Source organism: Streptomyces aurantiacus JA 4570 (genome assembly GCF_000414115.1).
GTDB classification, from domain to species: Bacteria; Actinomycetota; Actinomycetes; order Streptomycetales; family Streptomycetaceae; genus Streptomyces; species Streptomyces aurantiacus_A.
The window spans coordinates 1-41716 of the sequence record NZ_AOPZ01000065.1 but is presented as its reverse complement, the minus strand read 5'-3'; the positions used below and the strand labels follow the sequence as shown (position 1 = coordinate 41716).

At 72.5% G+C, this 41716-nt stretch carries 39 protein-coding genes and 1 pseudogene; 21 read left to right on the top strand and 19 right to left on the bottom strand.

Annotated features, from left to right (window positions below; all coding sequences use genetic code 11):
• The 4 genes from STRAU_RS08295 to STRAU_RS08280 form a co-directional block, all read left to right on the top strand.
• Positions 1-258, top strand: a 258-nt coding sequence (locus STRAU_RS08295) for a phosphatase PAP2 family protein (protein ID WP_037658163.1), incomplete at its 5' end; no start/stop codon positions are given.
• Positions 251-1276, top strand: a complete 1026-nt coding sequence (locus STRAU_RS08290; RefSeq protein ID WP_259299857.1) for a decaprenyl-phosphate phosphoribosyltransferase — start codon at positions 251-253, stop codon at positions 1274-1276. The genes STRAU_RS08295 and STRAU_RS08290, both read left to right, overlap by 8 nt.
• On the top strand, positions 1273-1776 hold the full coding sequence (locus tag STRAU_RS08285) for a GtrA family protein (protein WP_016639816.1): 504 nt from the start codon (positions 1273-1275) through the stop codon (positions 1774-1776). The genes STRAU_RS08290 and STRAU_RS08285 overlap by 4 nt, the downstream gene beginning before the upstream one ends.
• Positions 1764-2759: a YihY/virulence factor BrkB family protein gene (locus tag STRAU_RS08280; protein ID WP_037658161.1), complete on the top strand. Its 996-nt coding sequence runs from the start codon at positions 1764-1766 to the stop codon at positions 2757-2759. The genes STRAU_RS08285 and STRAU_RS08280 overlap by 13 nt, the downstream gene beginning before the upstream one ends.
• On the opposite strand, the gene STRAU_RS08275 is transcribed toward STRAU_RS08280, so the two are convergent.
• A complete protein-coding gene (locus STRAU_RS08275; RefSeq protein WP_037658184.1) occupies positions 2710-3972 on the bottom strand; it encodes a D-alanyl-D-alanine carboxypeptidase family protein in 1263 nt (420 codons plus the stop codon). The two genes, STRAU_RS08280 and STRAU_RS08275, sit on opposite strands and share 50 nt — an antisense overlap.
• Positions 3973-4096: 124 nt before the next feature.
• Between STRAU_RS08275 and STRAU_RS43490 the strand changes: the two genes are divergently transcribed.
• Positions 4097-4339: an SCO4848 family membrane protein gene (locus STRAU_RS43490; RefSeq protein ID WP_016639813.1), complete on the top strand. Its 243-nt coding sequence runs from the start codon at positions 4097-4099 to the stop codon at positions 4337-4339.
• Positions 4340-4341: 2 nt separating this feature from the next.
• Positions 4342-5550, top strand: a complete 1209-nt coding sequence (locus STRAU_RS08265; RefSeq protein ID WP_016639812.1) for a metallophosphoesterase — start codon at positions 4342-4344, stop codon at positions 5548-5550.
• On the opposite strand, the gene STRAU_RS08260 is transcribed toward STRAU_RS08265, so the two are convergent.
• Positions 5516-7045 (bottom strand): sensor histidine kinase, encoded by a 1530-nt coding sequence (locus tag STRAU_RS08260; protein ID WP_016639811.1) that lies wholly within the window; start codon positions 7043-7045, stop codon positions 5516-5518. The genes STRAU_RS08265 and STRAU_RS08260 overlap by 35 nt on opposite strands.
• On the bottom strand, positions 7042-7794 hold the full coding sequence (locus STRAU_RS08255; RefSeq protein ID WP_016639810.1) for a response regulator transcription factor: 753 nt from the start codon (positions 7792-7794) through the stop codon (positions 7042-7044). Before STRAU_RS08255 ends, STRAU_RS08260 begins: the two co-directional genes overlap by 4 nt.
• Before the next feature lie 202 nt (positions 7795-7996).
• Here STRAU_RS08255 and STRAU_RS08250 point away from each other — a divergent pair, with 202 nt between their 5' ends.
• Positions 7997-10384, top strand: coding sequence for an MMPL family transporter (locus tag STRAU_RS08250; RefSeq protein WP_016639809.1), 2388 nt, complete (start codon positions 7997-7999; stop codon positions 10382-10384).
• A 55-nt stretch (positions 10385-10439) separates the two neighbouring features.
• A complete protein-coding gene (locus STRAU_RS42890; protein ID WP_016639808.1) occupies positions 10440-10892 on the top strand; it encodes a carboxypeptidase-like regulatory domain-containing protein in 453 nt (150 codons plus the stop codon).
• Between the two features lie 48 nt (positions 10893-10940).
• Here the strand turns inward: STRAU_RS42890 and STRAU_RS08240 are convergent, their stop codons facing one another.
• A complete protein-coding gene (locus tag STRAU_RS08240) occupies positions 10941-11648 on the bottom strand; it encodes an RNA polymerase sigma factor (RefSeq protein ID WP_162473217.1) in 708 nt (235 codons plus the stop codon).
• 190 nt (positions 11649-11838) lie between these two features.
• The gene (locus STRAU_RS08235) at positions 11839-12303 is read right to left on the bottom strand and encodes a hypothetical protein (protein WP_052028996.1); all 465 of its coding nucleotides are present in this window, start codon (positions 12301-12303) and stop codon (positions 11839-11841) included.
• A 310-nt stretch (positions 12304-12613) separates the two neighbouring features.
• Between STRAU_RS08235 and STRAU_RS43485 the strand changes: the two genes are divergently transcribed.
• A complete protein-coding gene (locus STRAU_RS43485; RefSeq protein ID WP_037658159.1) occupies positions 12614-13135 on the top strand; it encodes a hypothetical protein in 522 nt (173 codons plus the stop codon).
• A gap of 15 nt (positions 13136-13150) precedes the next feature.
• Here STRAU_RS43485 and STRAU_RS08225 read toward each other — a convergent pair whose 3' ends face one another.
• Positions 13151-13573, bottom strand: a complete 423-nt coding sequence (locus STRAU_RS08225) for a VOC family protein (protein WP_037658157.1) — start codon at positions 13571-13573, stop codon at positions 13151-13153.
• Between the two features lie 114 nt (positions 13574-13687).
• Here STRAU_RS08225 and STRAU_RS08220 point away from each other — a divergent pair, with 114 nt between their 5' ends.
• Entirely contained in the window at positions 13688-14023 is a 336-nt protein-coding gene (locus STRAU_RS08220; protein WP_037658155.1) for a cupin domain-containing protein, read from the top strand.
• A gap of 173 nt (positions 14024-14196) precedes the next feature.
• On the opposite strand, the pseudogene STRAU_RS40015 reads toward STRAU_RS08220, so the two are convergent.
• A pseudogene (locus STRAU_RS40015) lies at positions 14197-14982 on the bottom strand (tellurite resistance/C4-dicarboxylate transporter family protein); the annotation flags it as partial.
• Positions 14983-15120: 138 nt separating this feature from the next.
• Here STRAU_RS40015 and STRAU_RS08210 point away from each other — a divergent pair.
• Genes STRAU_RS08210 through narI form a run of 4 tightly spaced genes read left to right on the top strand, consistent with a single transcriptional unit; the run spans position 15121 to position 21768 of the window.
• Complete coding sequence (locus STRAU_RS08210) at positions 15121-18849, top strand: nitrate reductase subunit alpha (protein ID WP_016639801.1); 3729 nt, start codon at positions 15121-15123, stop codon at positions 18847-18849.
• Between the two features lie 2 nt (positions 18850-18851).
• Positions 18852-20498, top strand: a complete 1647-nt coding sequence (gene narH, locus STRAU_RS08205) for a nitrate reductase subunit beta (protein ID WP_016639802.1) — start codon at positions 18852-18854, stop codon at positions 20496-20498.
• Positions 20495-21043: a nitrate reductase molybdenum cofactor assembly chaperone gene (gene narJ / locus STRAU_RS08200; RefSeq protein ID WP_016639800.1), complete on the top strand. Its 549-nt coding sequence runs from the start codon at positions 20495-20497 to the stop codon at positions 21041-21043. Before narH ends, narJ begins: the two co-directional genes overlap by 4 nt.
• Entirely contained in the window at positions 21043-21768 is a 726-nt protein-coding gene (gene narI / locus STRAU_RS08195; RefSeq protein ID WP_016639799.1) for a respiratory nitrate reductase subunit gamma, read from the top strand. The genes narJ and narI overlap by 1 nt, the downstream gene beginning before the upstream one ends.
• Before the next feature lie 78 nt (positions 21769-21846).
• Here the strand turns inward: narI and STRAU_RS08190 are convergent, their stop codons facing one another.
• The 5 genes from STRAU_RS08190 to STRAU_RS08170 all read right to left on the bottom strand — a co-directional run bounded on the left by STRAU_RS08190 (position 21847) and on the right by STRAU_RS08170 (position 25991).
• Positions 21847-22617: a succinate dehydrogenase iron-sulfur subunit gene (locus STRAU_RS08190; protein WP_016639798.1), complete on the bottom strand. Its 771-nt coding sequence runs from the start codon at positions 22615-22617 to the stop codon at positions 21847-21849.
• Positions 22617-24371, bottom strand: a complete 1755-nt coding sequence (gene sdhA / locus STRAU_RS08185) for a succinate dehydrogenase flavoprotein subunit (protein ID WP_016639797.1) — start codon at positions 24369-24371, stop codon at positions 22617-22619. The genes STRAU_RS08190 and sdhA overlap by 1 nt, the downstream gene beginning before the upstream one ends.
• Positions 24372-24396: 25 nt before the next feature.
• Positions 24397-24891 (bottom strand): succinate dehydrogenase hydrophobic membrane anchor subunit, encoded by a 495-nt coding sequence (locus STRAU_RS08180; RefSeq protein WP_016639796.1) that lies wholly within the window; start codon positions 24889-24891, stop codon positions 24397-24399.
• Between the two features lie 8 nt (positions 24892-24899).
• A complete protein-coding gene (gene sdhC, locus STRAU_RS08175) occupies positions 24900-25280 on the bottom strand; it encodes a succinate dehydrogenase, cytochrome b556 subunit (RefSeq protein WP_078621033.1) in 381 nt (126 codons plus the stop codon).
• A 168-nt stretch (positions 25281-25448) separates the two neighbouring features.
• A complete protein-coding gene (locus STRAU_RS08170) occupies positions 25449-25991 on the bottom strand; it encodes a 2-oxo-4-hydroxy-4-carboxy-5-ureidoimidazoline decarboxylase (RefSeq protein ID WP_078621031.1) in 543 nt (180 codons plus the stop codon).
• Between the two features lie 319 nt (positions 25992-26310).
• Between STRAU_RS08170 and STRAU_RS08165 the strand changes: the two genes are divergently transcribed.
• The 4 genes from STRAU_RS08165 (at position 26311) to STRAU_RS08150 (ending at position 30149) form a co-directional block, all read left to right on the top strand.
• Positions 26311-27930, top strand: a complete 1620-nt coding sequence (locus STRAU_RS08165; RefSeq protein ID WP_203227363.1) for a beta-N-acetylhexosaminidase — start codon at positions 26311-26313, stop codon at positions 27928-27930.
• A gap of 91 nt (positions 27931-28021) precedes the next feature.
• A complete protein-coding gene (locus STRAU_RS08160) occupies positions 28022-28783 on the top strand; it encodes a DUF4328 domain-containing protein (RefSeq protein ID WP_016639792.1) in 762 nt (253 codons plus the stop codon).
• 189 nt (positions 28784-28972) lie between these two features.
• Positions 28973-29476 (top strand): hypothetical protein, encoded by a 504-nt coding sequence (locus STRAU_RS08155; protein ID WP_016639791.1) that lies wholly within the window; start codon positions 28973-28975, stop codon positions 29474-29476.
• 112 nt (positions 29477-29588) lie between these two features.
• A complete protein-coding gene (locus STRAU_RS08150; RefSeq protein WP_037658151.1) occupies positions 29589-30149 on the top strand; it encodes a hypothetical protein in 561 nt (186 codons plus the stop codon).
• 117 nt (positions 30150-30266) lie between these two features.
• Here STRAU_RS08150 and STRAU_RS08145 read toward each other — a convergent pair whose 3' ends face one another.
• The gene (locus STRAU_RS08145; protein WP_052028995.1) at positions 30267-31706 is read right to left on the bottom strand and encodes an FG-GAP-like repeat-containing protein; all 1440 of its coding nucleotides are present in this window, start codon (positions 31704-31706) and stop codon (positions 30267-30269) included.
• A 354-nt stretch (positions 31707-32060) separates the two neighbouring features.
• On the opposite strand from STRAU_RS08145, the gene STRAU_RS08140 reads away from it, so the two are divergent.
• Complete coding sequence (locus tag STRAU_RS08140; protein WP_016639787.1) at positions 32061-32903, top strand: hypothetical protein; 843 nt, start codon at positions 32061-32063, stop codon at positions 32901-32903.
• Between the two features lie 18 nt (positions 32904-32921).
• Here the strand turns inward: STRAU_RS08140 and STRAU_RS08135 are convergent, their stop codons facing one another.
• The 6 genes from STRAU_RS08135 to STRAU_RS08110 all read right to left on the bottom strand — a co-directional run bounded on the left by STRAU_RS08135 (position 32922) and on the right by STRAU_RS08110 (position 39608).
• Entirely contained in the window at positions 32922-34043 is a 1122-nt protein-coding gene (locus STRAU_RS08135; protein ID WP_037658144.1) for a sensor histidine kinase, read from the bottom strand.
• Positions 34040-34735 carry a response regulator gene (locus STRAU_RS08130; RefSeq protein ID WP_016639785.1) on the bottom strand — a complete coding sequence of 232 codons (696 nt, stop codon included), beginning with the start codon at positions 34733-34735 and terminating at the stop codon, positions 34040-34042. The genes STRAU_RS08135 and STRAU_RS08130 overlap by 4 nt, the downstream gene beginning before the upstream one ends.
• Before the next feature lie 142 nt (positions 34736-34877).
• Positions 34878-36677 carry an ABC transporter ATP-binding protein gene (locus tag STRAU_RS08125; protein ID WP_016639784.1) on the bottom strand — a complete coding sequence of 600 codons (1800 nt, stop codon included), beginning with the start codon at positions 36675-36677 and terminating at the stop codon, positions 34878-34880.
• Positions 36678-36901: 224 nt separating this feature from the next.
• Positions 36902-37249: a DoxX family protein gene (locus STRAU_RS08120; protein ID WP_016639782.1), complete on the bottom strand. Its 348-nt coding sequence runs from the start codon at positions 37247-37249 to the stop codon at positions 36902-36904.
• A gap of 431 nt (positions 37250-37680) precedes the next feature.
• A complete protein-coding gene (locus STRAU_RS08115) occupies positions 37681-38622 on the bottom strand; it encodes a TauD/TfdA family dioxygenase (RefSeq protein WP_016639781.1) in 942 nt (313 codons plus the stop codon).
• 110 nt (positions 38623-38732) lie between these two features.
• Positions 38733-39608, bottom strand: coding sequence for an AfsR/SARP family transcriptional regulator (locus STRAU_RS08110; protein ID WP_259299852.1), 876 nt, complete (start codon positions 39606-39608; stop codon positions 38733-38735).
• Positions 39609-39993: 385 nt separating this feature from the next.
• Here STRAU_RS08110 and STRAU_RS08105 point away from each other — a divergent pair, with 385 nt between their 5' ends.
• Both STRAU_RS08105 and STRAU_RS08100 read left to right on the top strand, forming a co-directional pair.
• Positions 39994-40509 carry a flavin reductase family protein gene (locus tag STRAU_RS08105; RefSeq protein WP_016639779.1) on the top strand — a complete coding sequence of 172 codons (516 nt, stop codon included), beginning with the start codon at positions 39994-39996 and terminating at the stop codon, positions 40507-40509.
• Positions 40510-40769: 260 nt separating this feature from the next.
• Positions 40770-41716 (top strand): ArsR/SmtB family transcription factor (locus tag STRAU_RS08100; protein WP_052028994.1); only part of this gene is annotated, 947 nt, incomplete at its 3' end.

Sequence of the window (41716 nt, the reverse complement as noted above, 5' to 3'; positions counted from 1 at the left end):
GTCGAGCCGCTGGTGCGCACCGCGGGACGCCACTCGTTCCCCAGCTCGCACGCCTCGTCGGCGGTCGCCGCCGCGCTCGCGTACGGCGCGCTGCGCCCCGTCGGCGCCCGCCTCGTGCCGCCGCTCGCCGCCGCGATGTGCGTGTCCCGCATGGTCGTCGGCGTCCACTACCCGTCGGACATCGCGGCGGGCGCGGCCCTCGGCGCGTTCGCCGCGCGAGCGGGCAGAACCTGGATGGGAGGCCCCACCGATGGCTGAACGAGCCGCCATGGCCGAGCGAGCCGACACGGCCGCCGAACGCGCCGCCGTCCCGGAGCGGCGGGGGCCCCTGGGCCCCGGCTCCCCGAACCCCGGCCCCGGCTCCGTCCCGCTGGGCCTCCTGAAGACCGCCCGCCCCCGCCAATGGGTCAAGAACGTCCTGGTCATCGCCGCCCCCGCGGCCGCCGGCGAACTCTTCTCCCGGCACGCCCTCACCCAAGTCGCCCTCGTCTTCGCGCTGTTCACCGCCGCCGCGGCGGCCGTCTACCTCATCAACGACGCCCGCGACGCCGAGGCCGACCGCGCCCACCCCACCAAGTGCCGCCGCCCCGTCGCCGCCGGACAGGTCCCGGTGCCCGTCGCGTACGCCGCGGGCGGGCTGCTCGCCGCCCTCGCGCCCGCGGCCGCCGCGGCCCTGTGCACCCCGCTGACGGCGGTGCTGCTCGCCGCGTACGTCGTGATGCAGCTCGCGTACTGCGTCAGCCTCAAGCACGTCCTCGTCGTCGACCTCGCCGTCGTCACCACCGGATTCCTGATGCGGGCGATGATCGGCGGGATCGCGCTCGGCATCCCGCTCTCGCGCTGGTTCCTGATCACCACCGGGTTCGGGGCGCTGTTCATGGTGTCGGCCAAGCGGTACTCGGAGGCCGTGCAGATGACACAGGCCGCGGAGGACGCGGCGGCCGACGGGCGGCCCGAACGGCTCGGCGCCACCCGGGCGTTGCTCACCTCGTACACGACCGGCTATCTGCGTTTCGTGTGGCAGCTCGCGGCCGGGGTCGCCGTCCTCGCGTACTGCCTGTGGGCCATGGAGAGCGGCGGCATCGCGGGCACCGGTCTGCTGCCCTGGCGGCAGCTCTCCATGGTGGCCTTCATCCTCGCGATCCTGCGGTACGCCGTCTTCGCCGACCGCGGCACGGCGGGCGAGCCCGAGGACGTCGTGCTGCGCGACCGGGCGCTCGCGCTGATCGGCGTGGTGTGGCTCGCCATGTACGGGTTCGCGGTCGCGGACTGGTGAAGGGCGTGGGCGCGGGGCCGCGTTCCGTGACGCGGCGGCTGCGGGCCCTCGGGCCCGAGCTGACCGGCTTCGCCGTCGTCGGGCTGTGCGCGTACGCCGCCGACCTCGGGCTCTTCGTCTGGCTGCGCGGGCCCGTGGGCCTGGACCCGCTCACCGCCAAGGCGCTCTCCTTCGTGGCCGGCTGCACGGTGGCGTACACCGGGAACGCGCTCGGCACCTACCGCGGCGGTGCCTGCGAGGGCGTGTCGCGGCTGCGCCAGTACGGGATCTTCTTCGCCGTCAACGTCGCGGGCGCCCTCGTGCAACTGCTGTGCCTGGTGGTCTCGCACTACGGCCTCGGCCTCACCTCGCGGCGCGCGGACACGATTTCGGGAGCGGGAGTCGGCATGGCACTGGCCACTGTCCTGCGATTCTGGGGTACCCGGACCCTGGTATTCCGTTCTCGGAGTGCACTGGCCGGACAGGTGAGGCAGGCGAGACAGGTGACATGGACTGGTTGAAGAAGCTTCCCGGCATCGGGCCGCTCGTCGAGCGGCTGATGCGGACACACGCGTGGCACTCCTACGAACGCCTCGACCGCGTCCACTGGACCCGGCTCGCGGCCGCGATGACCTTCATCAGCTTCGTGGCGCTGTTCCCGCTGATCACCGTGGCCGCGGCGATCAGCGCGGCGACGCTCAGCGACAGTCAGGTGAAGCGCGTCGAGGACAAGCTCTCGGAGCAGGTGCCGGGGATCTCCGACCAGCTGGACCTGGAGTCGCTGATCGCCAACGCGGGCACGGTCGGCGTCGTCGCGGGCGCGCTGCTGCTGTTCACCGGGGTGGGCTGGGTCGGCTCGATGCGGGAGTGCCTGCGCGCGGTGTGGGAGCTGGAGGACACCGAGGAGAACCCGTTCCTGCGCAAACTCAAGGACGCCGGGGTGCTCGTCGGTCTCGGCGGCGCCGGGCTCGCCTCGCTGATCGCCTCCGCCGTGGCCTCGACGGCCGTCGGCTGGACCGCCGACCAGCTCGGCGTCGACCGGGACGGCGCGGGCGGCGTCCTGCTCCAGCTCGCCGCGTTCGCCATCGCCGTCCTCGCGGACTTCCTGCTCCTGCTGTACGTACTGACGCTGCTGCCGGGCGTACAGCCGCCCCGGCGGGCGCTCATGGTCGCCGCGCTGATCGGCGCGGCCGGGTTCGAGCTCCTGAAGGTGCTGCTCGGCAGCTATATGAAGGGCGTCGCCGCGAAGAGCATGTACGGCGCCTTCGGCGTGCCCGTGGCCCTGCTGCTGTGGATCAACTTCACCGCGAAGCTGCTGCTGTTCGCCGCGGCGTGGACGGCCACCCGCAGGGGCGGGGACACGGCGGAGACGGAACGTACCGACGACGAGACGGGCCCCGCCGCGGCGAAGGACGAGGCGGGCCCCGCCACCGCGAAGGAGCCCGCCAAGGCCGTCACGGGCGGCGGCGACGCACCAGGTCGGGCAGCGGCCAGCGGCGGTTGAGCAGGAACAGGCCGCCCGCGATCAGCGCGAGCACCCCGCCGGTGACGCCGAGCGCCACGCCCATGCCGCCGCCCGACCCGCCGTCGGACGCCTTCGCCGCGCCCTCGGTGCCGCCCGCCTGGCCCTTGCCCGGCGCGCCCTTGCCGGTGCCCGTGCTCGCGCCCTTCGGGGCGACCAGCTCACCGACCGGCTTCACCTTGTCGGCGGCCGCGAAGCCCCAGTCGAGCAGGCGGCCCGTTTCCTTGTAGACGGCCTGGTCCTCGCCGGAGTCCGGGTTCATGACCGTGACGAGCAGCACCTTGCCGTCGCGCTCGGCGACGCCGGTGAACGTCGTGCCCGCGTTGGTCGTCGAGCCGTTCTTGACGCCCGCGATGCCCTTGTACGGGTCCAGGCCCGGGGCGCCCGTGAGCAGCCGGTTGGTGTTCTGGATCTCGAAGGCCCCGCGCTTCGTCTTGCCCTTGTCCTTGCCCTTCTTGACCTTCTTCGTCTCCCCGGGGAACTTCGCGGTCGCCGTCGAGCAGTACTCGCGGAAGTCCTTCTTCTGCAGGCCGGAGCGGGCGAACAGGGTCAGGTCGTACGCGGACGACACCTGGCCCTTCTCGTCGTAGCCGTCGGGCGTGACCACGTGCGTGTCGAGGGCCTGGAGCTCCTCGGCGTGCGCCTGCATGTCCTTGACGGTCTGGCCGACGCCGCCGTTCATCGACGACAGGACGTGCACCGCGTCGTTGCCGGAGCGCAGGAAGACACCGAGCCACAGGTCGTGGACCGAGTACGTCTCGTTCTCCTTGACGCCGACCATGCTGCTGCCCGCGCCGACGCCCTCCAGGTCCTTCAGGTCCACCCGGTGCTTGGCCGTCTTCGGGAACTTCGGCAGCACCGTGTCGGCGAACAGCATCTTCAGGGTGGAGGCCGGGGCGAGCCGCCAGTGCGCGTTGTGCGCGGCGAGCACCTCGCCCGACTCGGCGTCCGACACCATCCACGACCGGGCCGACAGATCCTTCGGCAGCACCGGCGCGCCCGCCTTCAGGTCCACCTGGGTGCCCGGCTGGCCGAGTCGCGCGCCGCCGACCGTCGACATGGACGCGGGCGGCTTCGGCTTGTCCTTGTCCCCGGGGGCACCGGGCTTGTCGTCGGCGAGCGCGGGAGCGGCGGTGGACAGGGAGAGCAGTGTCGCCGTGGCGAGCAGCACGGCGGTCTTTTTCGAGACAGGCACGGACGCGAGCGTACGGGGCCGGGTCCGGCGCCCTTCCGCCGAGGTCACCTCCCGCGACCCGCCGCCCTGACCCCTCTCCCCACCCCGAAGGCCGTGTGCCAGTCCGGCTCGCGATACTGAGCTCATGAAGCTCAGCCGCCCCGTCTCCTGGTTCCTGCTCGCCTTCGGCGTGTGGAGCTGGTTCATCTGGATCACTTTCGTCAAGAACCTGTGGAAGGACGGCAGCGGGCTCGCCTTCAACGACGCGAACGAGCCGACCGGGTACTTCTGGGTGCACCTGACGCTCGCTGTTGTCTCCTTTGTCTTGGGGACGGTGGTTGGCACCATCGGGTTCCGTGGCGTGCGCGCACTGCGCCGAACGTCATAGCGGTGGGCATCCTCCTGGGCGTCCTCATCGGCGCCGCGGTGCTCGCCGCGTTCGGCGGGCTGCTCTGGTACGTGTGGCGACGTGTGATCCGCGACACGACGGAGCGCGGCTCACGTTGGCGGCGGGTGGGTACGGTCGCTTTCTTCGCGGGCCCGGTCTTGATGTTCGCCGCCCTGGCGGCCGAGCGAGCCGGAGCCCCCTTCTTCCTTCAGCAGCTCCTGGCGTGGCCGGGCTTCCTGTGGATGGCGTTCGCCCTGTACCTGTTGCTGGCGCTGCTGGTGGGGGAACTCGTACGCCTGGCATATAGAGCCCGTCCGGCGATTGAGGACGAGGCCCGAAGGGCCGATGAAGCGGGGGAAGGGGCGCAGCCCCAGGAGAGTGGCGACGTCACACGGCGCCTGTTCGTCGCGCGTACGGTAGCCGCGGGCGCAGCCACCGCCGCGGCGGCAACCGTGGGCTACGGAACGTACAACGTCCTACGCGGCCCCAAGATCAAGCGAGTAACCGTCCCCTTGGCCAAATTGCCGCGCGCCGCGCACGGCTTCCGCATCGCCGTGGTGAGCGACATCCACCTGGGCCCCGTCCTGGGCGAGAACTTCGCCCGCCGAGTGGTGGACACGATCAACTCCACGCAGCCCGACCTGATCGCGGTCGTGGGCGACCTGGTGGACGGCGACGTGGAGGACCTGGCCCCGGCGGCCCGCCCCCTCGCGGACCTGCGCGCAAAGCACGGCGCGTACTTCGTGACCGGCAACCACGAATACTTCTCCGGCGCCGAACAATGGGTCGAGCACGTGCGCGACCTGGGCCTCCACCCCCTGGAGAACGCCCGCACCGAGCTGCCGTACTTCGACCTGGCCGGAGTGAACGACGTACAGGGCGAGGGAGAAGGCGAGGGCCCGGACTTCGGCAAGGCGCTCGGCGACCGCGACCGGAGCCGCGCGTCGGTGCTGATGGCCCACCAGCCCGTGGTGATCCACGACGCGGTCAAGCACGGCGTGGACCTCCAGCTCTCCGGCCACACCCACGGCGGCCAGCTCTGGCCCAACAACTTCATCGCGGACCTCGCCAACCCGACCCTCGCGGGCCTGGAGCGCTACGGCGACACACAGTTGTACGTGACGCGCGGCGCCGGCGCGTGGGGGCCGCCGGTACGCGTCGGCGCCCCGTCCGACATCACGGTCGTGGAACTGGCGTCACGGCACGCGTGAGCGGCGGCTCCGTGGGGCGTGGCGGCGCGGCCGGGCGCGGCGGGGCGGGCGTCCGGGGCAGGGTGACCAGGACCGTCAGGCCCTTGCCGGGGGCCGTGCGGACCGCGACCTCACCGCCGTGGGACGCCACCACCCCCTGCACGATCGCCATCCCGAGCCCGCTGCCCGCGCCCCGGCCCGCCCGGAAGAACCGGTCGAACACCCGCGCGGCGTCCGCGGCCGCCATCCCCGGGCCCTGGTCCGCCACGGTCAGGTGCACCACCCCGTCGCACCGGTCGAGGCCGAGCCGGACCGGCGTGTCGACGGTCGTGTGCGTACGCACGTTGGCCAGCAGGTTCGCGAGCACCTTGCGCAGCCCCTGCTCGTCCGCCTGGACGAGGACCGAGCCGTCGGCGCGCACCGTCAGCGGCCGGTCCGGCTCCTGCGCGCGCAGGTCGTCCGCGGCGTCCCGCACCACCCGGCCCAGGTCGACCGAGCGGAACCGCAGTTCGGGCTGCTGGTCCAGGCGGGCCAGGGTGAGCAGCTCCGCCACCAGGTGGTTCATGCGGTCGGTCTCGGAGTTGACGCGGTCCCAGGCGCGCGTGCGGTCCTCCGGATCGGTGAGCATCCCCTTGTCGTACAGCTGGAGATAGCCGCGGATCGCCGACAGCGGGGTGCGCAGCTCGTGCGAGGCGTCCGCGACGAACTGGCGGAGCTGGGCCTCGCTGCGCTCACGGGTGGCGAAGGCCGTCTCGACCTGCTGGAGCATGGAGTTGAGGGCCAGCCGGAGCTGTTCCGTCTCCATCACCGCGCCGGGGTGGGCCGGTACGCGCCGCTTCAGGTCGCCGTCGGCGATCGCGGACGCCGTCTCCACCATGTCCTCCAGGGGCCGCAGCCGCTGGTGCGCGGCGATCATCGTGAGCACCGCGAGCAGCCCGAGCAGCACGGCGCCGAAGGCGAGGTCGAGCTTGAGGGCCCGCGCGATGCCCGACTGGACGTTCTCCGTCGACGCCGCCATGACCATCACCGAGCCGTCGTCGAGCTCCGCCCCGATGGCGCGGTACGCGTCGCCGCCCAGCGTCACCTCCCGCATCGAGCCGGAGCGCGCGAACTTCAGCGGGTCGCCCGTGGCCGTGGCGAGCGCGCGCTGACGCGCCGTCGGCGGCAGCGGACCGAGTTCGGCCAGTTTCCCGTCGCGGTCGAACACGACGAACGTCGACTCCGGGGGCGGCAGCCCCTTGGCTTTCGCGGAGCTGGGCACGAGGCCGTCGAGCGAGCTGAGCCCGGTGAGGTACTGCAGCTGGTCGAGCGTGATGCCGCTCTGCTGCATCGCGGTGCGCGACCCGGTCAGCCCGGAGTTGACGTTGTCGAGCAGATAGTGCCGCATGCCCATCAGGCTCACGGCGGTCGCGGCCACGATGCCGAGGGCGAGCAGCGCCACGTTCACCAGCGTGAGTTTGGCGCGCAGCGAGTTCGTGCCGAGCCGCCCGCGCCGCCCGGGTCCGCGGAGCCTCATGCCAGCCCGTACCCGACGCCGCGCCGCGTCGTGATCAGCGGCGGCCCCACCTGGTCGAGCTTGCGCCGCAGATAGCTGATGTAGGTCTCGACGACGGTCGACTCCGCCGTGTGCTCGATGTTCCACACATGGCGAAGGAGCTGTTCCTTGGGCACCACCCGGCCGCCGTTGCGGACCAGGAAGCGCAGCAGCGCGTACTCGGTCGGGGTGAGCTGCACCGAGCCGCCCGCGCGCCGCACCACGTACGTCGTCTCGTCCAGCTCCAGATCGCCGTACCGCAGCGGTGGTCGCTGCGGCAGCACGTCGAGGGGGCGCACCCGGCGGAGCACCGCGCCGATGCGGGCGACGACCTCGTCGATGTTGAACGGCTTGGTGATGTAGTCGTCGCCGAAGCCGAGCGCGCCCACGACCTCCGCGGGCGCGTCCCGGGCGGTGAGGAAGACCAGGCCCAACTCGGGCTGGCGCGCCCGCAGTTCACGCCCCAGCGCGCGGCCGTCGCCGTCCGGGAGCATCACGTCGAGCAGCGCGCAGTCCGGCCGGGTGTGCTCGACCGCCGCGAGTGCCTCGCGGACCGTGCCCGCCGTCATCACGTCGAAGCGGTGGAAACGCAGGGCGATGGTGAGGACGTCGGCGATGCTCGGCTCGTCCTCGACGACCAGGACGGTCGCGCCGCCCCGCGCCGCGTCGCCGGGACCGGCCGGACCGGCCTCCGCGTCGGGTGCTCCCCGGGTGCCTTCGGCGTGGCTCATGCCCCCAGTATCCGTACGCGCGTCGGGTGAACGGACGGCCCTCGCTTTGGAGTTCCTTGAGAATCGCTTCCTTAACGCGCCGTTGGCGTGCCGGATCCCTGATGCTGGGCGGGAACCGGCTTCGGCGGCATTCGGCGGCATTCGGCGGGAAGGGGCGTGCGGCGTGGCGGCATGGGCGCGGTGGTGTCATCGGCACCGTCTTGTGGTCCTCGTGCTCTGGCTGGGCGCCCTCCTCGGCCTGGCGGCTGCGGGCGGCAGCGCGGGTACCGCCTACTCCGCTGTTCTCTCCCTGCCCGGCACCGACTCCGCGCGCGCCCACGACCTGCTGGCCGAGGCGTTTCCGGAGCGCGCCGGTGACACCGACACCGTGGTGTGGCGGACCGGCCCGGGCTCCTCGGTCCGCGACGCCTCCGTACGCGACCGGATCGAGCCCGCGCTCCAGGAGATCGCCGCCCTGGACGGCGTCGGCGACGTGGCGAGCCCGTACGCGCCGGGCCGGGCCGCCGCCGCCCAGGTCGGCGCGGACGGGCGGACCGCCTACGCGCGGGTCACCTTCGTACGCCAGGCGGCCGAGATCCCCGAGGATCTGATCGAGAAGGTCGTCGGCACCGCCCGCGCCGCCGAACGGGACGGGCTCCAGGTCGAGTTGGGCGGTCAGGCGGTCGCGCGCACCGAGGAGCCGCCCGCGGGCGGCTCCGAGGCCGTCGGCATCGCGGCCGCCGCCGTCGTGCTGCTCCTCGCCCTCGGCTCGCTGTTCGCGATGCTCCTGCCGATCGTCACAGCGGTGTTCGCGGTCGGCACCGGCACGCTCGCCACGATGCTGCTCAGCCACGTCACGGACGTGCCCGAAGCGGCGCCGCTGCTCGGCGCGTCGATCGGCCTCTGCGTCGGCATCGACTACGCGCTGTTCATCGTCACCCGGCACCGGCGGGGCATTCTGCGCGGCCTGGATCCGGGGGAGTCGGCGGTGCAGGCCCTCGACACCGCCGGGCGCGCGGTGCTGCTCGCGGGCGGCGCGGTGTGCGTCGCGCTCGCCGGGATGTTCGTGATGGACCTGCGCTTCCTCGACGGCGTGGTGATCGCGGCGGCCCTGACGGTGGGGCTCGGCGTCCTCGCCGCGATCACGCTGCTGCCCGCCCTCCTCGGCTTCCTCGGCATGCGGGTGCTCAGCCGCCGCCTGCGCCGCCTGCTCGCCGCGTCCGGGCCCGAACCGGAGGAGCCGGGCGGTCTCGCGGCGCGCTGGGCGGGGTTCGTGGAGCGGCGCCCGCGCACCGTCGCGGTCCTCGCCGTCGCCGTCGTGGCCGCGCTCGCGATCCCGCTGCTCTCGCTGCGCCTCGGCGCCGCCGACCAGGGCGGCCACCAGGAGTCGACGACGACCCGGCAGGCCCACGACCTGCTCGCGGAGGGCTTCGGCCCCGGCTTCAACGGGCCCCTCCAGGTCGTCGTCGACCGGCCGGGCCCGGCGGACACCGCGGGGCTCGTGGAGCGGATCCGGGACACCGAGGGCGTCGCCCGCGCCGCGGCGGCCCCGCCGTCGGCCGCGACGGCCACCACTGGCACGACTGTCATCGAGGTCGTGCCCACCACCTCGCCGGGGTCCCGGGAGACGGACCGGCTCATCGACCGGCTGCGCGGCGACGTCCTGCCGCAGGCGGGCGCCGACGCCCATGTGGGCGGCGTGACGGCCGACTTCAAGGACTTCGCGGCGGCCACCTCGGACCGGCTTCCGTACTTCGCGGGCGCCGTCGTCGCCCTCGGCTTCCTGCTGCTCCTGGCCGCCTTCCGCTCGCTTTTGGTGCCCCTAGTGGCGGCCCTGGTGAACCTGGTCGCGGCGGCCGTGGCGTTCGGGGTGCTCGCCGCGGTGCTCCAGTGGGGCCGGGGCACGGAGGTCCTCGGGCTGGGCACGGAGATCCTCGGCCTCGGCACGGAGGGGGCCGTCGCGGCCTTCCTGCCCGTCGTCGTGCTGTCGATGCTCTTCGCCCTGTCGACGGACCACCAGGTGTTCCTGGTGAGCCGCGTGCACGAGGAGTGGGTGCACACCTGCGACAACGCCCGCGCCGTCCGCGTCGGCCTCGCCGAGACCGGCCGCGTCATCAACTGCGCGGCCCTCTTCATGATCTGCCTGTGCGCGGTGTTCGCGCTCGGCGGTGACCTGGAGGGCGCGGCGGCGGGCATCGGCCTGGCCGCGGCCGTCGCCCTCGACGCCTTCATCCTGCGCACGGCCCTCGTCCCGGCCGTGATGCGCCTCCTCGGCCGCGCCAACTGGTGGCTCCCGGCCCGTCTTGAGCGGCGGCTGCCGCACCTCGCCGCACCTCGCCGTCGAGCCGAAGGCAGCCGAGCCACCGGCCCCGGAGGACCTCGAAGTCCTGGTCGCGGCCGCCCTGGGAACCCCCCGCCCGCCGATCCCCCCCGGCTCGGCGGGCGGGTGCACCGCGCCGCCGGGGGTCTGCGCGGTCAATCCGTACGAGGCCGCGCACGCGTACGACACGGGGGACGCCACCCCCGACACCACCGGGGACCGGGCCAAGGCGCTGCCCGCGTACAACGCATACGACGCGTACGACGCCTACGACCTGTACGACGCCTATGACCTGTACGGCACGCACGACGCGTACCGCACGCCCGACGAGTACTACGCGCGCGACGTGTACGAGACCCACGACGTGTACGACACGCGCGACGTATATGGCACCCACGACGTGTACGACACGCGCGACGTATATGGCACGCACACCCCGGCGACCCCCTACGGACCCCGCGCCCCCGGACAGCACGCGGACCCCGGCGCCGAAGGGCCCGGGAGCTCCGGCCCGCTCGCCCCCGCGGTGCACGGCTTCATCGTCACGCCGGACGGCGCCCCCATCCACAGCGTGAGCCTCATGCTGTTGTCCCGGGGCGGCCGCCGACTGGACCGCGTCTCGTCCCTGGCCGACGGCTCCTACCTGCTCACGGCCCCCGCCCCGGGCGTGTACCTGCTCGCGGCGACCGCCCCCGGCTACGCCTCCAGGGCCCGTCACATCATGCTGGGCGACGGGCCGCTGACGTACGACCTGGAGCTGGTGGAGGCGGTGGGCGGCGGGGTGAGCGCCGTGCCCTGACCCGGAACCCGACCTGGCCGCGGGCGGAGCTGCACCCGCCCGCCGGCCTCACGGCCGGAACGCCCGCACGCCGACGATCACCCGAGCCCACGGGGCGGCGAGCGAGACGACCGGCACAGCGGTGGCCGCCCTTCCACAGGGGCGGCCACCGCTGTTCGCGCAGTGCCGCCTGCCCGGGTCGGGCCCACCACCGTCCTCCCGCCGCTCCCGCTGCGCCTCCCCGGTCAACTGCGCCCGCAGCCGCCGCAGTCCGCGGTGCAGGGCCATCCGGACGGCGCCGGGCCGCTTGCCGAGGACACCGGCGGCGGACCGGCTGTCCATGCCGACCAGCACGCCGAGGTAGACGGCCCGGCCCTGGTCCGGCGGCAGCGCGGCGACCAGCTCCACGGTGTCGTCGGTGGACAGCGCCTCCAGGACCTCCTCGGCGGTGTCGCGGGCGGCCGGCACGTCGAGCGCGTCGCCGTCGGCCAGGCTCAGCCGGGGGCGGCTCATGCGGCGCCGGACGTGGTCGCGGGCGCGGTTGCGGGCGATGGCGGCGGCCCAGCGGCGGAAGTCGCTCCCGTCACCGGTGAACCGCCCCAGATCGCGGGCGATCTGCAGCCATGCCTCGGAGGCCACGTCCTCCGACTCGTCCCCGACGATGGCGCGTACGCGGCCGAGCAGCCCCGGGTGCACCCACCGGTACACCAGCGCGAAGGCGGCCTCGTCCCCTTCCCTGGCGGCGGCGAGCGCGCGCGTCAGTTCCGCGTCGCCGATCCTGCTCCGTCCTCCTCGGTCCCCGGAGCCCCCGCGGCCACGTCTGTGATCCGCTCGTCCCCGGCCCCCACGCTGCTGGTCCCCACCACCCGCGCCCACGCGCTCCTCTTAACCCCCGCTGACACTGCGCACCGTGCCCGTGCCCCCATGTGTGTCTTGTCCGGCCCGTGCCCGAGCGTTCGCGCGGCCCCTACCGGCGGGCGGGTTCCGGCTCCGCGCCGGGCTCCGCGGCGGCGTGCCGCCCCGGCAGCGTCAGGTAGAAGGTCTGCAGTGACTCCGCGGCGCCGACCTCGTACCGGTTGACGACCTTCCCCAGCGGGCTCCACACCCGCCCGTCCGGCATCCGCACGCCGACGGCCTGCCCGAAGAACTCCCGCTGGCTGGCGTCGAAGTCGATCCACGTGGCCCCGGCGCGGCGGACGAGCACCTCCCCGACGTACACCCCGAACCCGAACAGCGCCTCCGCGACCTCGGCCCGCTCCCGCCCGCTCTTGCGCAGCCCGTCGATCACGAAGTCCACGACGCGCAGGCTCCGTACGGAGAAATCCAGCGGCAATCGGTTGCGCTCCGTCACACGCGCGACGAATCTTCGCGCGTACCCCCGCACCTCGTCCGCTCTCGGTGCTCTCGTCCCCTCACCGGCGACGCTCTCCATGTGCTCCCCACCCCTTCGGCTCCCGCCCCACCCTGTACGAGAGCACCGAACGCACTCTCCGCTTAACAAGCGCAACCAGGATCCCAGCCGTCACGGCTGCCGCCGGTGTCGCTTCTCACACGCTCAACTCGCCCTTCCCGTACAACCTTTCGTCCTGATCGTCCGTCCGTGAACCGCTGCCGATCGCTCGCCGGCCGGTCGCGATATGCCCGGTTTTCACCGGGCGTGGTGACGGGCCTCCGGCCTGTTGTATAACCGCCGCGCTCACAGGATTCATGCCGGTCGTGGACGTGCGAGGGGGAATCGAGGAGTGGGGAGTCCCGAGCTTTCGGAGCCGGTGGTCGAGCTGACCGAGGAGGAGAAGGCGCAACTGGTGGGGGAGGTGCCGGGTCGCCGGGTGGTGGCGACGGGGGCCGTGCTGCTCCTGATCTGCGCGGCCTTCGTCGGCCGCGGGATATTCGGGGACGGGAACGCCGGCAACGGCGGTGACGATGCCTCGCCGGAGGACATCGCGCGGGGGCGGGCGCCCGTCGCCGCCGTCACCTACGAGATCACCGGGCGGGGCAGCGCCGACATCTCGTATCTCGCGCGGAGCGAGCGCCCCGACGGCGGCGCGCGGCCCGCTGTCGAGGCGGACGTGCGACTGCCCTGGCGCAAGACGGTGTTCGTGCCGGCCGGGGAGCGGCCCGTGGTGAGCGTCCGGCTCGGCGAGCGGGGCGGGCAGGCCCGCTGCGCCCTCGCCGTGGGCGGGAAACACCGCCACCGGGACGCGGCGACGGGGGCGTTCGGACGGGCCACGTGCAGCGCGGGGGTGGCGGGGCGGGCGCGGTGAGGGCGGCCCGGGAGCTCAACCCCGGGCCAGCTCCGGCCTCTTGGAGTAGTCCGTGAAGCCGACGACGTTCCCCCACGGGTCGGTGATCTCCACGGTCCAGCCCGTCGCCCCGGAGAACGGCTCCGTGAGGGCGGGGATGCCGGCCGCCGCGAGGGCGCGGGCCTTGGCGCGGGCGTCCCGCACCTCCAGCCAGAAGCGCGGGGCGGGCCACGGCGGCGTCCGCCGGCCGATGCCGTCCTCGACGCGCAGCAGCACGCCAGGGGTCTCGGCGCCCGCCTTCAGGATGGCGAGACCGGCCTCGTCGAGGCGGTACGTGACCGGGAACCCGGCACGCTCGTAGAAGCCGACGGCCTCGTCCAGGTCGCCGACCGGGAACAGGGCGTTGTCGATGCCGAGCAGCTCGGTCTCGGCGGTGCGGAACGACTGATTGTCTGACATAACGTCAGAATACGGGTCGGGTCCGGCATAGCCGCCGCGTCAATGCCGTACGGCGCGTTTCCCGCCGTGAACCCTGGTACTCGACCGGCCCCACCGACGTACGGAGGACCCCCGATGCAGGACACCCAGGACCTCACCGCTCTCGCCGAGGAGCATCTGAACCGGGCGCGCACCGCCGCCCACGGCCGCAGCGCCCACCTGATCGTCCACGACGACGCCCTGCGCCAGAGCGTGATCGCGCTGACCGGAGGGTCCGCGCTGGACGAGCACACCACGCCGCGGGCGGCGAGCCTGCAGGTGCTGCGGGGGAAGGTCCGCCTCACCACCGAGTCCGGCGCCGACAGCGTGCTCGCCGCGGGCCAGCTGTGCGCGGTGCCGCAGGAGCGGCATGGGCTGCTGGGTCTGGAGGACTCGGTGGTGCTGCTGACGGCGGTGACGGAGACGGGGTGAGTGGGCGACCCCCGTATCGGCCTGAACGGCCTCGTCCTGGGCGGAGCCCCAGTTTCGGGAAGGGGCGGGGTTGGGGAGCCTCCGGCAGGACCACCAGCCCGCGCCCAGGCGAACCCCACCCACACCAGCCCCCACACCGCCACCGCCACCCACAGCAGGACGCGCCCCAGCGTCCGCAGCCACGGCACATCCGTCACCACGCCCGTCGACAGCGCGGCCACGGCCGTCATGCCGAGGGGGAACACGGTGGCCCACCGCCGCACGTCGTAGTGGAACCGCGGCCGGTACGCCTCCGCGGCGGCGAGCACCGCGTACCAGGCGAGCGCGAAGCCGAGCAGGACGTAGGTGAGGTTCCGCAGGAACTCGTGCCCGGTGCCGGTCCACAGCGGGGAAGCCGTCAGCTTGGAGGCGGCCAGCGCGGAGATGGCGAGGGCACCACCCGCGACCCACTGGTCCCCGGCCCCCGCCCACACCTGCCGGAAGTCGAAGCGCAGCAGCGCGTCGGCGTACAGCAGCAGTCCGAGCGCGAAGAGGGCGAGCCCCGCGTCGCCCAGCCACTCGCCCTCGCCCGCGAAGTACAGCGTGGCCGCCAGGATGGAGAGCCCCTGCGTCGCCACGCACACCAGGAACACACCGCCGGGCATGCCCCGCTGCCAGTGCCGTACGACGGCGAGCAGGAGGACCGGCCACACCAGGACCGCGATCACCAGGAGCGTGATCGCGAGCCACTGCCGGCCGAGGAGCGAGAAGCGGGTGCCGAGGACCGTCGTCGCGGCCACCGCCGTCAGCGCGGGCGGCGTGATCGCCGCGGCCGTCCAGCGCGCCCGGTCCCGGGCCAGCAGGTCGGCGAAGTCCGCCGCGAGCACCACCCACAGCAGCGCCGCGACCGCCAGCAGGATCTCCGACAGCACGTCGTGGCCGGTCAGGAACAGGCCGACGGAGAGGATGCCGGTGGCCATCACGCAGGCCCCCGCCGCCGGGGTCACCTCGTCGCGCCACGTACGCCACTGTGGGATCACAAGGCCATGACATCCCGGGGACGCCGCCGCCACCACTTGGTCTAGGCCGAGCTGCGGACCCGCCCGCCCCGGCTTGGGATGGAGCGTGTGACCGCCCCCACCGAACCGGACGCCCCCACCGAACCGGACGCCCCCGTGGAGCCGGACGCCCTCCTCCTGCGCAGCGCCCGCTTCCTGCGCCGCGGCGAGGCGGCCCCCGACCTGCACAGCGTCCACATCGAGGGCGGCCGCGAGGGCGACGCCTTCTACCGGGACCGGTGGAGCCACGACAAGGTCGTGCACTCCACGCACGGCGTGAACTGCACCGGCTCCTGCCGCTGGAAGGTGTACGTCAAGGACGGCATCATCACCTGGGAGACGCAGGCCACCGACTATCCGTCGACGGGCCCCGACCGCCCCGAGTACGAGCCCCGCGGCTGCCCCCGAGGCGCCGCCTTCTCCTGGTACACGTACTCCCCGACCCGCGTCCGCTACCCGTACGTCAGAGGCGTACTGCTCGATCTCTACCGGGAGGCCAAGCAGCGCCTCGGAGGCGATCCCGTGCTCGCCTGGGCCGACCTCCAGGGCGACCCCGGGCGGCGCCGCGCCTACCAGCAGGCGCGCGGCAAGGGCGGCCTGGTGCGGGCGAGTTGGGACGAGGCCGTCGAGATCATCGCGGCGGCCCACGTGCACACCATCAAGACGTACGGCCCCGACCGGGTCGCGGGCTTCTCGCCCATCCCCGCCATGTCGATGGTGTCGCACGCGGCCGGCGCCCGCTTCATGTCGCTGATCGGCGCGCCCATGCTGTCGTTCTACGACTGGTACGCGGACCTGCCGGTCGCCTCGCCCCAGGTGTTCGGCGACCAGACGGACGTGCCGGAGTCCGGGGACTGGTGGGACGCGGCGTATCTGATCATGTGGGGCTCGAACGTTCCGGTGACGCGGACGCCCGACGCGCACTGGATGGCCGAGGCGCGCTACCGGGGCCAGAAGGTCGTGGTCGTCGCCCCCGACTACGCCGACAACGCCAAGTTCGCCGACGAGTGGCTGCACCCGCACCCCGGAACCGATGGCGCGCTCGCCCTCGGCATGGGGCATGTGATCCTCAGGGAGTGCTTCGTCGAGCGGCGCGTCCCGTTCTTCGACGACTACGTACGCCGCTTCACCGATCTCCCCTTCCTGGTCACCCTGACCGAGCGCGACGGCGCGTACGTACCGGGCAAGTTCCTGCGCGCCTCCGACCTGGGCGACACCGGCGAGGGCGCCGAGTGGAAGACCGTCGTCCTGGACGAGGGCAGCGGGCAGCCCGTCGTCCCGGGCGGCTCGCTCGGCTTCCGGTGGACCGAGTCCGGCAAGGGGAAGTGGAACCTGGACCTGGGGGACACCGAGCCGCGGCTCTCGCTGTACGAGGAGGACGCGCGCGGCGTGGAGGTGCTGCTTCCGCGCTTCGACACCGAGGGCGGTGCGCACGGGCAGGGGCGCGGCGAGGTGCTGCGGCGCGGGGTGCCCGCGATCCGGCTGGCGGGGCCCGGAAGTCCGCTGGTCACCACCGTCTTCGATCTGCTGCTCGCGCAGTACGGCGTCGGCCGCGAGGGGCTCGTGGGGGACTGGCCGTCCTCGTACGACGACGCGTCCGCGCCCGGCACGCCCGCCTGGCAGGAGGCGCACACCTCCGTCCCGGCCGCCAAGTGCGCGCGGATTGCAAGGGAGTTCGCGGCGACCGCCGAGAAGTCGCAGGGCCGCTGCATGATCCTGATGGGGGCAGGCACCAATCACTGGTTCCACTCCGAGACCATCTACCGGGCCTTCCTCGCGCTGCTCCAGCTCACCGGCTGCCAGGGCCGCAACGGCGGCGGCTGGGCGCACTACGTCGGCCAGGAGAAGTGCCGCCCCGTCACCGGCTGGGCCACGCTCGCGGGCGCGGGCGACTGGTCGCGGCCGCCCCGGCAGATGATCGGCGCCGCGTACTGGTTCCTGAACACCGACCAGTGGCGGTACGACACCTTCGGCGCCGACGTGCTCGCCTCACCGCTGGGCGAGGGCCGGTTCGCGGGCATGGCGGCCGCGGACTGCCTGGCGCAGGCGACCCGGGCGGGCTGGATGCCGTCGTACCCGACGTTCGACCGCAATCCGCTGGAGCTGGGGGAGGGGGAGGACCCCGTCGGGTCGGCGGTGGACCAACTGCGCGCCGGGGAGCTGAAGTTCGCCTGCGAGGACCCCGACGCGCCGGAGAACTGGCCGCGCGTCCTGACCCTGTGGCGCGCCAATCTGCTCGGCTCGTCCGCGAAGGGCGCCGAGTACTTCACCAAGCACCTCCTCGGCACCCACTCCTCCCTGCGCGCCGACGAGGCACCGCCCGAGGCGCGCCCGCGCGACGTGACCTGGCACGAGCAGGCCCCGGAGGGAAAGCTGGACCTGCTGCTCTCGCTGGACTTCCGGATGACGTCCTCGACCCTGCTGTCCGACATCACGCTGCCCGCCGCCACCTGGTACGAGAAACACGACCTGTCGACCACCGACATGCACCCCTTCGTGCACGCCTTCACCCCGGCCGTCGACCCGCCCTGGCAGTCCCGCACCGACTTCGACGCGTTCCGCGCGATCGCCGACCGGCTCAGCGAACTGGCCGTCGGCCACCTGGGCACCCGCAAGGACCTGGTCGCCACCGCCCTCCAGCACGACACCCCCGGCGAGACCGCGCAGCCCGGCGGTCTCGCCCTGGACTGGCGGCGCGGCGAGTGCGAGCCCGTGCCGGGAAAGACCATGCCCGCCCTGACCGTCGTCGAGCGGGACTACACCGCGATCGGCGCCAAGTTCGCGGCCCTCGGCCCGCTGGTGGAGAAGCTCGGCCTGCCCGCGAAGGGCATCGCGCTGCGCCCCGACGACGAGGTCGAGACCCTGCGCGCGCTCAACGGCGTCGTACGCGAAGGCCCCGCCGCGGGCCGTCCCCGCCTGGACACCGCCGTGAAGGCCGCCAACACCATCCTCGCCCTGTCCGGCACCACCAACGGCCGCCTCGCCACCCAGGGCTTCCGCACCCTCGAAGCCCGCACCGGCCAGGAGATGGCGCACCTCGCCGCCGAACACGAGGGCAAGCGCGTCTCGTACGCGGACACGCAGGCCGCCCCCGTCCCCGTGATCACCTCGCCGGAGTGGTCGGGCAGCGAGTCAGGCGGCCGCCGCTACACCGCCTTCACCCTCAACACCGAGCACCTCAAGCCCTGGCACACCCTCACCGGCCGCCAGCACTTCTTCCTCGACCACGACTGGATCCACGAGGTGGGCGAGGCGCTGCCCGTGTACCGGCCGCCCCTCGACATGCACCGCCTGTTCGGCGAGCCGAGGCTCGGGGCGGACGGGGAGCGGGAGGTGACGGTCCGTTACCTCACCCCGCACAACAAGTGGTCCATCCATTCCGAGTACCAGGACAACCTCTTCATGCTGTCCCTGTCGCGCGGCGGCCAGGTCATCTGGATGTCCCCGGACGACGCGGCGGCCATCGGCGTACGGGACAACGACTGGATCGAGGCCGTCAACCGCAACGGCGTGGTGGCCGCGCGCGCCGTCGTCTCGCACCGCATGCCGTCCGGCACGGTCTACATGCACCACGCGCAGGAACGCACCGTCAACGTCCCCAAGACGGAGACGACCGGCCGCCGCGGCGGCATCCACAACTCCCTGACCCGCCTGCTGCTCAAGCCGTCCCACCTCATCGGCGGCTACGCCCAGCTCACCTGGGCCTTCAACTACCTGGGCCCCACGGGCAACCAGCGCGACGAGGTCACGGTGATCCGGCGCAGGACCGAGCAGGAGGTGACGTACTAGCCATGCGGGTACTCGCACAGATCGCGATGGTCATGAACCTCGACAAGTGCATCGGCTGCCACACCTGCTCGGTCACCTGCAAGCAGACCTGGACCAACCGCTCCGGCATGGAGTACGTCTGGTTCAACAACGTCGAGACCCGGCCGGGCCAGGGCTACCCGCGCCGCTACGAGGACCAGGAGAAGTGGCGCGGCGGCTGGGAGCTGAACCGGCGCGGCGCCCTGAAGCTGAAGTCCGGCGGCCGCTTCCGCAGCCTCGCGACGATCTTCTCCAACCCCGTCCTGCCCGGCATCAAGGACTACTACGAGCCCTGGACGTACGAGTACAAGAACCTCACCGACGCCCCCCTCGGCGACGACTACCCGGTCGCGGAGCCCCGCTCCCTGCTCACCGGCAAGCCGATGAAGATCGAGTGGAGCTCCAACTGGGACGACAACCTCGGCGGCGGCCCTGCGGGCGTCGAGGCCGACCCGATGGTGGCCAAGGCCCAGGCGCGGGAGACCGCCGACCGGGCCGCGGTGCAGGTCAAGGCCGCGTTCGAGCAGACCTTCATGTTCTATCTGCCGCGCATCTGCGAGCACTGCCTGAACCCGGCGTGCGTGGCGTCCTGCCCGTCCGGGGCGATGTACAAGCGGACGGAGGACGGCATCGTCCTGGTCGACCAGGACCGCTGCCGGGGCTGGCGCAAATGCGTGACCGGCTGCCCGTACAAGAAGGTCTACTTCAACCACCGCACCGGCAAGGCCGAGAAGTGCACGCTCTGCTACCCGCGTCTGGAGGTGGGCCTGCCGACGGTCTGCTCCGAGACCTGCGTCGGCCGGCTGCGGTATCTGGGTGTGGTCCTGTACGACGCCGACAAGGTCACGCGGGCCGCCGCCACCCCCGACGAGAAGGACCTGTACGAGGCCCAGTTGGGCGTCTTCCTCGACCCCGCCGACCCCGAGGTGCGGCGCGCCGCCGAGCGCGACGGCGTCCCGTACGACTGGATCGAGGCGGCCCGCGGCTCGCCCGTGTACGCGCTGATCAGCACCTACCGGGTGGCCCTGCCCCTGCACCCGGAGTACCGCACCCTGCCGATGGTCTGGTACGTCCCGCCGCTGTCCCCGGTCGTCGAGGCGCTCACCGGGACCGGGCACGACGGCGAGGACGCGGGCAACCTCTTCGGCGCCATCGACACCCTGCGGATCCCCCTGGAGTACCTGGCCGAGCTGTTCACGGCCGGGGACGTGGGGCCGGTGCGGGCCGCCCTGGAACGCCTCGCGGCGATGCGGTCGTACATGCGGGGCGTCAACCTCGGCGATCCGGCCGACCGGTCGGTCCCGGCGCGCGTCGGCATGACTCCGGACGGCATCGAGGACATGTACCGGCTCCTGGCCCTCGCCAAGTACGAGGAGCGCTATGTGATCCCGACGGCCGCGCTCGGGGACGCCCGGCGCCTGGAGGAGTCGGCGGTGCCCGACGGCTGCGGCCTGGACGCGCCGGGCGGGCCCGGCATGCTCCCGCCGGAACCGCCGCCCGGAGCGGGCCCGTTCGGGGACGACTCGGGCACGTACGAGGGGCTGCCCCTCGTCACCATCGAGAACTTCCACGCGTCGCGCCGCCGCCAGACGGCCGACGACATCGCCGCCCGACCGGAGGAGGACCTGTGACGGACCTCGCCGTGCTCTACCAAGGCGCCGCGCACTGCCTGTGCTACCCCGACTCCCAGGTCCGCGAACGGCTGCCCCTGGTGCGGGCGGCGGTGCCCGAACTGCACCCGTTCCTGGACGAGTTCGCGTGCTGGTCCCCGATCGCGGCGGCCGAGCACTACGTCCGCGTCTTCGACTTCAAGAACCGCCACAGCCTGTACCTGAGCTGGTGGCTGGACGGCGACACCCGCCGCCGGGGCGCGTCCCTCGTCGCGTTCAAGGAGACCTACCGCGCCTACGGCCTCTCCGTCACCGGCGAGGAACTCCCCGACTACCTCCCGGCCGTCCTGGAGTTCACCGCCCGCACCGGCAACCGGGACCTCCTGACCGCCCACCGCGCCGGCCTGGAACTCGTGCGCCTGGCTCTCACCGACGACGGCACGCCCTACGCCCTGATCCTGGACGCGGTCTGCGCGACCCTGCCGGGCCCCTCGCCCAAGGACAGGATGGAGGCGCGGGCCCTGGCCCGCTCGGGCCCGCCCACGGAAAGCGTAGGACTCGACTGATGGACACCTTCCTGTGGGGAGTACTGCCGTACGTCGCCCTGGTCCTGCTGATCGCGGGCACCCTCTGGCGCTATCGCTACGACAAGTTCGGCTGGACCACCCGCTCCTCCCAGATCTACGAGTCCCGCCTCCTCAACCTCGCGTCCCCCGCCTTCCACTACGGCATCCTCTTCGTCCTCGTCGGCCACCTGATGGGCCTGTTCGTCCCGGAGTCCTGGACGAACGCGGTCGGCCTCAAGGAGCGCGCCTACCACCTGCTGTCCCTGTACGGCGGCACGGCGGCGGGCGTCCTCGCGGTGGCGGGCATCGCCCTGCTCCTCTACCGCCGCCGCACGAACACCCCCGTCTTCCGCGCCACCACCCGCAACGACAAGCTCATGTACGCGGTGCTGCTCGCCGCCGTCGTCATGGGCATGTGGGCCAAGCTGACGAACTCCTCCCCGAGCTCGGGCTACGACTACCGCGAAACGATCGCCCCCTGGGCCCGGAGCGTCTTCACCCTCCGGCCGGACATCGCCGCGATGGAGGGCGTCCCCCTGACCTACCGCATCCACGCGGTCGTCGGCCTGGCCCTGATCGCCCTGGTCCCCTTCACCCGCCTCGTCCATATGTTCAGCGCGCCGGTGCAGTACCTGTTCCGGCCGTATGTGGTGTACCGGAGCCGGGGAGCGGGGGAGTTGGGGACGCGGCGGGAGAAGCGGGGCTGGGAGAAGGTGGACTCGTAACTCGTCCCCCCCCCGGAGCACACACATGGGCCCCGCTCCCACCCGGGAACGGGGCCCACGCGCGCGTGCGTACAGACGTCAGAAGCGCCGCGTGATCAGCGCCCGCTTCACTTCCTGGATCGCCTTGGTCACCTCGATGCCGCGCGGGCACGCGTCGGTGCAGTTGAACGTGGTGCGGCAGCGCCACACGCCGTCCTTGTCGTTCAGGATCTCCAGGCGCTGCTCGCCCGCCTCGTCACGCGAGTCGAAGATGAAGCGGTGCGCGTTGACGATCGCCGCCGGGCCGAAGTACTGGCCGTCGTTCCAGAAGACCGGGCAGGACGACGTGCACGCGGCGCACAGGATGCACTTGGTGGTGTCGTCGAAGCGCTCGCGGTCCTCGGCGGACTGCAGCCGCTCCCGGGTCGGCTCGTTCCCGGTGGTGACCAGGAACGGCATGACGTCGCGGTACGCCTGGAAGAACGGGTCCATGTCGACCACGAGGTCCTTCAGGACCGTGAGGCCCTTGATGGGCTCGACCGTGATCGGCTTGGCCGGGTTGATGTCCTTGATCAGGGTCTTGCAGGCAAGGCGGTTCTTGCCGTTGATGCGCATGGCGTCCGAGCCGCAGATGCCGTGGGCGCAGGAGCGGCGGAACGTCAGGGTGCCGTCCAGGTCCCACTTGATCTTGTGCAGACCGTCGAGGACGCGCTCCTTGGGGTCGATCTCCAGCTGGAAGTCTTCCCAGGTCGCGTCCGCCGAGACCTCCGGGTTGAAGCGGCGGATCCGGAAGGTGACCGTGATGTACGGGGAGTCGGCGAAGCCCGCCTCGGGCTTGGCGTCTTCCTTGTCGAGGGTCGGGGTTGCCATCAGTACTTACGCTCCATCGGCTGGTAGCGGGTCTGGACGACCGGCTTGTAGTCGAGGCGGATCGAGTCCTTGCCGTCGTCGGCGACCTCGCGGTACGCCATGGTGTGGCGCATGAAGTTGACGTCGTCGCGGTTGGGGTAGTCCTCGCGGTAGTGACCGCCGCGGGACTCCTTGCGGGCGAGCGCCGACACCGCCATGACCTCGGCGAGGTCGAGCAGGTTGCCCAGCTCGATGGCCTCCAGGAGGTCGGTGTTGAACCGCTTGCCCTTGTCCTGGACCGAGACGTTCTTGTAGCGGGCGCGCAGCTCGCCGATCTTCTCGACGGCCGTCTTGATGGTCTGCTCCGTACGGAACACCATCACGTTGGCGTCCATCGTCTCCTGGAGCTCCCTGCGGATGTCCGCGACGCGCTCGGTGCCCTGGGAGTCGCGCAGCTGCTCGACGAGGGAGACCACCAGCTCCGCCGGGTTCTCCGGAAGCTCGACGAAGTCGGCCTTCGCGGAGTAGTCCGCGGCGGCGATGCCCGCGCGGCGGCCGAAGACGTTGATGTCCAGGAGCGAGTTGGTGCCCAGGCGGTTGGCGCCGTGCACCGACACGCAGGCGACCTCGCCGGCCGCGTACAGACCCGGGACGACCGTCGTGTTGTCCGCGAGGACCTCGCCCTCGACGTTCGTCGGGATGCCGCCCATGGCGTAGTGCGCGGTGGGCTGGATCGGGATCGGGTCCGTGTACGGCTCGATGCCCAGGTACGTCCGCGCGAACTCCGTGATGTCGGGCAGCTTGGCGTCGAGCTGCTCCGGCGGGAGGTGTGTGAGGTCCAGGTAGACGTGGTCGCCCTCGGGACCGCAGCCGCGGCCCTCGCGGATCTCCGTGTAGATGGAGCGGGAGACGACGTCACGGGACGCGAGGTCCTTCATGACCGGCGCGTACTTCTCCATGAAGCGCTCGCCGTCCTTGTTGCGCAGGATGCCGCCCTCACCGCGGGCGCCCTCCGTGAGCAGGATGCCCATGCGCCAGATGCCGGTCGGGTGGAACTGGAAGAACTCCATGTCCTCCAGCGGCAGTCCGCGGCGGTAGCAGGCCGCCTGGCCGTCACCGGTCAGGGTGTGCGCGTTCGACGTGACCTTGAAGAACTTGCCGGTGCCGCCGGAGGCGTACACGACCGACTTCGCCTGGAAGATGTGGATCTCGCCGGTGGCCAGCTCGTACGCGACGACGCCCGCGCTCTTCTTGACGCCGTCCTCCTCCACGATGAGCTGGTCGAGGACGTAGAACTCGTTGAAGAACTCCACACCCTCCTTGACGCAGTTCTGGTAGAGGGTCTGGAGGATCATGTGGCCCGTGCGGTCCGCGGCGTAGCAGGAGCGGCGCACCGGCGCCTCGCCGTGGTTGCGGGAGTGGCCGCCGAAGCGGCGCTGGTCGATGGTGCCGTCCGGGGTGCGGTTGAACGGCAGGCCCATCTTCTCCAGGTCCAGGACCGCGTCGATGGCCTCCTTCGCGAGGATCTCGGCGGCGTCCTGGTCGACCAGGTAGTCACCGCCCTTGATCGTGTCGAAGGTGTGCCACTCCCAGTTGTCCTCCTCCACGTTGGCGAGCGCGGCGGCCATGCCGCCCTGCGCGGCGCCCGTGTGGGAACGCGTGGGGTAGAGCTTGGTGAGCACGGCGGTGCGGCTGCGCTTCGTCGCCTCGATGGCGGCGCGCATGCCGGCGCCGCCCGCGCCGACGATGACGGTGTCGTACTTGTGGATCTTCATGACGTGGATTACCTCAGCCCCGTGCCTAGCGGATGTTCGGGTCGAAGGTGAAGATCACCAGCGTGCCCAGCAGGATGGTGAACACCGTGGCGGTGTACAGCAGGCCCTTCAGCCACAGCCGCGTGTTCGGGCGCTCCGCGTAGTCGTTGATGACCGTACGCAGGCCGTTCGCGCCGTGCAGCATCGCGAGCCACAGCATCAGCAGGTCCCAGACCTGCCAGAACGGGGACGCCCAGCGGCCCGCGACGAACGCGAAGCCGATCTTGGAGACGCCGCCGTCGAGGACCAGCTGGATCAGCAGGTGGCCGAGGACCAGGACGACGAGGACGACGCCGGACAGACGCATGAACAGCCACGCGGCCATCTCGAAGTTGCCGCGGGTCGAGCGCGGGGTCTTCGACGTGCGCTTGCGCGGGGCCTCGATGACGGGCGCCGGGTGGTCGACGTCGTAGAGCGAGACGCCCTCGACGGGGCCGACGCCGGAGCCGCCGGTCTTCTCTGCGGTCGTGTCAGTGGACATGTCTGGCCTCAGCTCCCGAATACTTCGCGGACGGCGTGGCCGAGGACCGGGTACAGCGCGCCGACCATCAGCACGATCCAGATGCCCATGACGGTCCAGAGCATCTGCTTCTGGTAGCGGGGGCCCTTCGACCAGAAGTCGACGGCGATGACACGCAGGCCGTTGAGCGCGTGGAACAGGATGGCGGCGACGAGGCCGTACTCCAGGAGCGCGACGAGCGGTGTCTTGTAGGTAGCCACGACATCGTCGTACGCCTCCGGGGAGACGCGGACGAGAGCGGTGTCGAGGACATGCACGAACAGGAAGAAGAAGATGAGGACGCCGGTGACTCGGTGAGCCACCCATGACCACATTCCTTCCCGGCCGCGGTACAGCGTTCCAGCCGGCACGGAAGAACCCTCCGGGAGCGGGGATTAGGGGCCGGCCGCCATCTTTTGCCGATTAGACACAGTCTGTCGGACGGGCCCGGCCGGGTACGGTCCACCGGCCGCTCGTCATCGTATCGACGAGTTGTCGGTACGCCCGCCCCGGGTCCTCTGGTGTGATCAAACAGGCAATCAAACTGGTACGTACGGGCTATCGCGGTGGGGTTCGGCGGGCCGCGCCGCAGGCGGAGCGGGCCGCTCCGGGGTGCTGTCCGCCGCGTGTTGCGCCTGGTCGCGGAGCAGCCGGGTGAGGCGGCCGCGGGCCAGGCGGCGCAGTTCCTCGGCGGCCACCGCGCGCTCCTCCTCCGGGTCGTTGCCGAGCCGGCCGCGGATGGAGGCGAGCAGCTGGTCCAGGGCCTCGCTGCGGGGGACGTCGTCCAGGCAGATCACGAAGGCGTGGCCGAACCGGCTCTCGTAGGCGGCGGTGGCGGCGCGCAGGGCGGTGGCCGCGGCCTCGTAGGCGGCGCCCGGGGGGAGCGGGGGCTCCAGGGGCTCGGCGGCCAGGGCCTCGGTGAGGTCGTCGGGGGCCAGGTCGTAGGCCGCCTCGTCGGCTGCGGCGAGCAGGGCGTCCAGGTCGGGGTAGGGCCGGTGGGCGGCGACGCGGTGTGCCCAGTGGCGGCTTCCGCAGCAGGTCATGAGGGCGCGCTCGGCGATGTCCGCTGGGCTTGAGTTCATCGGGTCCAGGGCGTCCGGTATGGCGCGGTGCGGCGGCAGGGGAGCTCCTCGGCGGAGAGCAGCGGGCGACGGGCCGGACCCCGGCACGGGCGTGGGATCCCGGAGCGAGGTCTGGGGCAACGCTAGCGGGGTGGGGGCGGAGGTGTCCGTGGGGCACCCGGAAATCACCCGGATGGGAGAGTTTGGGGGCGTTGGGTGGACGCGCGCCGCCACCGGGGCGGGCTTAGCGTGGAGGTGTGGAGCCGTTGATTCCGTTGATTTCTCCGCGTCGCGCCACCCATGCTGTGCCGGGTGGCGGCGAGAGGGGTGGTCGGCGGTGATGCCACGACGGCTGGCCGTGAGCGCGGGCCTTGTCACGGCGGGGGCCGTGGCCCTCACGGTCGGGTTCTGGCCCGACGGGGGCGGCGGTTCCGGCGGTGGTTCCGGGGACGCGGGCCGGGCGGACGGCAAGGGGGCGGCCTCGTCGGCGGCTCCGCGCGCGCCGGAGCCCACCCCTTCGTACGCCCTGTCCGAGGCGCCCGCCACCATCCCCGCCGTGCGCGCGCACGAACCCGCCCGCGGCCCGGGCTGGCGGCCCGGCGACGGCGGGCGGGTCGTCGTGGGCGACGGCCGCCTCGCCGACGAGGCACGGCTGCTCGCCGGGGAGCTGCGGCTGAAGTACGGGGGCGAGGCCGAGCCGCGCGCGGGTGACGTCCGCCTGGAACTGGCGAAGAACAAGGCCGGGACCCCGAAGGAGGGCGGCGGCGCCGAGTCGTACACCCTCACGGTGAAGGACCGTGTCGTCCGTGTCGCCGCGCCCGCCGAGGCCGGGGTCTTCTACGGCACCCGCACCCTCAAGCAGGAGGTCGCCGACGGCGGCACCGCCCCGGAGGGCGTCGTGCGGGACGAGCCCGCCAAGCCGCGCCGCGGCTTCATGATCGACATCGCCCGCAAGCACTTCTCCGCCGGCTGGATCGAGGACCGGATCCGCGAGCTCGGCGACCTCAAGTACAACGAGATAGGTCTGCACTTCTCCGACGACCAGGCGTTCCGCATCGCCTCCGACTCGCACCCCGAGGTCGTCTCCGCCGACCACCTCACCAAGGACCAGGTCCGCCGCATCGTCGACCTCGCGGCCGACCGGCACATGACCGTCGTACCGGAGATCGACTCGCCCGGGCATCTCGGCGCCGTCATAGCCGCCCACCCCGACCTGCAACTGCGCGACAGCGGCGGGGCGGCCACGCGCGGCGCCGTCGACATCTCGAAGCCGAAGGCCGCCGAGATCGTCGACGACCTGCTGCGCGAGTACGACGAGCTGTTCCCCGGAGCACGCTGGCACCTCGGCGCCGACGAGTACCAGGCGCTGACCGTGCGCGACCCCGAGACGTCCTTCCCCCAGCTCGCGGCCGCCGCCCGGGACCGCCTGGGCTCCGGGGCCCGCGTCCAGGACCTGGCGACGGCGTGGCTGAACGACCGCGCGAAGGCGGTCGGGCCCGGCCGGGAGGTGCGGGCCTGGAACGACGGGTTCTTCCGCGGCGGCGTCACGAGCGTGGACGACCGCGTCGAGGTCGCTTACTGGACCGGCAAGGAGATCGGCGCGCGCGAGCCCGTCGAGTACCTGCGCGACGGCCGCGAGGTCGTCAACTACAACGACGAGTACCTCTACTACGTCCTCGGCCAGCCCAACGACTTCCGCTACCCCACGGGCCAGCGCATCTACGAGCAGTGGACCCCGCTGGTGCTGCGCGGCACCCAGCCGGTCCCCGCGTCGTACGACCGCCAGATCCTCGGCGCCACCTTCGCCGTCTGGTGCGACCTCGCGGGGTCGCAGACGCAGGAGGAGGTGGCCCGCGGCATCCGCATGCCGCTGCGGGCGACGGCACAGAAGCTGTGGGACGAGCGGGATCCTGCGCGGTCGTGGCAGGAGTTCGTCGGGCTGGCGGGACGAATCGGGTAAGTTCGCAGGTCGCGCCGTGCCTGTACCCGGGGAGGGGAGAGGGCGGCGCTGTCTTCTGTCACGCGTCCCAACCCGTGGGGGTCACTCCGTCATGTCGTACACGCCGCCGACCATGCCCGTCGCGCCGCCGCCCCCGCCGCCCGCCGCCGGGCCCGCCGCCTGGCTGAAGTCGCCCGTCGGCCTGGCCCGCGCCACCATGGCCCTGCTCGGCGTCGGCATGGCCGTCGACGTGTTCTCGCTGGTGGCGGGCGTCGGCGTCTTCGACGTCGTCAGCGACCTGATCGACAACGGCTGGAGCGCCGGCGCGGAGGACCGGGCCGACCGCGCCGACTCGCTCTACGGCCTGTCCGGCGTGCTGCAGGCGGTGGGCATGCTCGCCACCGCCGTCGTCTTCATCTGCTGGTTCCGCCGGGTGCGGGTCAACGCCGAGGTGTTCGCCCCCGACGGGCACACCAAGGCGCGCGGCTGGGCCGTGGGCGGCTGGTTCGTGCCGGTCGTGAACCTCTGGTTCCCGCGCCGGATCGCCGCCGACATCTGGGACGCGAGCGCTCCCGCGACGCCGGACGCCCCGCTCGCCGGGCCGCCGCAGCCGGCGGGCTGGGAGGTGCAGCCGAAGCGGACGCTGCTCAACGCCTGGTGGACGCTGTGGCTCTGCACCGGGATCTTCGGGCAGATCGCGTCGCGCCAGTACGCGAACGCCGAGGAGCCCGAGGCGATCAAGCGGGCCGTCGTGTCGCTGATGGCCTCCGACGTCCTGAACATCGCCGCGGCCGTCGTCGCGATCCTCTTCGTACGCCGCCTCACGGCGATGCAGGACGCGAAGGCGCGGACCGGGCCGGGCACGCACGCCTAGGGCGTGTCCGATGGGTCGGCGTGCACGCCCAGGGCTGCCCGCGGTACGCGCGGATCATCCGCAAGTGCTGTGTTCGAACCGTGCTTTCGGCGTGCTTTCGGTGGCGCACGCATCCGCCCTGTGGTGTATTCGGCGGCACGTGGGAAAGCACGCACGAAGGCACGGTTCGAGCACAACGGGGGCACGGAGATGGGCTACTGGGGGTACTACGTCGTGGGCCGGAGCGCGCGGCCGCTCGGGGAGTTCGCGGCGGTGGCGGGCGCACGGGACAGACTCACGCTCCTTGAGCGGCGGCCGGACGGATGGCAGGTCTGGGAGTGCCCGTCCGACGGCACCGTCGACGTCGGCAACATGAACACGCTCGCCCGCGAGACCGAGGCGCCCGCGCTCTTCGGCTACGTCCTGGACAGCGACTGCGTGGTCGTCGAGGCCGCGGCGCCGGAGAGCGGCGCGTGGACGACGTGTCTGGCCCGCGACGCGATGGCCGACTACCTCGGCGACGAGGGACTGACCGTGGAGGACTACTTCCTGGAGCCGCGCGACGCCGCCGAGCGCGCCGTCGCCTGGGCCGCCGAGTCCGGCAGGACGGCGCGGTCCGCGGCGCTCCTCGACGTCCTCACCGCCGACCCCGAACCGTCCGCGGAGGAACTCTTCTTCCGCTTCCTCGACCGGCTCGGGGTGCTGCCGCAGTAGCGTCGAATTCCGGCCGCCGTGGCGTGACAGTGACGTTCCCGAGGGCCCGGGCGCAGTAAGGGCAGTGGGGCATGCGGAGGTGCCCAGTCCGCGACGGGAGACGGCGTACGCCATGAGTACGAGCCCTTTGTCCAGTTCCGACCTGGGCGATCTGATCGCCCGGGCCGACGAGACCGCCCTCGCCGCGAGCGGACTCGGCTGCCTCGACCGCTGCCTGCCGCTGCTCGACGGCGCCGACCAGGCCCTCAGACCCCTGTGGGTGAGCCTGGCGGACGACACGGCGTGGGCGGGGGCGCTGGCGGAGGTACGGGAGGCGCTCGGCGCCGGGCCGGGGCCCGACGCGGCCCCCGGCACCGCCGAAGCCGCCGCCCTCGCCCGGCGGATGCTCGACGCCGTCCCCGCCGCCCGCTCGGCCGACTCCCTGCGCTCCTGGGCCGACGCCTGCTCGGCGGCCGCGCTCCGGATCCACCGGCTCCTGGACGGCGGGGACGAGGGCGTGTCCCCGCTGGTGTCCGCCGAACTCCGGCGCCAGGTACGGGTCCTGGAACTCCTGGGCGGCACGAGCGGCACCGGCGGCGGCCTGCGCCAGGTCCTAGACGTGTCGACCGAGGGGCGACGGGTGCTGCGCGCGGTGGTGTCGAGGTCGCGGAGGTCCGGGGTGGCACCGGGGTAAGTGGGCGTGACGAGTCCGCTGCGGCAGGAAGCGCCCTGAAGGGGCGCGGGGAACTGCGCGACCAGCCCCCACCGGCCCGCAGAATAAGCACACCGCACATCCGCGAAGCGCTTCGCGCTAAGGCGACAGCACCTCGCCCAGGTGCGCCTTCTCCGGCGTCCCCAACTGCGCCCTCCCGTAATACACCCCGCTCTTAAGCGGGACACCCCCCGACCCGTCGGTGTCCAGTTGCAGCACGGTCCCCGCACCCGAGTCCTCCCCGTCCGCGCCGACCGCGAGGTCGGCCCGGCCGTCGCCGTCGAAGTCGGCCAGGGTGACCGCCGAGCCGAGGCGGTCGCCGGACTCCGTGGCGCCGGGGACGTCCGGCTCGTCCTGGCTGACGGCGAGCGCGCCCGCGCCGGTGAGACCCGACCGGGTCCCCTTGAAGAGCAGCGAAGTACCCGCGTCCGTACGGGACTTCCCCGCACGCGTGATGTCCTCGCCGGGGGCACCGGCCAGGACGTCCGCGTACCCGTCCTTGTCGACGTCGCCCACCGCCACCGACCAGCCGAGCGCGTCCCCCGCCTCGGCCGCCCCCGGCACGCCGGGGCTCGCCTGGTGGACGGTCGTCGCGCCGGCGGAGGAGAGACCCGACGCCGAACCGGGCACGACGGTCACCTGGCCGCCCGCGTGCGCGCCCGACTCGGAGGTGTACGGCTGGCCGACGACGAGGTCGGCCCGGCCGTCGCCGGTCACATCACCCGCGGCGACCGACCGGCCGCCCCTGACGGACAGCGTGCCCACCCGGCTCAGGCCCGAGCGGGTGCCCTTGAACCAGACGACCTTGCCCTGGCCGGCCGCGTCCCGGTAGGTGAGGGCCACGTCGGCGTACTTGTCGCCGTTGAAGTCGCCGGACGCGGCGTCCGCGTACGCGATGGCGCCGTCGCCGGACGTGACCGTGCCCGCCGTCTCGTGGCCCGCCGAGAAGCGGGCCGCCCAGCTGCCGCCCGTGCCCGTGGCGGCGGCGAACACGTCCGCCTTGCCGTCGGCGTTGAAGTCGCCGGCCGCGACCGCCGAGCCGAACTGCGCGCCGCCGTAGGCGAAGTCCTCGGAGAGCTGCATGTCCGTGCCGGAGGTGAACTCCGGGCCGTACAGCATCGTCACCGCGCCGCGGTCCTTGTGCGACGTGTCGTCCTCGCCCGGCGCGCCGATCACGAGGTCCGCGTTGCCGTCGCCGTCGATGTCGCCCCACGCCGTGGCCGCGCCCCAGCGGTCACCGGACTCGCTCACGCCGGGTACGCCCGTACTGGACTGCGTGAGCGTCTTCTTCCCGGCGGCGGCCGGACCGCCCGCGCCGCCCGGTACGACGGTCACGGACCCCTTGGACCCGGACGCGCGCGGCGTGGCCGCGACGAGGTCCGCGGTGCCGTCGCGGTCGAAGTCGGCGGTGGGTGCCGCCGGGTCGCCGTCGGCCGCGTACGCCGCCGTGGCCGTCGGGAGCGCCACGGCTCCGGTGCCGCCGAGCACGACGGCACCCATGGCCAGCCACGCCCGGCGGTGCGCCTTTCGCAGGCTCAAATGCCCCAACCCCTCTGGTCGAACGGTGAGTTCCGTGAACCCATTTGAACATCGGTGAACCTCTGGTGAATCAACGAGCTCGGGGGACGGTCGACGAGGCCGAAGGGTTGTACGGGGCCGGGGGATTTCTCGCGTGACGTTTCCCGCAGCGCGCGGATGTGACAACGGGACGGGCCGCCGCGCAGGGTTCATTGAAGAGGTTCATGAGAAACGCATGAGAACGCGTGCGACACCGCGCCGCGAGGGCGCGCGGACCGGGAAGGCCGGCGGAGACGGGTGGGGACTGTGGGGCTGAGGGCGGCACTCGCGACTCGGGGCGGCACGCGCCGCGGATGGCTGCGGGGTGCGGCGGCCGTGCTCGCGGCCGGTTCGCTGGCGTCCGTGCTGACGGCCTGCGGCAGCGAGGACAGGCCGGTGCGGCTCAGCGGCGGTACGTTCACCGAGCGGCTGCCCGCGGACCGGGCGCGCGGCGAGCGGCTCGCGGCCGAGGGCATGGACCTGCTCAGGTCGGCGGACTCGCTGCGCGTCGACGTCGAGATGACCGCGGACTCCACGGAGGACGGCCCCGGCGGGAGGCACCAGGAGGTCGCCCTCCACCTGGACCGGAACAGCAACTGCACGGGCACGTTCGACGCGGGCCCCGGGCAGCGCGGCGACCTGATCATGATCGCGGGCGGCGCCGCGTACATACGGTTCACGGACGAGTCGCTGGAGACGATCCGGGAGATGGCCCAGGCGCGCGGCCCGGCGGTGGCGGCGAGGGTCGAGGAGCGGATCGCGCTCGTCAAGGGCAAGTACCTGAAGGTCCCGGCGGGCGACGGCAGCTCGGGCCGGCCGATGATGCCGGGCGCGCAGTGCGACCTCGACGAGATGCTCGGCAAGCTGGACGACGCCGGCGACGACGGCTTCGAGGGGCAGATACAGGCCCGCCCCGCGACGTACCGCTACGGCAAGCACGTCATACCGCTCGTCGAGCCGAAGGCCGACGGCGCCCTCGAGACCAACGCCATATACGTCGCCGCCGAGGGCAAGCCCTACATCACCGCCTTCTCCTTGGAGGAGAACGGCAAGCGGATGACGATGCGGATGTCCGACTACGGCAAGCCCGTGGAGGCCCACGCCCCGCCGGCGGCCCAGACCATCGACGCGAGCGAGCTCGGCGGCGGCCCCGCGGGGGCGGACCTCTTCGAGGTCTGACCCGCGCCGCCGGAGGTCTCAGTCGGTACCGGCCGGGGCCCGTAGCTCGGCCCTGTACCCGCCCTCCGGAGTGGGCTCGGCGGTGAAGGTGCCGTGGAGCAGTTCGGCGCGTTCGCGCAGGCCGATCAGGCCCTGGCGGGAGCTGGGCAGGGCGACGGCAGGGCGGGTGGGCGCCGTGTTGGTGACGATCACGCCGAAGTGGTGGGCGTCGTGCCACAGGAGTACCGCGGCGCGGGCGCCGGGGGCGTGCTTGCGCACGTTGGTGAGGGCTTCCTGGATCGTGCGGTAGACGGTGCGTTGGGCGGTCGTGCTGATGTCGGCCGGGAGCTCGCCGGTCAGGATTGCCTCGATGCCGCTGTTGGCGATCAGTTGCTGGAGGTCGGCGAGGGTGGGCTGGGGGGTGAGTTCGGTTTCCTTGCCGCCGGAGGCGCGGAGCAGGGTGACCATGTGGCGGAGCTCGTCGAGGGTGTTCACGCTCAGGGAGCGGATGGTGCGGGCGGCCTCGCGGGCGTCGGGTTCCTTGGCGGCGACCTGCAGCGCCCCGGCCTGCACGGCGATGAGGCTGACCTGGTGGGAGACGACGTCGTGCATCTCGCGGGCCAGCTGGGCGCGTTCGCGGGCGAGGACGGCCTGGGAGTACAGCGCGCGTTCGTGTTCGCGGGCCTCCTCGACCTCGGCGAGCTGGCGTTCCACGTCGTGCCCGGCCTGCACGAGCTGGCCGCACAGGACCGGGGCGAAGGCCGTGGCCAGCGTGTACACGAACAGGATGAGCGTCCAGGTCCGGTCGGTGGAGAACGTGTCGGACAGGGGCCAGGAGAGGGTGCCCGCCGCCGCGTTCAGCATGGCGCAGCCGGCCAGCAGCGGGCGGTTGCGGGTGGCCACGGCCAGCGTGTACAGGGCGGTGAACGGGGCGACCACCACCTCCATGAAGAGGCTCATCGGCAGCGTCAGCAGGAAGACGGTCAGCGGGAAGCGCCTGCGCAGGAACAGGCCCGCGCAGCCGATGACGGCGCAGACCAGCACGAGGGGGGTCAGCTCGCCGAAGAGGTTGAGCCAGGCGTCGAGCACGGCGAGCGCCACCAGGCCCGCGTCGACGGCCCGGGGCGGCACGCGGCGCAACAGCGCCCGGGCCGAGCTCATCGCCCGTTGCCCCGTGCCGTGTTGTCGCGGGTGTCGCGAATGTCGCGGTCGTCGCCGCTGTCGCCGAGGAGTCCGGCTCGCTCCGCCAGCAGTGCCGCCTGGACACGGCTGGAGACCCGCAGCTTGGTCAGGATCGAGCTGACGTGGTCCTTGACGGTGCCCGCGCTCAGATGGACGCGGGCGCCGATGTCGGCGTTGGACAGCCCCTCCGCGATCAGGACGAGGACGTCGCGTTCCCGGCCGCTGAGCAGACGCACCCGCGCCGCGTCCGCGTCCTGGGGCGCGCCCGCCCCCGGGTGGCTGCGCAGCAGGGCCCGCGAGGCTTTCGGCGACATCACCACCCCGCCGGCGGCCAAGGTGCGTACCAGCTGGGCGAGTTGTTCGGGCTCGGTGTCCTTGAGGAGGAAGCCGGCCGCCCCTGAGCGCAGTGCGGTCAGAATGTACTCGTCGGTGTCGAAGGTGGTCAGCATGGCCACGTACGGTGGCGCGGGCAGTGTCTGGATGTGCCGCAGTACGGTCAGACCGTCCACGTCGGGCATGCGGATGTCGAGGAGCACGACGTCCGGGTCCTCGCGGCGGATCACGTCGGCGGCCTGTGCTCCTTCCGCGGTCGCCACGACCTGGATGCCGTCGGACGCGTTCAGGATCAGTTCGAACCCGGACCGCACCAGGGCCTCGTCGTCCACCACCACTACCCGGATCACCGGCGCCGCCTCGCACTCGTCTGCCCTGTTTCGGTTCCCGGCGACCCCGTACACCGCCGCCCGTCAGGGCATTCAAGCGCTCGTACGGTGATCGCCCGCTGTCGACACTACGTCCGGTGGGTGGCCGTGCTCATGTGGGGCGCCCCGCCGGGGTCAGGAGCTGGGTCGCGGCGAGCCGCGCGTACAGCTCGTCCTCGGCCACCAGCTCCTCATGGGTGCCCACCGCGCGGACCGTGCCCGCGTCCATGACGACGATGCGGTCGGCGTCCGTCACCGTCGACAGGCGGTGGGCCACCACAAGGACGGTGGTCGTAGCGGCCGTCTCGGCGACGACGTCCCGCAGCGCCAGCTCGTTGACGGCGTCGAGCTGCGAGGTCGCCTCGTCCAGGAGCAGCAGCCGGGGCCCCCGCAGCAGCGCGCGGGCGATCGCGACGCGCTGGCGCTCGCCGCCGGACAGGGTCGAGCCGCGGTGGCCGACCAGGGTGTCCAGGCCGTGCGGGAGACGGTCGACGAGGGTGTCGAGCCTGGTCCGGGCGAGGGCGGCGCGGATGTCGTCGTCCGTCGCTGCGGGCGCGGCGAGGACCAGGTTCTCCCGCAGCGTGCCGGCGAGCACCGGCGCGTCCTGCTCGACGTACCCGATGACGGACCGCAATTCGGCCAGCGGCCACTGGCGTACGTCCTTGCCGTCGACCAGGATCCGGCCGCCACTCGCCTCGTAGAACCGCTCGATGAGCGTGAAGAGCGTCGACTTGCCCGCTCCAGAGGGGCCGACGAAGGCCGTCATCCCGGCGCCCGGCACCTCGAAGTCCACCCGCTGGTGGATGTACGGCAGCTCGGGCCGGTAGCGGAAGGACACGTCCTCGAAGCGGACCGACGCCGGGCGCCCGGCGCCTCCCGCCGCCCGGGGCCGCACCGGCCGGCCCTCGCCCGACGGCTCCGTAGGCAGGCGGTCCACCCGCGTGATCCGGGAGATCGCGGCCGCGCCCTCCTGATAGCTGGAGACGGCCTCGACCAGCCTGTACACCGGCTCCATCAGGTAGAAGAGGTACAGCAGGAAGGCGATGAGCGTGGAGACGGGGATCTCCCCGGACGCCACCCGCGCCCCGCCGACCCCGAGCACCGCGAGGAACGCCAGCTGGACCGCGAGGTTGTCCGTCGAACCCGCCACGGCCTCCCACTTCGCGCTCCGCACGCCGTGGCGCCACGCCCGCCGGGCCGACTCCTCGACGCGAGCGGTCTCCCGCTCCTCGGCGCCGGAAGCCTTCACCGTGCGGAACGCGCCGAAGACCCGCTCCAGGTCGGTGGACATCTCCCCGACCGCGGCCTGCGAGCGCTCGGTGGCCTGCCCGATCTTCGGCATCACCAGGGCGATGCCGGCGCCGACGACCGCGACCACGCAGAGCGTGACGCCGAGCAGGACGGCGTCCAGGAACGCCATCACCACGACCGCCGCGACCAGCGTGACCGTCCCGGTCGCGGCGTTGACCACCGCCTGGGTGCTGACCGCCCGCAGCAGCGTGGTGTCCGAGGTCACCCGGGACATCAGATCGCCCGGCTGCATCCGGTCCATCTCGGTGAGCCGCAGCCGCAGCAGCCGGCCGATGAGGCCCCGGCGAGCGGCCAGGACCACCGACTCCGCCGTCCGCTCCAGCACATAGGCGCCGAACGCCTCGGCCACCGTGCTCAGCAGCACCAGCACGGTCAGGGCCAGCAGGATGCCGGCGATCGTGTCACCGGACGAGAGCCGGTCGACCAGCACCTTCGTGGCCAGCGGCTGGAGCAGCCCGCCGGCGGCTCCTGCCAGCGCCAACAGCAGGCCGAGTGCGACGGCCCACCGGTGGGGGCGGACGTATCCGTACAGGGCCTTGAGCGTCTCGCGGGCGCGGGGGGAGTCGGCACCCGTCGCCTCCGGGGCGGATGCGGTGTTCACAGGGTTCCTCTTCTACGTGGCTGCCGCCGCGGCAGGGCGCACCGTCTCAGCGGTCGCAGCACGCGGGTGTCGGGCCACCAGCCTGGAGACCGGACATTTCTCCGGCCATCCGGCGATCGTCGGGTTCACCCCCGCCGAGTGGCTGGAGGCGCGGGGGGCTCCGTAGCGGGCCGCCGCCGCGGGGGTGCGGCCGCCCTGCCGGCCGTGGGGGAGGAGGGCTGCTGTCAGGCGGCGTGGCCGAGCGCGAGGGCGGCGATGACCGGTGCCAGGTAGAGCACGGGGAAGGCGACGGTCTTGTACGAGCGGGCCCGCAGCACCGTGACGACCGCGCCGCCGAAGTACAGCACCAGGCCGATCCCGGCGGCCACGCCGATCGCGGGTATCGCGAGGCCGACGAGCAGGCCGAGGGCGCCGGCGGTCTTGGCCAGGCCGAGCAGGGTCCACCACGACTGCGGGATGCCGTACTGGGTCAGCGGCTCGGTGACGAACGCGGCCCTGCGCAGCAGGGAGAAGCCGGAGAAGGCGACCCAGGCGGCGGTGAGCACGGTGACGACGACGGCGGTGGTGGACATGGGGACTCCTCGGGGACAAGGGAGCGGATCGGGCGCTTGCGGCGGCGGCCCTCCAGCCTCGCTGGGGTCGCCGTCATGGGTCTGACGCGCCGGCGCCGGAAGATGTGACAGGCCAACGCCGCGGTACCCCCGCGGCCCGGTGCGTCGGCGTGCTCCTGGGGCCTGCCCGCCTGGCCATGCGCCCCGTCACCTCACAGCAACGAGACGGCCACAGTGGCAGCGATGGCCGCCGCCGGGTTGAAGCCCGACTCCCGGTTGAAGTGCGAGGGCACGCCCCGCCATGCCTGCAGCGTGTTCCCGGCGACCTCCCCCCCCGCGTTCGGTGATCACCACCACCCTTGCGCCACCGGGCCGCCGAGAGGGATCAGTGCGTGCCGTCGCCGTAACCCCCCGGCAGCCGCCGTCCGTTCGGCGACCCGGCGCGGGACGGGTCAGTCCGACATCGCGACAAGGACACGGCGGTCGCCGGTGAACGGGCGGCGGCCGTGTGCGAGCAGCACATTGTCGATCAGGAGGAGGTCGCCGGTGCGCCAGTCGACATTGACGGCGTGCTCCAGGCCGCGGTCGCGGATCTGCGCGACGTACGCGGCGGGTATGGGGCTGCCGTCGGCGAGGGTCACGTTCTGCGGCAGTTCGTTCTCGGGCAGGAGCTGGGCGAGGGCGGCGGCGGCGTCGTCGCCGAGGCCGGCCGGGTGCCACTGATCGGCCTGGTTGAACCAGACCTCCGTGCCGGTGACCGGGTGCCGGGTGGTGGCGGGGCGGAGCGAGGTGATGCGGATGCCGCCGTCGCCCTTCCACTCCCACTGCGCGCCGGTCGGTTCGAGGAAGGCCTCGACGTCCTTGCGGTCGGTGGTCTCGAAAGTGTCCTGCCAGCTCTTGCCGAGGCCGTAGCCGTCGTGCAGGTTCTGCAGGTAGCGCACACCGTCCGCGAATGCCTCGCGGACCTCGTCGTCCAGGGAGTTCAGCCACAGCGCGGCGTCGACGACGGGGGTGGCGCCGCCGCCGCCGGGCTGGATCTGGCAGTAGAAGGCGAGGCGGGCCGGCCAGGCGTGGGCGTAGCTCATCTCGTTGTGCATCGAGATGGTGAACTCCTGCGGGTACTCCGTGGAGGTGTAGACGTTGCTGCCGACCTTGGTGCGGGGGGAGTTGCCGTGCACGTAGGCGAGGCGGTTGGGCAGCAGCAGGTCAAGGATCTCGTCCAGGCGCTCCGGGGTGACGCCGAAGCCGCGGAAGACCAGGCCTTTCTCCTGGGTGAGCAGCCGGGTCAGCTCGTCGCCGCCCATCTCTTTGAGGCGGGCGACGAGTTCGTCCTCGTCTCCGGCGCCCTCGGCCTTGAGGTCCAGTGGTGTCCAGCTGGTGTCGGGGTTCGTCATGGGCTCATGCCTCCAGGTCCTGGGTGCGGTCGGCGGCCGGTGCGGCCGCTCGCTCGACGGGGGGAGAAGTGGTGGCCCGCGCCTCGCCGTACGGGCCCCGGCCGCACGCTTCAGACACGGGTGACTCCGCGCGGCTCGCCCAGTACCTCGGCCTGCTGGAGGATCGCCTGGTGCAGTCGGCACATGGAGCGGCCGGGCTCCACCCCCAGACCGTCGGTGAGCCGCCGCCGGGCCGTCTGGAAGGCGGCCAGCGCCTCCGACTGCCGGCCTTCGCGGTACAGCGCGAGCATGAACAGCTCGGTGAGGCGCTCGCGTTCGATGTGCTGCTCCGCCAGCTGCCGCAGCTCGGGGATGGCGACGCGTCCGAGGCCTGCGGAGAGCTGGAACTCCGTCAGGTCCTCATAGACGGTGAGTCTTCGCTCCTCGAGGTCCGCGGCACTGATCCGGCAGCGTGCTCCGTCCCGTGCCTCCATCAGCGCCGGCCCGCGCCACAGGCTCAGTGCCTCGGTCAGCAGCCGGCAGGCGGCGACGGGGTCGCTCATGCCCAGTTCGTGGCCGGCGTCGGCCAGCGAGGTGAAGCGGACCACGTCCACGGCGTCGGGGGGTACGTCCAGGAGATAACCGCTGCGGGTGGTGCACAGCCTCTTGCCGCCATCGGGGCTGACTTCCGATATCGCCCGCCGGATGCGAACGATGTGTGCGTGTAAGGCATTTCGTGCATTGGCCATGCTCTGGCCCGCCCAGAGTTCGTCGATGAACTGGTCGAACGGAATGGCCCTGCCCGGGGACAACGCCAGGAGCGCAAGCACCCCTCCGGCCCGCCTGGAAGTCATCGCACGCTTCTTCTCGGCGTTCACTATCTCCAGCGGCCCCAGCACCCTGAACTGCACGATTTCCCCTCCCGATTCGATCGAGTGATCGAATGAATTCTGCCTGCTGATGGGGCGATCATGGGCATACCATCTGCGCCACGCACGGCGGCTCATTTGGTATGGGGGCAGGCGCAGGCCGCCTGACCAGCACCGCAGCCGCGGATGCCGGGGTACGCGTGATCATCTTCCGGGCGGGGTCCGCCGTCCGCGGGGACGGATCTGGGCACTCTCCGGCCATATCTGACGGCCCAGTCAACCTTCCCGGCCGAACGCCGGCCAAGGCGGCGCACCGCGGCCTTTCATCGACAACTGAAAGTCGTGGCCTGGCGCGATCCGCTCGCCTAGGGTCCATTTCCGGATAACGAGTCCACCCGATGTCACATGACGCAAAACCTGGACCAGGCCCGGCCGCACGCCCCCTCCGAAGAAACTTCCAGAGACCGGCCCCTGCCCCCGTACCCGCGTATTCTGTCCGACTCCCGAGGCGGAAACCGAAGACATGACCGATCACGAAACCCTGCCGGCCGAAGAGGTCGAACCCGACGAGTTCCGCGACATGATGAGCGGCTTCCCCTCAGGCGTCTCGGTGGTGACCGCCATCGGTCAGGACGGCCTGCCGCGCGGTATGACCTGCTCCTCGGTGTGCAGCGTCTCGCTGGCACCCCCGACGCTCGTCGCCTGTCTGCGGCACGGAAGCCCGACACTGGAGGCGGTCCTCGCCGGCGGGCGCTTCGCGCTCAACCTGCTGCACTCCCGCGCCGAGTCCGTCGCGGTCCTGTTCGCCTCCGGCGATCCCCGGCGGTTCGACATGACACCGTGGCACTCCGGCCCCACGGCGGGCGGCCCCCACCTGATACGTGACGCGCACTCGATCGCGGACTGCACGGTGACGGTCACACAGCGGGTGGGCGACCACGTCGCGGTCTTCGGCCGTACCCGGCTGATCACCCGTCACCAGCAGCACTCGCCCCTGCTGTACGGCCTGCGCGAGTTCCGCCCCTGGGCAGCCACCTGATCCGGCCGGCCGCGCCGATGAGGCCGCTTCGGCGCCGGCCCATCAGTGCTCAATCAGCTTGGTGTCAGGCGGCCTTGAGAGAGTCCTCGCAGAGGGCCGACCTGTACTGACACCGCCTTGTGGCCCGGAGCGATGCCCCCGCCCCGGCCTCTCGACGACTGCGACGGCGTGTGACAGACCGGCAGCCCCCCTGGCAGCAGCCACCGCGGGTCGGCCGGTGGACACACCGCCCCTTCCACGCGCCGTCGAGAGGCAGGTTCATGCAGAGGATCCACTTCGGCAGCAAGGACCTGCTTCGGGTCAGCCTCAGAGCCACGGCCGGGCCGGCCGTCGAAACCGCGCTCGCCCAGCGCCAACTCGCCACGGGCAGCGGCTCCTGCCCCGCCGCGTGGCGGCAGTACGCCGCCGCCGTCCTCCCGGCGCAGGCGGCCACGGCGCCCGCCGCCCTTCCGCCCGAGGACCCGCGGATCCCTGCCGGGACGGGCCTGTCCGGCGACGGCCTGCTGCCGCAGGTGTGGCGTCGGGCCGTCGAGCCTTGCTGGGACCGGCTGGTGGGCCACCTGCAAGCGGAGTGCGACGCCCGCGGGCGCATCGCGATGTCGGGCGGCGTGCAACAGCTGCTGGCGACGCTGCATCCGAGGATCGGCTGGCGCGACGCCGTGCTGACCCTGCCCGGCGGCCCGGACAAGGACATCCGCCTGGGCGGGCGCGGCCTGGTGCTCTGCCCGTCCGTGTTCCTCAGCCACCGGCCCGGGATGATCGTCGGTCCGCGCCCGCACGACGACCATGTGCTCCTCGTCTTCGCCGTACCGCTGGATGCCCGCGGTGCCGAGAGGATCTGGGGGGCACCGCCGCGAGAGCAACGCTCCTCGCTGAACGCGCTGGTGGGACGCACCCGCGCCGCGGCACTGCGGGTCCTGCGGGTGGGCTGCTCCACCAGTCAGCTGGCCACCCGGCTCGGCATCTCCGCGGCCGGGGCGAGCCAGCACGCCTCGGTGCTGCGCGAGGCCGGGCTGATCACCACGCGCCGCGTCCGCAACAAGGTGCTGCACACAGCGACACCTCTGGGCATCGCCCTGCTCGACGGACACGGCTTCGGCCCGCCCCCAAGGGCCCTCCCGTCGGCCCCGCTCGGCGTCGCCCCCGCACGCGGCACCCTGCGGCCCGAAGCCGCGGGCGCGGCCGGGCCGCACGCCCCTGTCCCGGC

What these genes read in the sequence shown, in the direction of transcription:
- STRAU_RS43490 (WP_016639813.1), top strand. Translation starts at nt 4,097, where the DNA reads ATGAAGCTCAGCCGCCCCGTCTCCTGGTTCCTGCTCGCCTTCGGCGTG.
- STRAU_RS08105 (WP_016639779.1), top strand. Translation starts at nt 39,994, where the DNA reads ATGACCGATCACGAAACCCTGCCGGCCGAAGAGGTCGAACCCGACGAG.
- STRAU_RS08260 (WP_016639811.1), bottom strand. Translation starts at nt 7,045, where the DNA reads ATGAGGCTCCGCGGACCCGGGCGGCGCGGGCGGCTCGGCACGAACTCG.
- STRAU_RS08180 (WP_016639796.1), bottom strand. Translation starts at nt 24,891, where the DNA reads ATGTCCACTGACACGACCGCAGAGAAGACCGGCGGCTCCGGCGTCGGC.
- STRAU_RS08190 (WP_016639798.1), bottom strand. Translation starts at nt 22,617, where the DNA reads ATGGCAACCCCGACCCTCGACAAGGAAGACGCCAAGCCCGAGGCGGGC.
- STRAU_RS08155 (WP_016639791.1), top strand. Translation starts at nt 28,973, where the DNA reads ATGGGCTACTGGGGGTACTACGTCGTGGGCCGGAGCGCGCGGCCGCTC.
- STRAU_RS08235 (WP_052028996.1), bottom strand. Translation starts at nt 12,303, where the DNA reads ATGGAGAGCGTCGCCGGTGAGGGGACGAGAGCACCGAGAGCGGACGAG.
- STRAU_RS08110 (WP_259299852.1), bottom strand. Translation starts at nt 39,608, where the DNA reads ATGAGCCGCCGTGCGTGGCGCAGATGGTATGCCCATGATCGCCCCATC.
- STRAU_RS08280 (WP_037658161.1), top strand. Translation starts at nt 1,764, where the DNA reads ATGGACTGGTTGAAGAAGCTTCCCGGCATCGGGCCGCTCGTCGAGCGG.
- narH (WP_016639802.1), top strand. Translation starts at nt 18,852, where the DNA reads ATGCGGGTACTCGCACAGATCGCGATGGTCATGAACCTCGACAAGTGC.
- STRAU_RS08165 (WP_203227363.1), top strand. Translation starts at nt 26,311, where the DNA reads ATGCCACGACGGCTGGCCGTGAGCGCGGGCCTTGTCACGGCGGGGGCC.
- sdhA (WP_016639797.1), bottom strand. Translation starts at nt 24,371, where the DNA reads ATGAAGATCCACAAGTACGACACCGTCATCGTCGGCGCGGGCGGCGCC.
- STRAU_RS08150 (WP_037658151.1), top strand. Translation starts at nt 29,589, where the DNA reads ATGAGTACGAGCCCTTTGTCCAGTTCCGACCTGGGCGATCTGATCGCC.
- STRAU_RS08120 (WP_016639782.1), bottom strand. Translation starts at nt 37,249, where the DNA reads ATGTCCACCACCGCCGTCGTCGTCACCGTGCTCACCGCCGCCTGGGTC.
- STRAU_RS08115 (WP_016639781.1), bottom strand. Translation starts at nt 38,622, where the DNA reads ATGACGAACCCCGACACCAGCTGGACACCACTGGACCTCAAGGCCGAG.
- STRAU_RS08225 (WP_037658157.1), bottom strand. Translation starts at nt 13,573, where the DNA reads ATGTCAGACAATCAGTCGTTCCGCACCGCCGAGACCGAGCTGCTCGGC.
- STRAU_RS08210 (WP_016639801.1), top strand. Translation starts at nt 15,121, where the DNA reads ATGGAGCGTGTGACCGCCCCCACCGAACCGGACGCCCCCACCGAACCG.
- STRAU_RS08220 (WP_037658155.1), top strand. Translation starts at nt 13,688, where the DNA reads ATGCAGGACACCCAGGACCTCACCGCTCTCGCCGAGGAGCATCTGAAC.
- STRAU_RS08160 (WP_016639792.1), top strand. Translation starts at nt 28,022, where the DNA reads ATGTCGTACACGCCGCCGACCATGCCCGTCGCGCCGCCGCCCCCGCCG.
- STRAU_RS08170 (WP_078621031.1), bottom strand. Translation starts at nt 25,991, where the DNA reads ATGAACTCAAGCCCAGCGGACATCGCCGAGCGCGCCCTCATGACCTGC.
- STRAU_RS08290 (WP_259299857.1), top strand. Translation starts at nt 251, where the DNA reads ATGGCTGAACGAGCCGCCATGGCCGAGCGAGCCGACACGGCCGCCGAA.
- STRAU_RS08135 (WP_037658144.1), bottom strand. Translation starts at nt 34,043, where the DNA reads ATGAGCTCGGCCCGGGCGCTGTTGCGCCGCGTGCCGCCCCGGGCCGTC.
- STRAU_RS08255 (WP_016639810.1), bottom strand. Translation starts at nt 7,794, where the DNA reads ATGAGCCACGCCGAAGGCACCCGGGGAGCACCCGACGCGGAGGCCGGT.
- narI (WP_016639799.1), top strand. Translation starts at nt 21,043, where the DNA reads ATGGACACCTTCCTGTGGGGAGTACTGCCGTACGTCGCCCTGGTCCTG.